The sequence below is a fragment of the Cohnella rhizoplanae genome (assembly GCF_948329515.1).
GTDB classification, from domain to species: Bacteria; Bacillota; Bacilli; order Paenibacillales; family Paenibacillaceae; genus Cohnella; species Cohnella rhizoplanae.
The window spans coordinates 57,672-115,200 of the sequence record NZ_CAOJCN010000016.1 but is presented as its reverse complement, the minus strand read 5'-3'; the positions used below and the strand labels follow the sequence as shown (position 1 = coordinate 115,200).

General features: G+C 64.4%; 51 protein-coding genes (2 of these 51 only partly in view). 10 read left to right on the top strand and 41 right to left on the bottom strand.

Annotated elements, in window-relative coordinates; genetic code table 11:
- From PQG80_RS20935 to PQG80_RS20925, 3 genes are all read right to left on the bottom strand, one after another.
- Positions 1–13 carry the start of a sensor histidine kinase gene (locus PQG80_RS20935; RefSeq protein WP_271753504.1) on the bottom strand. 1,751 nt of this gene lie to the left of the window's left edge, so the window shows 13 of its 1,764 coding nt (coding positions 1–13); it begins with the start codon at positions 11–13; its stop codon lies off the left edge, out of view.
- Positions 14–590: 577 nt separating this feature from the next.
- A complete protein-coding gene (locus PQG80_RS20930; protein WP_271753503.1) occupies positions 591–1,352 on the bottom strand; it encodes a TSUP family transporter in 762 nt (253 codons plus the stop codon).
- 6 nt (positions 1,353–1,358) lie between these two features.
- Positions 1,359–2,582 (bottom strand): MFS transporter, encoded by a 1,224-nt coding sequence (locus PQG80_RS20925; RefSeq protein ID WP_271753519.1) that lies wholly within the window; start codon positions 2,580–2,582, stop codon positions 1,359–1,361.
- Between the two features lie 219 nt (positions 2,583–2,801).
- Here PQG80_RS20925 and PQG80_RS20920 point away from each other — a divergent pair, with 219 nt between their 5' ends.
- Positions 2,802–3,209 carry a VOC family protein gene (locus PQG80_RS20920; protein ID WP_271753502.1) on the top strand — a complete coding sequence of 136 codons (408 nt, stop codon included), beginning with the start codon at positions 2,802–2,804 and terminating at the stop codon, positions 3,207–3,209.
- Positions 3,210–3,368: 159 nt separating this feature from the next.
- Here the strand turns inward: PQG80_RS20920 and PQG80_RS20915 are convergent, their stop codons facing one another.
- The 10 genes from PQG80_RS20915 to PQG80_RS20870 all read right to left on the bottom strand — a co-directional run bounded on the left by PQG80_RS20915 (position 3,369) and on the right by PQG80_RS20870 (position 13,331).
- Positions 3,369–3,785 (bottom strand): VOC family protein, encoded by a 417-nt coding sequence (locus tag PQG80_RS20915; protein ID WP_271753501.1) that lies wholly within the window; start codon positions 3,783–3,785, stop codon positions 3,369–3,371.
- Positions 3,786–3,891: 106 nt separating this feature from the next.
- On the bottom strand, positions 3,892–4,662 hold the full coding sequence (locus tag PQG80_RS20910; RefSeq protein ID WP_271753500.1) for a DeoR/GlpR family DNA-binding transcription regulator: 771 nt from the start codon (positions 4,660–4,662) through the stop codon (positions 3,892–3,894).
- 37 nt (positions 4,663–4,699) lie between these two features.
- Positions 4,700–5,758: an aldose 1-epimerase family protein gene (locus PQG80_RS20905; RefSeq protein ID WP_271753499.1), complete on the bottom strand. Its 1,059-nt coding sequence runs from the start codon at positions 5,756–5,758 to the stop codon at positions 4,700–4,702.
- A gap of 81 nt (positions 5,759–5,839) precedes the next feature.
- Positions 5,840–6,370: a D-lyxose/D-mannose family sugar isomerase gene (locus PQG80_RS20900; protein WP_432432790.1), complete on the bottom strand. Its 531-nt coding sequence runs from the start codon at positions 6,368–6,370 to the stop codon at positions 5,840–5,842.
- 467 nt (positions 6,371–6,837) lie between these two features.
- Positions 6,838–8,037, bottom strand: coding sequence for a carbohydrate kinase family protein (locus PQG80_RS20895; protein WP_271753497.1), 1,200 nt, complete (start codon positions 8,035–8,037; stop codon positions 6,838–6,840).
- Between the two features lie 2 nt (positions 8,038–8,039).
- On the bottom strand, positions 8,040–9,203 hold the full coding sequence (locus tag PQG80_RS20890; protein ID WP_271753496.1) for a Gfo/Idh/MocA family protein: 1,164 nt from the start codon (positions 9,201–9,203) through the stop codon (positions 8,040–8,042).
- Positions 9,203–10,042, bottom strand: a complete 840-nt coding sequence (locus PQG80_RS20885) for a class I fructose-bisphosphate aldolase (RefSeq protein ID WP_271753495.1) — start codon at positions 10,040–10,042, stop codon at positions 9,203–9,205. Before PQG80_RS20885 ends, PQG80_RS20890 begins: the two co-directional genes overlap by 1 nt.
- Before the next feature lie 173 nt (positions 10,043–10,215).
- On the bottom strand, positions 10,216–10,416 hold the full coding sequence (locus tag PQG80_RS20880) for a hypothetical protein (protein WP_271753494.1): 201 nt from the start codon (positions 10,414–10,416) through the stop codon (positions 10,216–10,218).
- Between the two features lie 103 nt (positions 10,417–10,519).
- Positions 10,520–11,923, bottom strand: coding sequence for a (Fe-S)-binding protein (locus PQG80_RS20875; protein WP_271753493.1), 1,404 nt, complete (start codon positions 11,921–11,923; stop codon positions 10,520–10,522).
- Positions 11,916–13,331 (bottom strand): FAD-linked oxidase C-terminal domain-containing protein, encoded by a 1,416-nt coding sequence (locus PQG80_RS20870; protein ID WP_271753492.1) that lies wholly within the window; start codon positions 13,329–13,331, stop codon positions 11,916–11,918. The genes PQG80_RS20875 and PQG80_RS20870 overlap by 8 nt, the downstream gene beginning before the upstream one ends.
- A gap of 157 nt (positions 13,332–13,488) precedes the next feature.
- Here PQG80_RS20870 and PQG80_RS20865 point away from each other — a divergent pair, with 157 nt between their 5' ends.
- The 3 genes from PQG80_RS20865 (at position 13,489) to PQG80_RS20855 (ending at position 15,370) form a co-directional block, all read left to right on the top strand.
- Positions 13,489–13,659, top strand: coding sequence for a hypothetical protein (locus PQG80_RS20865; protein ID WP_271753491.1), 171 nt, complete (start codon positions 13,489–13,491; stop codon positions 13,657–13,659).
- A 155-nt stretch (positions 13,660–13,814) separates the two neighbouring features.
- The gene (locus PQG80_RS20860; protein ID WP_271753490.1) at positions 13,815–14,585 is read left to right on the top strand and encodes a FadR/GntR family transcriptional regulator; all 771 of its coding nucleotides are present in this window, start codon (positions 13,815–13,817) and stop codon (positions 14,583–14,585) included.
- 2 nt (positions 14,586–14,587) lie between these two features.
- Positions 14,588–15,370 (top strand): SDR family NAD(P)-dependent oxidoreductase, encoded by a 783-nt coding sequence (locus tag PQG80_RS20855; protein ID WP_271753489.1) that lies wholly within the window; start codon positions 14,588–14,590, stop codon positions 15,368–15,370.
- 58 nt (positions 15,371–15,428) lie between these two features.
- Here PQG80_RS20855 and PQG80_RS20850 read toward each other — a convergent pair whose 3' ends face one another.
- The 10 genes from PQG80_RS20850 to PQG80_RS20805 form a co-directional block, all read right to left on the bottom strand.
- Entirely contained in the window at positions 15,429–15,716 is a 288-nt protein-coding gene (locus tag PQG80_RS20850; protein WP_271753487.1) for a hypothetical protein, read from the bottom strand.
- Between the two features lie 2 nt (positions 15,717–15,718).
- On the bottom strand, positions 15,719–16,783 hold the full coding sequence (locus PQG80_RS20845; RefSeq protein WP_271753485.1) for a LacI family DNA-binding transcriptional regulator: 1,065 nt from the start codon (positions 16,781–16,783) through the stop codon (positions 15,719–15,721).
- 53 nt (positions 16,784–16,836) lie between these two features.
- The gene (locus PQG80_RS20840) at positions 16,837–18,879 is read right to left on the bottom strand and encodes a glycoside hydrolase family protein (protein WP_271753484.1); all 2,043 of its coding nucleotides are present in this window, start codon (positions 18,877–18,879) and stop codon (positions 16,837–16,839) included.
- A 118-nt stretch (positions 18,880–18,997) separates the two neighbouring features.
- Positions 18,998–21,259 (bottom strand): DUF6259 domain-containing protein, encoded by a 2,262-nt coding sequence (locus PQG80_RS20835; protein ID WP_271753483.1) that lies wholly within the window; start codon positions 21,257–21,259, stop codon positions 18,998–19,000.
- Between the two features lie 24 nt (positions 21,260–21,283).
- On the bottom strand, positions 21,284–22,108 hold the full coding sequence (locus PQG80_RS20830) for a carbohydrate ABC transporter permease (protein ID WP_271753481.1): 825 nt from the start codon (positions 22,106–22,108) through the stop codon (positions 21,284–21,286).
- 44 nt (positions 22,109–22,152) lie between these two features.
- Complete coding sequence (locus PQG80_RS20825; protein WP_271753479.1) at positions 22,153–23,040, bottom strand: carbohydrate ABC transporter permease; 888 nt, start codon at positions 23,038–23,040, stop codon at positions 22,153–22,155.
- A gap of 104 nt (positions 23,041–23,144) precedes the next feature.
- Positions 23,145–24,593, bottom strand: coding sequence for an ABC transporter substrate-binding protein (locus PQG80_RS20820; protein ID WP_271753478.1), 1,449 nt, complete (start codon positions 24,591–24,593; stop codon positions 23,145–23,147).
- Positions 24,594–24,630: 37 nt separating this feature from the next.
- Positions 24,631–25,755 (bottom strand): glycoside hydrolase family 183 protein, encoded by a 1,125-nt coding sequence (locus tag PQG80_RS20815; protein WP_271753477.1) that lies wholly within the window; start codon positions 25,753–25,755, stop codon positions 24,631–24,633.
- A gap of 28 nt (positions 25,756–25,783) precedes the next feature.
- Entirely contained in the window at positions 25,784–26,893 is a 1,110-nt protein-coding gene (locus PQG80_RS20810; protein WP_271753476.1) for a glycoside hydrolase family 172 protein, read from the bottom strand.
- 247 nt (positions 26,894–27,140) lie between these two features.
- On the bottom strand, positions 27,141–28,223 hold the full coding sequence (locus PQG80_RS20805) for a glycoside hydrolase family 172 protein (protein WP_271753475.1): 1,083 nt from the start codon (positions 28,221–28,223) through the stop codon (positions 27,141–27,143).
- A gap of 185 nt (positions 28,224–28,408) precedes the next feature.
- Between PQG80_RS20805 and PQG80_RS20800 the strand changes: the two genes are divergently transcribed.
- On the top strand, positions 28,409–29,305 hold the full coding sequence (locus tag PQG80_RS20800; RefSeq protein WP_271753473.1) for a helix-turn-helix domain-containing protein: 897 nt from the start codon (positions 28,409–28,411) through the stop codon (positions 29,303–29,305).
- Positions 29,306–29,686: 381 nt separating this feature from the next.
- Here the strand turns inward: PQG80_RS20800 and PQG80_RS20795 are convergent, their stop codons facing one another.
- The 3 genes from PQG80_RS20795 to PQG80_RS20785 all read right to left on the bottom strand — a co-directional run bounded on the left by PQG80_RS20795 (position 29,687) and on the right by PQG80_RS20785 (position 32,672).
- The gene (locus tag PQG80_RS20795; RefSeq protein WP_271753471.1) at positions 29,687–30,895 is read right to left on the bottom strand and encodes a sn-glycerol-1-phosphate dehydrogenase; all 1,209 of its coding nucleotides are present in this window, start codon (positions 30,893–30,895) and stop codon (positions 29,687–29,689) included.
- Positions 30,896–30,984: 89 nt separating this feature from the next.
- Positions 30,985–32,004: a sensor histidine kinase gene (locus PQG80_RS20790; protein ID WP_271753470.1), complete on the bottom strand. Its 1,020-nt coding sequence runs from the start codon at positions 32,002–32,004 to the stop codon at positions 30,985–30,987.
- Positions 32,001–32,672, bottom strand: a complete 672-nt coding sequence (locus tag PQG80_RS20785) for a response regulator transcription factor (RefSeq protein WP_271753517.1) — start codon at positions 32,670–32,672, stop codon at positions 32,001–32,003. The genes PQG80_RS20790 and PQG80_RS20785 overlap by 4 nt, the downstream gene beginning before the upstream one ends.
- A 202-nt stretch (positions 32,673–32,874) precedes the next feature.
- On the opposite strand from PQG80_RS20785, the gene PQG80_RS20780 reads away from it, so the two are divergent.
- Entirely contained in the window at positions 32,875–33,642 is a 768-nt protein-coding gene (locus PQG80_RS20780; protein ID WP_271753469.1) for an ABC transporter ATP-binding protein, read from the top strand.
- 34 nt (positions 33,643–33,676) lie between these two features.
- The gene (locus tag PQG80_RS20775) at positions 33,677–35,623 is read left to right on the top strand and encodes an ABC transporter permease (protein ID WP_271753467.1); all 1,947 of its coding nucleotides are present in this window, start codon (positions 33,677–33,679) and stop codon (positions 35,621–35,623) included.
- Positions 35,624–35,767: 144 nt separating this feature from the next.
- On the opposite strand, the gene PQG80_RS20770 is transcribed toward PQG80_RS20775, so the two are convergent.
- The 8 genes from PQG80_RS20770 to PQG80_RS20735 form a co-directional block, all read right to left on the bottom strand.
- Complete coding sequence (locus PQG80_RS20770; protein ID WP_271753465.1) at positions 35,768–36,922, bottom strand: peptidase G2 autoproteolytic cleavage domain-containing protein; 1,155 nt, start codon at positions 36,920–36,922, stop codon at positions 35,768–35,770.
- A gap of 128 nt (positions 36,923–37,050) precedes the next feature.
- The gene (locus PQG80_RS20765; RefSeq protein ID WP_271753464.1) at positions 37,051–37,848 is read right to left on the bottom strand and encodes a polysaccharide deacetylase family protein; all 798 of its coding nucleotides are present in this window, start codon (positions 37,846–37,848) and stop codon (positions 37,051–37,053) included.
- Positions 37,849–38,028: 180 nt separating this feature from the next.
- Entirely contained in the window at positions 38,029–38,487 is a 459-nt protein-coding gene (locus PQG80_RS20760) for a hypothetical protein (RefSeq protein WP_271753463.1), read from the bottom strand.
- 86 nt (positions 38,488–38,573) lie between these two features.
- Entirely contained in the window at positions 38,574–39,473 is a 900-nt protein-coding gene (locus PQG80_RS20755; RefSeq protein ID WP_271753461.1) for an ABC transporter ATP-binding protein, read from the bottom strand.
- Positions 39,466–40,518 carry an ABC transporter ATP-binding protein gene (locus PQG80_RS20750; protein ID WP_271753459.1) on the bottom strand — a complete coding sequence of 351 codons (1,053 nt, stop codon included), beginning with the start codon at positions 40,516–40,518 and terminating at the stop codon, positions 39,466–39,468. The genes PQG80_RS20755 and PQG80_RS20750 overlap by 8 nt, the downstream gene beginning before the upstream one ends.
- Positions 40,519–40,561: 43 nt before the next feature.
- Complete coding sequence (locus tag PQG80_RS20745) at positions 40,562–41,407, bottom strand: ABC transporter permease (RefSeq protein WP_271753457.1); 846 nt, start codon at positions 41,405–41,407, stop codon at positions 40,562–40,564.
- A gap of 4 nt (positions 41,408–41,411) precedes the next feature.
- The gene (locus PQG80_RS20740) at positions 41,412–42,362 is read right to left on the bottom strand and encodes an ABC transporter permease (RefSeq protein ID WP_271753455.1); all 951 of its coding nucleotides are present in this window, start codon (positions 42,360–42,362) and stop codon (positions 41,412–41,414) included.
- An 88-nt stretch (positions 42,363–42,450) separates the two neighbouring features.
- Entirely contained in the window at positions 42,451–44,100 is a 1,650-nt protein-coding gene (locus PQG80_RS20735; RefSeq protein ID WP_271753454.1) for an ABC transporter substrate-binding protein, read from the bottom strand.
- Between the two features lie 269 nt (positions 44,101–44,369).
- Between PQG80_RS20735 and PQG80_RS20730 the strand changes: the two genes are divergently transcribed.
- Positions 44,370–44,735: a hypothetical protein gene (locus tag PQG80_RS20730; RefSeq protein ID WP_271753453.1), complete on the top strand. Its 366-nt coding sequence runs from the start codon at positions 44,370–44,372 to the stop codon at positions 44,733–44,735.
- Here the strand turns inward: PQG80_RS20730 and PQG80_RS20725 are convergent.
- Both PQG80_RS20725 and PQG80_RS20720 read right to left on the bottom strand, forming a co-directional pair.
- Positions 44,725–47,352 carry a GH116 family glycosyl-hydrolase gene (locus tag PQG80_RS20725; RefSeq protein ID WP_271753451.1) on the bottom strand — a complete coding sequence of 876 codons (2,628 nt, stop codon included), beginning with the start codon at positions 47,350–47,352 and terminating at the stop codon, positions 44,725–44,727. The genes PQG80_RS20730 and PQG80_RS20725 overlap by 11 nt on opposite strands.
- A 28-nt stretch (positions 47,353–47,380) precedes the next feature.
- A complete protein-coding gene (locus tag PQG80_RS20720; protein WP_271753450.1) occupies positions 47,381–48,316 on the bottom strand; it encodes a helix-turn-helix transcriptional regulator in 936 nt (311 codons plus the stop codon).
- A gap of 131 nt (positions 48,317–48,447) precedes the next feature.
- Between PQG80_RS20720 and PQG80_RS20715 the strand changes: the two genes are divergently transcribed.
- The gene (locus PQG80_RS20715; protein ID WP_271753449.1) at positions 48,448–49,533 is read left to right on the top strand and encodes a fatty acid desaturase; all 1,086 of its coding nucleotides are present in this window, start codon (positions 48,448–48,450) and stop codon (positions 49,531–49,533) included.
- Complete coding sequence (locus tag PQG80_RS20710) at positions 49,511–49,861, top strand: MocE family 2Fe-2S type ferredoxin (protein WP_271753448.1); 351 nt, start codon at positions 49,511–49,513, stop codon at positions 49,859–49,861. Before PQG80_RS20715 ends, PQG80_RS20710 begins: the two co-directional genes overlap by 23 nt.
- 95 nt (positions 49,862–49,956) lie before the next feature.
- On the opposite strand, the gene PQG80_RS20705 is transcribed toward PQG80_RS20710, so the two are convergent.
- From PQG80_RS20705 to ppdK, 5 genes are all read right to left on the bottom strand, one after another.
- Positions 49,957–53,166: an alpha-mannosidase gene (locus tag PQG80_RS20705; RefSeq protein WP_271753447.1), complete on the bottom strand. Its 3,210-nt coding sequence runs from the start codon at positions 53,164–53,166 to the stop codon at positions 49,957–49,959.
- A 61-nt stretch (positions 53,167–53,227) separates the two neighbouring features.
- Positions 53,228–54,292, bottom strand: coding sequence for a LacI family DNA-binding transcriptional regulator (locus PQG80_RS20700; RefSeq protein ID WP_271753445.1), 1,065 nt, complete (start codon positions 54,290–54,292; stop codon positions 53,228–53,230).
- A gap of 156 nt (positions 54,293–54,448) precedes the next feature.
- Positions 54,449–55,063 (bottom strand): LysE/ArgO family amino acid transporter, encoded by a 615-nt coding sequence (locus PQG80_RS20695; protein WP_271753444.1) that lies wholly within the window; start codon positions 55,061–55,063, stop codon positions 54,449–54,451.
- A 195-nt stretch (positions 55,064–55,258) separates the two neighbouring features.
- A complete protein-coding gene (locus tag PQG80_RS20690; RefSeq protein WP_271753443.1) occupies positions 55,259–55,918 on the bottom strand; it encodes a helix-turn-helix transcriptional regulator in 660 nt (219 codons plus the stop codon).
- A gap of 90 nt (positions 55,919–56,008) precedes the next feature.
- Positions 56,009–57,529 carry the 3' portion of a pyruvate, phosphate dikinase gene (ppdK, locus tag PQG80_RS20685; RefSeq protein ID WP_271753442.1) on the bottom strand. It continues 1,155 nt past the right edge of the window, so only the last 1,521 of its 2,676 coding nucleotides appear in the window; the start codon falls outside the window, past its right edge — the gene reads right to left on this strand; the stop codon is at positions 56,009–56,011.

The following is a 57,529-nucleotide window of genomic DNA, read 5'->3' as shown; positions in this document are numbered from 1 at the left end:
GAATAAAATTCATAAGCAGCCTCCGCTTTGCAGCCGGCATGGATGAACGGACAGATGAACTGCCGCTATTATACCAGCAATAATCGCTCGTGGAATAGGCCGTTTGTCGAGAGCGGCGTTAGTGGAAAAAAGTTCCGCTATCGCTCCAGACTAGCCATTCTCGGTGCCGTTAGTGGAAAAAAGTTCCGCTAGCGCTCCAGACTAGCCATTCTCGGTGCCCATAGCGGAAAAGTTCCGCTATCGCTCCAGACTAGCCGCTCCCGGTGCCAATAGCGGAAAAAAGTTCCGCTATCGCTCCAGACTAGCCGGTCTCGATGCCAATAGCGGAAAAAAGTTCCGCTATCGCTCCAGACTAGCCACTCCCGGTGCCGTTAGCGGAAAAAAGTTCCGCTATAGCTCCAGACTAGCCGCTCCCGGTGCCAGTAGCGGAAAAAAGTTCCGCTATCGCTCCCCGCCTAGCCGCTCTGGTAGATTTTCAATAGTCCGAGCAGCGTGAGGCCGCCGGTGCGTAGATGGTGCAGCGGGGGTGGCTCGTTGCCTAGATCGAAGATAGATTTAGTTAGTTGGAGGATGGTCGTCGGGTGCGGCGCTTATAGCAATTCCACGAGCTGCTTGCCGATCAAGAGAACGCATACGACGAGGAATAGCGGTTTAATATACGCGCGGCCGCGGCGGATCGCGAAGCGCGAGCCGATCCAGGAGCCGGCGATCATGGCGGCGCCCATGAGCAGGCCTACGCCGTAGTGGACGGAGCCGAGCGCGAGGAAGGTCGCGAGGCTCGCGAGATTGCTGGCGAAGTTCAACGCCTTGGCGTTGCCGGCGGCCTTCACGAAGTCGAAGCCGAGCAGCAGGAAGGCGAAGATGAGGAACGAGCCTGTGCCGGGGCCGAAGAAGCCGTCGTAGAAGCCCAGCGCGAACGCGGCGATCCCCGCCAGCCAGGCGGTGCCGGCGGTGAAGCTTACAAAGGCCGCCCGCTCGCCCCACTCCCGGCGCAGCAGCGTGTATACGGCGATGATCGCCAGCATCGCGACGACCATCGGCTTCAGGAAGCCGGAAGGCACGTGGCGGAGCGTCAGCGTGCCCGCGGCGGCCCCCAGCAAGGACAGCGGGATCAAGCCCCGCACGGCGCGGACGTCGACATGGCCGGAGGCGAAAAAGGACAGCGTGCTCGTGAGCGACGACAGCGTGCCGGCCAGCTTGTTGGTGCCGAGCGCCGCCGCGGGCGGCAGTCCGGCGGTCAGCAGCACGGGAACGGAGATGAGGCCGCCCCCGCCGACGACCGAGTCGACAAAAGCGGCCGCGAAGCCGCCGATGACGACCAACGCGAGCATGCCTAGCGTAAGATCATCCATGGCGCCTCAGTACCTTTCCCCTCTTTTGCGCAAATACAAATAGAGCACGAGACAAGCGGCCGCGCACAGCAGCGCCATCGCCCCGATGAACCCGTAGCCCGCCTGCAGGCCGAGCACCCGGCTCGACTCCGCGCCCCTGACCGCATACAGATCGCGCACGCCCTCGATCAAGCCGCCGATCGCGAGGTTGCCGAGCACGCTGCCGATGCCCATCAGCGTGACCGTGAAGGTGATCGCTGTTCCCGTGCCGCGGGGATAACGCTTGGAGAGCAGCGCCATCACCGTCGGATAGATCGGGGCGATGCCGACGCCCGCCAAGGCGAACAGAATCGCGCCGCCCTCCCCGGCGCACAGCGCCGCGATGCTGCAGACGCCCGAGCTGAGCGATAGGACCATCATGGACATCGTGTAGCCGAACCGGTCCGTGAGCGGTCCGAGCAAGAGCCGCGCGAGCGTGAAGCACAGGAAAAAGGCGGACAGCATGCCCGACGCCTCCGCGGGGGACCAGTCGTACGCTTTTTCCAGGAAGTTCGCGAGCCAGCTCCCTATCGACAGCTCGGAGATGACGCCGGAGGTGAGCACGAGCACGATGAGCCAGGCGACGGGATCCCGCAGCAGCTTGCGATAGGAGATGCGCGCCTCCGACTCGTCGTGGGCCGGCTCGGCCGGGAGCCGACCGAGGAGCGCGGGAATGATCGGCAGCAGCGACAGCATCAGCACGACGACGTACATGCCTCGCCACCCCAACGCGTCCCCGCTCGGCATGCGCCAGCCCATCATCGACGCGGCCGCGATCGGCGCCACGATCGAGCTCAGCCCGTAGAAGAAGTGCGAGAGATTCATCAAAAACCCGGTATGCCGGACAAAAATGCGCGCGGCCAGGATCGCGAGCGCGATCTCCAGCATGCCGTTACCGATATACATAAAAAAGTAAGAGGCCGTGAGCGCCTCGAAGCCGCTCGATACGCCGATCAATATGCCGCCGGCAGCCATCGATACGAAGGCCGCGATGCTGGTCGCTTTAATCCCGACCTTGTCCGCCAGAAAAGAGGTGAAGGTGCAGGCGACGAGGTAGCCAAGCGAGTTGAGCGCGAGCATCAGGCCGAGCTGACCCTCGTTAAGGCCGAAGTCGAGCTGCATTCGCGGAATGGCGGGGCCTTTTACGTTTTCCGACAATCCGAATACGAGGAAGCCGCCGAATACGATCGTCAGCAGCCAAATTTCGTTCATGCTTATTTTCGAAGCGCGTTTGATCAAATGAATGAACCTCCGTATATCTGGGGTGACCTGCCCGCCGATAGCCGCCGCGCGGGGCATGCCGGCCGGACAATAGGAACATTGTCTCGCAAAGCGCGCAAAAGAGCAATCGAAAAGAAATCCGCGAATCGCTTGGATGATAGAATAAAAGAAGAACGGTAAAAGCATGATGAAAATAGGAGGCGGATACATATGGCAAGATTGGTTCCCTATATTTTTTCGGAAGACGCGAGGTCGCAATCCCAGTTCTACGTAGACGCGCTGGGCGGCGAGCTCCTCTCCGTCATGACGTTCGGCGACGCACCGGGCACGCCTGAAGCGCTCAAGGAGAAGATCATGCACCTGCACATGGTCGCGGGCGGCATCACCATCTTCATGTCGGACAGCCCGAGCCGGCAGATCGAGCGCGGCAACGGCACGGCGCTCAGCCTGCTGTTCGATACGCCCGAGGAAGCCCACGCGGCGTTCGACAAGCTGGCAGCCGGCGGTACCGTGCATGACCCGCTGAAGCAGCAGTTCTGGGGCGCATTGTTCGGCGCGCTGCAGGACAAGTACGGCGTCGAATGGCAAGTGTCGACGGAGCAGGCGCAGCAGGGTTAAGCGCGGCGATTGAACAAGACCGCCTGGAGCATCGCTCCAGGCGGTCTTGTTCGTACGAGGTTCTGCGCAGCCATGATTCACGCCGACAATCGAGACTAAAAAGACCCTCCATATGTCCTAACGGACGGATGGAAGGCCTTCCTTGTGTAGCGGCTATGCTCAGGCTTCTTGCACGTACGACGCATCCATATGGAACACTTCCCACAGGTGGCCGTCCGGATCCTGGAAGCTCTCGGTGTACATAAAGCCATGGTCCTGCGGATCGTTGGAGACGGAGCCCCCGGAAGCCAGCGCCTTGCGCACGAGTTCCTGCACTTCCTCGCGGCTGCCGACCGATACGGCCATGATGTACTCGGTCGTCTTCGTCGCGTCGGCGATGTCTTTCTTAATAAACGTCTGGAAGTACGGTTCGGTCAGCAGCATGGCGAACGCCGTGTCGCTGAGGACCAGGCAGGCGGCATTGTCGTCGGTGAATTGCGGATTGAACGCAAAGCCCAGCGCCTCGAAAAAAGCGATGGAGCGCTTCAGGTCCTTGACCGGCAGGTTCAGAAACGTTTGAGATACTTGGAAAGCCATCGTCGATCACCCCGATATGGTTATAGTCAATATTGGACTGCAACCTATCCTACCATATCCGCGGGATGCAAGTTTCTCTTCAATTGCTAAATTAATGCAAATTCCGTTACTCCGACGCGCTCAGAATCTCGACGCCCGCGTCCCGGCAAGCCTGACCGAGCCCGTCCTCCGGCAGACGGTCGGTGACGATGCGGCGCACGTCAGCCAGCCCGGCGAAGGAGACGAGCACGCGCGCGCCGAACTTGGTATGGTCCAGCACGACGGTGACGTCCTTGGCCTGGCGAACGGCCAAGCGCTTGATCTCGGCTTCGTAGAGATTGGAGTTGCTGAAGCCGTGCTCGTCGCTGAGGCCCGTAGCGCCGAGAAACGCCCGGTCGAAAGCCATGCCGGACAAGCTCTGCGCGGCGATCGGCCCGACGAGCGAATGCGTCGATTCGAGCAGCATGCCGCCCGTCATGATCGTGGGAATCTGCTTCGACGCGAGCTCGGCGGCGATGTTGAGGGCGTTGGTGATCACGGTGATCTGCCGGCCCGCCCTCAAGGCCCGCGCGATCTGCAGCGTCGTGGTCCCGCCGTCGAGAAAGACCGATTCGCCCTCGCCGATGAGGGCGGCCGCGCGGCGGCCGATCCGGATCTTTTCGTCCGTGAACAGTCCGGTCCGCTCCTGAAGCGCGACGTCCCGGTAGACGTAGATCGCGCCGCCGAACGTGCGCCTCACGCTGCCGCCCTCCTCGAGCTTCTCCAGGTCGCGCCTAATCGTCATCTCGGTGACGCCGTACCGCTCGCTGAGCTCCGAGATGCGGACCTCCCCGCTCTGCGCGATCTGTTCATGGATCTGGCGTTGTCTCGCGTTCCAGTCCCCCTGATTTTGGCTCATCTGTCGCCGTTCCTCCCGTTCCCGCCTTGCGCGGCCTTTATGCTTCCTCTATCATCGCTTGTCCGGCTTCGATTTTCAACTCCAGACGATGCACGACGACGGCCCCGGGCGCCAGCATGACGGGTCCGCCGCCGCCGGCCTCGGCCTCGTAGCCCTCGACCTGGCAATTGGCCGGCTCGAGTCCGAGTGCGTGCGCGCCCGCGCCGGGCATCCGCCATTGGACGAGGCGGGGCAGCGTATCGGCCGACCATCGCAGCCGGACCTTCACATCCGCGGTACCCGGACCGGCGGGGAAGACGGGCTGATGCAGCACGGCCTCCGCCATGCCGTCGCGCTCGGACAGCTCGTGGTAAAAGACGCGCTCGCGGGCGAATGGATCCGGCCGCTCCCAGCGTTCGCAATCGGCTGCGTCACCCGTACCGCTCCGCTCGCAGGTAACGGCTGGCGGGAACGCGATCCGTGTCCGCTCGTCCAACAGCGGGAAGCCGAAGTTGAAGTGATAGAGCATCATATGCGGCGACGGCGCGAAGCCCAGGTTCTCCACGCGGTCCTCGATGCCGATCGCGTTGACGCCCATGCGTCCGAAGATTCGCCGGCGGAGCCTGAGATTGGCGCCGAATAGCGCGTTCTCCTCGATTAACCCCTCCACGCTCCACTCGAGCTCGTCGCCCGCCCACGCTTCGCGGACCGCCACCTGGGCGGCCGGCGTATGGTGCGCGCGTCCGTGCAGTCCCTGCGGTCCGCCGGGCGTATCCGACGGCGAGCCCGCATGCGTGAGGCCGCAGGTCATGAGCAGGCCGCCGGATGCCGTGCGCAGCCATCCCGTGCCCGAGGATTCGTAGTAGGCGGGATGTGCGTCGCCGGCCGCCGACTGCCAGGACAGCGGCGCGCCCCACAGCTCTGCGCGCGATAGGTCGAGCCCCTTGGACGGCACGATGTCCAGCGCGAGTCCCGCGCCCGTCGAGACGCGGATCAGCTCGACGCCCGCTTCCTTGCCCTCGGTCAGCGTCATGCGTCGGACGCCGCCGAGCTGGCTCATCCGTCCGACGCGCGCCTCCAGCTCGCGGCGCGTCCAGTCCTTGCCGTACAGTCTCATACGACCGCCTCCGTACCTCAATAGACTCGCAGCAGCGCGAGCCGCCCGGTCACTCTTCCTCCCGATGCAGGGCCTTGTCTCTTAATCCTCGACGATCGGCGGGATGCGAACGACGGCCGGGTCGGTGAACACGTCGAATTCGTCGCGGCTCGTGCTGGAGAATTCCGATACGATCGCGCCATCCGGTCCCCCCTGGAACCAATGCTTCGTGTTCGGCGGGATCGTGTACTGTTCGCCCGGGCGCAGCACGATCTCATGGCGCACGGTATAATGCGCCGCGCTGCGCGCAGGCACTCGCGCCTGAATCTCCGCCGCAGGCTCGCCCTCTACGTACAGATAGACCAGGCCCCACCGGCAGCGGAACGTCTCCATCTTGCCCGTCTCCCCGCCCACGTCGGGATGCAGATGCTCGGGGCACGTCTGGCGAGGGAATAGGGCCAGCTCCTTGGCGCAGTAGCGATCCGTGTTCACGTACGTGACCAGCTCCAACCCCTCCGTCTCCAGATCGCCGAGCCCGAAGCCCGCCACCTCGATGCCGGCGCGTTCGTCCTCTGTCAACACAATGCCGGCTTGCCGGAACAGCGCGTCCGTCCGCGCTTGCGCGGCGCGAATCTCGCTTCGCTTGATACTCATCGCTAATCGCTCCTATCTAGTATGTTAGTAGGTAAAATGACGGGTTGCTGCGCCTCGTTGCGGCTGCGGGTGCCGGGAGATGAGTGCATTTGGGCATTACCTCGGGCAGGTTCGGCTGCGGGCGCCGGGAGATAAGCGCATTTGGGCACTATCTCGGGCAGGTTCGGCTGCGGGTGCCGGAGATAAGCGCATTTGGGCACTATCTCGGGCAAACGGGGCTGCGGGTGCCGGGAGATGAGCGCATTTGGGCACTATCTCGGGCTGGCTCGGCTGCGGGTGCCGGGAGATGAGCGCATTTGGGCACTATCTCGGGCTGGCTCGGCTGCGGGTGCCGGGAGATGAGCGCATTTGGGCGCTATCTCGGGCAGGCTCGGCTACAGGATCGGCTGCAGGCTCGGCTGCGGGTGTTGGTGCGGGTGTGGGTGCCGGGAGATAAGCGCATGCCCCTAACGCGCGCCGCTCCAGAGCCCGCCGTCCGCCGCCTGCGTCCAGCCGGGCAGCGTCAGGCCCGGCGCCCGCTGCGGCCAGCCCGCGTCGATGCGCCGCTGCAGCGCCTCCCAGCGCGGGATGCCGCTCACGGCATCCGCGCGCTCGACGTTGCAGGCGCCCGCGCCCACGGCGCTCAGCAGCGTCCGCTCCAGCGTCTGGCCGCTCGCCAGCCCGCCAAGCAGCCCCGCGATCGTGCAGTCGCCCGCGCCGGTCGTGCCCTGCACGTCGACCGCGAAGCACGGCGCGAGCAGCTCCCGCCCGAGCCAGCCCGCCAACGCGTCCCCGTCCGGCGCGCACGCGCCCATCGCCTGCAGACGCGCGGCATCGCCGGTCGTCCGCACGTACAGCCCGTGCTCGCCCAGCTTGATGCCCGCGACGGCGACGCCCATGCCGAGCAGCTCCTCCGCCAGCGACGCCAGCAGCGGGCCGTCGGCCAGGCCGATCAGCTCCTCGCCGCCGCTGCGCGCCGACAGCTCCCGGTACGTATCCGGCCGGAGCATGAACAGGATCTCCTCCATGCTCGGCAGGAACACGTCGACCTCGGGCAAGGCCCGCGCGAGTATCCCCCGCCAGTCCGCGCGTCCGGCCTCGGAGGCGGGGTCCGGCCTCGCCATGTCGAGGGACACGGTGGCTCCTGCGGCCTTCGCCGTGCCCAACAGCCGCACCAGCTCCTCGCCTCCCCGCTCGTACATGCCGCGCATGAGCGGCGGGTAGCCGAAGTGGAACAGGCGGACGCCCGCGAGCGCTTCCACGCTCACGTCGGCTGCCTCGAACGTATCGTTGGTACCCGTCGCGTGCAAAAAGATACGGTCGATCCCCGGCGGGCTGATGACGATCGTGTAGGAGCTGCTCTCGCCGGCCGACACGATCATGCCGTCGCTCGCGCCCTCGCCGTAGGCGTCGAGGCACTCCCGGATCGAGCGGCCGAAGGCATCGTCCCCGATCTTGCCCATCAGGCGCGCGCCGAAGCCGAGCCGGCGCAGGGCGAGCCCCGTGTTCGCCACGGCGCCCCCCGTCGACAGGCTGGCCGGGCCGATCTCGACCAGTTTGCCGGGCGAGAGCAGCTGGCTCAGACCTTCGGGATGGGAGGGCAGAGCCGGAATGATGTCCAGGCAGATATGCCCGGCGACGACGATATCCGCTGCGCTGTCGGCCACGTTTATACCTCCCAATCGATCGCGATCGTGTTGCCCGTGCGCTCCGACTCGAGCGCCGCGGTGAAGACGAGATGGCTGCCGGCCGCCTCCTCGGGCGTCGCGCAGCGGAACGGCTGGCTCATGCCGTCCCTGCCGACCAGCTCGTCGCAGAAGGCCGCCCACATCTGCAGGATCGAATCGGAGAAGCCGAACTCGAAGATGCCTCCCGTGATCGTACCGTAAGCGGATTTGTACGGCGCGTCGACGACATGCCAGGCTTGGACGCCGCCGGGCGCATAAGGCAGCGATGCGACCTGCTTCGGATTCTTCGTCGTGAACTCGGCCGAGAATTCCGTGCCCTGGATCCGGATGAACCAGGTGTTGGCATGGCCCGGCGCGATCCGCTTGGTGGAGAGCACCATGGGAAAACGCTGGTCCGCCGTCTCGACGTCGCAGGCGAGAATCGCGTTGTCCCAGGTCTCGCAGGGCACCATGCCGCCGCGGCCGTCCGGGCGTTCGGGCACGATCTTGGACAGCAGCGCGCGCACGCTCTTCGGCTTCCAGCCGAACCGCATCGGCAGGTGCAGCACGTGCATGCCGAGATCGCCCATGCAGCCGTATTCGCCGTTCGTGGCGATCCGCCGCTTCCAGTTGATCGGCTTGGTCGGATCGAGGTCGCTCGAGTGCCAGAAGCCCGCCTCCACCTCGATGATCCGTCCGAAGCGGCCCTCGTTCACCCAGTTCACGATCTGCTGCGCGCCCGGGTAAAAGGGGAATTCCGACGAGCACCGCACGATGACGTCCGGGTGCTCCGCGAGCGCCTGCGCGATCTCCCGGTTCGCCGCGCGGTCGATGCCGAACGGCTTTTCCCCGAGCAGATGCTTGCCCGAACGGATGATATCGACGTAAATCTGCCGGTGCAGGTTGTGGGGCACGGCGCAGTAGACGGCGTCCACCTCGGGGTTGGCGAGCAGCTCTTGATAATCGCTATACGCACGGGCCACGCTGGGCACGTTGTCGACGAACCACTCGGTCGCCGCCGGGTTCGCGTCGCAGACCGCCGTGATGCGCGGCTCGAAGGCGACGTCCGTCAGATGGCACCATCGCGCGGCCGCGCTGGCGAACTCCTTGCCCATGAGGCCGCAGCCGATGACGCCGAAGCGGATGATGCGTTTTTCCTTCGCCATTATGCCCGGTCTCCCTTCAGGATCGCGAGCGCTTCGTCCGCGGACGCGCCACGGTGCACGATCGCCATGAGCGCGGACGTCATGCCGGCCGGATCCGGGTGCTGGATGACGTTGCGGCCGTAGACGATGCCTGCGGCGCCCTGGTTCATGAGCTCGACCGTGCGCGCGACGATCTCCTCGTCGCTCGCGCGTCCGCCGCCGCGCACCAGCACGGGAATGCCGGAGGCGATCTCCACGACGCGGTGGTACTCGGACACGTCGTCGCAAGGGTCGGCCTTGATGACGTCCGCGCCCAGCTCGACGGCCTGGCGGACGAGCGGCATGATCTTCTTCAGATCGCCGTCGACCATGTAGCCGCCCTTCGCCTCGTTCGGCAGCATGACGAGCGGCTCGACCATGAGCGGCATGCCATAGCGCTCGCACTCAGCCTTGAGCGCGGTCACGTTGCGCACGCACTGATGATGCAGCTCCGGCTGCTCCGGCAGCAGCAGCAGGTTGACGCAGACGGCGACGGCGTCGAGCCGGACAGCCTCCTCCACCGCGCCGGCGATCAGCTCGCTGAACAGGAGTCGCGGCAGCGCGCTTCCGTAAATGTTGGCCGCGTCCGTGCGCAGCACAAGGCCCGGCTTGTTGCCCGGCAGCGACTGCAGGCGGCGAGCCTGGCCCGTGCTGAGCTGCACGCAGTCGGGAGCCGCCTCGACGATCGTGCGCACCGCGGCGTCCATCTCCTCGATGCCCGCCAGAAACGTATGCTCGTTAAAGAAGCCGTGATCGATCGCGACGTCGAAGCATTTCCCCTGGGCGCTGAACATGCGGTTCAAACGGAATTTCTGTGACATTAGCGCATCTCCTCAATCCTCAAATGTTGTTTTGTAACATTAATTTATCATATTTAACATTAATAAGCGATATCTATTTTTCAAAACAAAAAAGCCGCCCCACGTCATGTCTGACTCTTCGGGGGCAGCCTACTAAGGCCTTATATATTCGTAGATGGCTTTATCCTGTTCCTTCATTTGTCCGAAGGCTTGCGGCGGCGCTTGTTCATGCGGGAGAAAACGATGAAGGCGGCGACGATCATGGCCATAAAGCCGACGCTGCTCGCCGGATCGGCCTCCATGCCCAGCAGCAAGCAGACGTTGGTGACCAGGCTTCTCACGAGCAGCGCGGTTACGATGAGCAGCAAGGGACGCATGAAGTTATATTTTTTCAAAGGAGAACCTCCAAATGGGTTTGACTCCCTCTATTATATAGGCTCGCCGGCCCGCGTGCACGCGTTGAAACTAGTTTCGGCAAATATAGCGCGCTTCCTCCGCTCATGCCTCGCCGGTCGGCTGCGCGATCCGCTCGTACAGATAGTCGACGATGTGCATCGCCTTCATATCGCCGCCGCGGCCATGCTTGTCGATGCCGAGCTTCATCTGCAGCAGGCAGCCGGGGTTGCTCGTCAGCATGTATTGCGCCTCCGTGGCGTTGGCGTGCTCCATCTTGTGCTCGAGGAGCTGTCCCGCCATCTCCGGCTGCGTGACATTGTAGATGCCGGCGGACCCGCAGCAGCGGTCGGATTCCCGCATCTCGCAGAAGTGAGCCCCCTCCACCGACTTCATGAGCTTGCGCGGCGCGGCGGAGCCCTTCATGACGTTGCGCAAATGACACGAGTCCTGGTACGTAATCGTCACGGATGCCCCGGTCTCCGCAGCTGCGGCCGGCACCGCGCCTTGCGCTTCGGCCATCGCTTCCGCGAACGCGGGCACGCGCCCTTTGTCCACCAGGATCGTGCTGATATCGACGACCCGCCGAGCGAACCAGGCCGCATCGTCCGCCCATGCCGCGTCCTCGTGAAGCAGATGATCGTACTCCACCAGCAGGGCGCCGCAGCCGCCCGCATTGCTGACGATATAGTCGACGCCGGCATCCTTGAAGGCCTTCACGTTGACGCGGGCCAGCTCGCGCGCCTGGTCCATCTCGCCGCTGTGCGCATGCAGCGCGCCGCAGCAGCCTTGCGTCTTGGGAATGACGACGTCGAAGCCCGCCTCGGACAGCAGCTTCACCGTGTTCACGTTCGTATCGGCGAACAGGACGTCCATGATGCAGCCTCTGAACAATGCGACCGTCGCGATCCGTTCTCCCTTGGCCGGGTAACGCTCGCCGATCCGCTCGATGACGCCTTTCGACGCGGCTTCCGGCAGAATCTGCTCCATCTCCCGCATGTGGGCCGGGAACAGCTTCATAACGCCCGTGCCGCGCGCGATCTTCTGCAGCCCGGATTTCTGGTACAGCCTGAGCGACTTGCCGAGCAGCTTCATCCGGTTCTGATGCGGGAATACGCCGCGGAAAAACAGCTTGCGCGTCCCGCTCACGACCGCTCCGTGGCGCGCGTGATCCTCGATCGCGTCCCGCGTCTGCTCGATGAGCTGGCCGTACTTGACGTCCGCCGGGCAGACCGGCTCGCAGGCGCGGCAGCCGAGGCAATGGTTCATCTGGTCCTCGAACGCCTGGTCGGGCTCCATCACGCCGTCTACGACCGCCTTCATGAGCGCGATCCGGCCTCGCGGCGATTCGGGCTCCACGCCCGTCTCGCGGAAGGTCGGACAGGCCGGCAGGCAGAAGCCGCAGCGCATGCAGTTGGTCAGCTGATCGTAGTCGAGCTTCTTCAGCATCGTGCGCGCCAGCGGGTTCGCATGCGCGATGTCCGGCTTGCCGAAGGTTTGGCTAGTCATGCTGCAGCACCACCCTTTTTCTCGTCTCCTTGGCGAACAGCTTGCCCGGGTTGAGCAGCCTATGCGGATCGAACGCGTTCTTGATGCCCTTCATCATGTCGAGGCCGGCAGAACCGATCTTCCACTCCAGGTATGGCGCCTTCACGATGCCTACGCCGTGCTCGCCCGTGATCGTGCCGCCCAGCTCGATGGTCGCCTCGAAAATCTCCGCGAACGCCAGCTCGACGCGGTGCACCTCTTCATGGTCGCGCGCGTCCGTCGTCGCGGTCGGATGCAGATTGCCGTCGCCCGCGTGGCCGAACGTGGCGATCGTGACGCCATATTTGCGCGCGATCTCGTTGATGCGCAGCACCATGTCCGCGATCTTGGAGCGCGGCACGGTCGCGTCCTCGAGGATCGTCGTCGGGCGCAGCCGCGCGAGCGCCGTAAATGCGCTGCGCCGGGCGGTCAGCAGCCGCTCGGCCTCCTCGCGATCGGCTGCCACCTGCACGCGATCCGCTTGCTCCGCGATGCAGATCTGCTCGATCAGCGCGATATCCCGCTCGACCGCCTCCGGATCGCCGTCCTGCTCGATGAGCAGGATCGCCTCCATGTCCAGCGGCAGCCCGAGCTTGGCGAAGTCGTCGACGACCCGGATCGTCGGGTTGTCCATGAACTCCAGCGTGGCCGGGATGATCCGCGCCTCGATGATGCGGGACACGGTCCGCGCGGCGCCGTACAGATCGCGGTACATGGCCAGCATCGTCTTCTTGGCGCGCGGCGGCGGCACGAGCTTCAGCGTCGCCTCGGTGATGATCGCGAGCGTGCCCTCCGAGCCGACGAGCAGCTTGGTCAGATCGTACCCGGCCACGTCCTTCATCAGCTTGCCGCCCGTCCGGATGATCTCGCCGCTCGCGAGCACGGCTTCGAGCCCGATGACGTAGTCCTTGGTCGTCCCGTACTTGAGGCCGCGCAGACCGCCGGAGCACTCCGCGATGTTGCCCCCGATCGTCGAGATGCGCATGCTGCTCGGATCCGGCGGGTAGAACAGCCCCAGCGACTCGATATGCGCGATGAACTCGGCCGTGATAATGCCCGGCTGTACGGTCGCCGTCAGATTTTCCAGGTCGACCTCCAGTATCCGGTTCATGCGGTGCATGACCATGACGACGCCGCCCTCTACGGGCACGGTGCCGCCGCACAGATTGGAGCCGGAGCCCCGGCTCACGAGCGGGACGCGATGCTCGGCGAGCACCTTCATCACCGCGGCTACCTCCGCCGTGGACGCCGGATAAACGACGCCGTCGGGCAGCGCCTGGAGCATGGGCGTGCCGTCGTAGGAATGCGCGACGCGCGCCTCCATATCCTCTCTATAGTAACGATCGCCGACAATGCCGCGCAGTTTGGACGCGAACGCTGATTCCGCCATCTTCCATTTCACCCCTAATTGTTCAGGTCATCTGATGACTTTTATTGTACCGGGAATTCTCCCTTTCGTAAATGCCTTTTTATCCCGCGTTCGCCGAGCTGGGTATGGGGCGTCTAGTCTGGGTAATTCTAAATATGACACGAAAGGAGGAATTCCCATGATACGCAAAGACGGAGACGTCGAATCCTATACCGAGGCTTCCACCCCCACGCCGGACGGACAGGAAGACCTGCTGGCGACCGATATGTTGAACGATGCGGTGGAGGAAATGATCGATTCGGTGGAGGAAACCTTCACGAATCACAAATCCGCCGAAGAACAGAAATAAGCTTCGAAGCGAGCCGCGGCGGTCTGCCGCGGTTTTTTTGCGCCGCCGGACTTTACCGGAATTGCTGCGTTCAGAGCCTCCCCTGCTTCGCAAGACTTTTGCGCTTAAATGTTTTATGCTATTGACTAACAAGCGCGAGGCAAGGAGCGACAGGCATGCGACCGACCAAGATCGAGACGCAAAAAGGACACGAGATCGTGTCGCGCGATATCAGACGGCAGCTGGAGAGCGGCGAGCTGGTCCCCGGGCAGAAGCTCCCTTCGCTCGAAAAGCTGGCCGAAGCTTACGGCGTCGGCCGCTCCACGATCCGCGAGGCGATCAGCGCGCTGAAGGCGATGGGCTGGCTGGACGTTCGGCACGGCGGCGGCACCTACGCAGCCAAGGCCCTGCCGCAGGCGCCTGCCCCCGGGCTCTTGGACTTGTCCCAGGGCGCCGAGGCGGTGATGGAGATTCTGGAGGTGCGCAAGATTCTCGAGCGGGGAACCGCGGAGCTCGCCGCCTTGAAGCGAAGCGAAGACGATCTGGCCAGGCTCCGCGCGATTCTGGCGAGGATGGAGGCGGCGCTGGCCGACGACGACCCGGCGGGCGGCGAGCGGGCCGATCTCGAGTTCCATCAGGCGATCGCGTCCGCCTCGGGCAACCCGGTGCTGAACCAGCTGATGGACTCGATCTCGCAGCGGCTGTCCGAGACGATCGGGCGGACGCGGGAGCTATGGTTCTACCAGGAGCAGGCCGAGGCGTCCCGTCTGCTGGAGGAGCACCGGAGCATCTGCGAGGCAATCGAGGCGCGCGATGCCGTCCGGGCTTCGGAGCGGATCGGGCTGCACCTGTCGAAGGTGGAGAAGGTATTGCAGACCGCGCTGGGCCGAAAAGCGGGCCAACCGGAGACAGACGCGCATCAGAAGGAGAAGGAGAAGGGGGAATAATCATGGACTTAGGGTTGAAGGGCAAGACCGCGATCGTCACGGGCGGGAGCAAGGGCATCGGGCTTCATACGGCGCTGCTGCTGGCGGAGGAAGGCGCCAACGTCGTCATCGTCGCCCGCGGCGCGGACGAGCTCGAGAAGGCGGAGGCGCTCATCAAGGAGAAAACGGGACATGAGGCGCTGGCGATCGTAGCCGACGTCACGAGCGACAGCGACGTGGAGTATGCGGTCGTTAAGGCGGCGGAGCGTTTCGGAGGCATCGATATTCTGGTGAACAACGCAGGCGCCTCTAACGCCGCGCCGTTCGAAAAGGTCGAGCCCGCCGTCTGGCGCGACGATCTGGACCTGAAGCTGTTCGGCGCGATCCGCTTCACGCAGTCGGCATTGCCGTACCTGAAGCGGAGCGGCGGCGGCGCCGTCGTCAACGTCACGGCCAACTTCGCCAAGACGCCCGGCGCCGCCTCGCTCCCGACCTCCGTCAGCCGCGCGGCGGGCCTGGCGCTGACCAAGGCGCTGAGCCGCGACCTGGCGGCGGACGGCATCCGCGTGAATACCGTCTGCATCGGGCTTATCCGCAGCGGCCAGCTCGAAGCCCGGTGGCGGCGCGAGGCGCCGGACGTCCCGTGGGAGCAATATGCGCGCGATCCGAAGCACAACATCCCGCTCGGGCGCATCGGCGACACCGAGGAGGCGGCGCGCGTGATCGCCTTCCTCGTATCCGGCGCGGCCTCCTACGTCACCGGCACCGCGGTCAACATCGACGGCGGCTCGGCCCCGGCGCTATAGTAAAAAAGAGCGGCGCGACGTCCCCCCCGGCTTCATATCCGGCCGGACGTCGCGCTGCTCATTCTGCTGCCCGAATAAGACGCTGGCGCATTCTTATTCCGCCGCAAACCGCCGTTTCCGCCGCGATAAGACGCTCACACATTCTTATTCCGCCGCCAACCCCCAATTCCACCGCGATAAGACGCTGGCACATTCTTATTCCGCCGCCAACCGCCATATCCGCCGCGATAAGACGCTGGCGCATTCTTATTCCGCCGCAAACCGCCGCTTCCGCCGAAATAAGACGCTGCTGCATTCTTATTCCGCCACTAACCGCCATTTCCGCCGCGATAAGACGCTGGCGCATCCTTATTCCTGCTCCTGCATGCCCAGCACCTGCATATCCGGCACCCGCACACCCGCCGCCCGCATGCTCGACTCCCGCACGACCAGCGCCGGGGCCAGCCGGACGCCCTGCTGGCGCGAACGGTCGCCCTGCAGACGCCGCATGAGCACCTCGGCGGCTTGCCTCCCGATCTCCTCCTGTTGCATCGCCACGGACGTCAGCTTAGGATACACCCTGGAGGCGATGTCCAGATTGTCCATGCCGACGACGGTCACGTCCTCCGGTATGCGCAAGCCCGCCTCCTCGCACGCCTTCATGATGCCGATCGCCATGAGGTCGTTGGCGGCCACGATGCCTTGGGGCCGGTCCGGCCCCTCGAACCAAGACCGGGCGGTCAAGTAACCGCCCTTCTCCGTATAGTCCGACTCGGCGACGAGCGCGTCCGCGATCGGCAAGCCCGCCTCCCGCATCGCCTCGCGATACCCGCAAAATCGCTGGTAGCCGGTCTGCTCGCTCAGACTGCCGCCCAGGTAGGCGATCCGCTCGATCCCCTGATCCAGCAGATGCGCCGTTGCCAGCCGGATGCCCTCGTACGTATCCACATAGACGTAGTCGAAGCGATCGCCTCCCTGCGGGGACCGGTAGGCGTTGGTGAGCACGACGGGCGCGTTCGCCGCGTTGATCGCGCCGATGTTGTCCTCGCAGAAGTTGAAGGAGACCATGATCATGCCGTCCGCGACCTTTTCGCGCAAATTCTGAATCGCCTTGAGCTCGTCCTGCAGGCTGTGCTTCGTATAAATGAGGATCATCAGGTACCCGTGCGCCTCCAGCACCTGGTTGATGCCGTTGATCATGTCGAAGTAGAAGGGGTTGCAGATGTCGGGAACGGCGAAAATGATCTTGTTGGTCCTGCCCATCTTGAGCATCTTGGCCGCGTTGTCCGGGGCATAGTCGAGCTCCTTGGCGACCGCCAGGATCTTCTCCTTCGTCTTCGGACCGCAGTAGCCTCGGCCGGACAGGGCGCGCGACACCGTGGAAGGCGACATGCCGACCCGGTCGGCGATATGATAAATCGTATGCTTATCCACCGCGGTCCTCCTTCCTCCTCCCTCGTTGCGACCCCGCACATCATGCCGAGCGGTCACAAGCTGAGCCCGTAGCGCCGCTCCAGCTCATCCCCCAGCCGGTCCCGGATGCGCAGGTACGCTTCGGCCGCTGCGCCGTTGCCCCAGTCGAAGATCGTGAAGCTGCCCATCCCCAAGCCGTCCGGCCCCGTCTGCCCGCCGTGCCCGTAGTTCTCCATCATGAAGCCGTAGTCCTTCTCTCCGAAAAAGGGAAAGGCCCGCTCCCACTGCGCGCGCGTCTTCGCGTTCTCGGGCGCGTACATCATGACGAAGGACGCGCGCAGCGCAGCGACGCCCCGCTCGATGTATTCGATCCGGTCCAGCTCCATGCCGTACCGGAGGATCAGCTCCGCGAACAGGCTCTGGCGCGCGTCGTTCCATTCGCCGTCCGCGTTCATGACGCCGAAGCCGCCGAGCGCCTCGACGAAGATATAGGGCGGCTGCCAGGACGCCTGCGTCATCAGCAGCTCGTCCAAACACCGCTCGCCGCCCGCGAGATAGCGCCTCTCGCCGGTCGTCCGCCAGCTCGCATGCAGCGCCTCTGCCGTCCAGAACATCGACAGGTTGCACTGCTTGAACATGCCGTTGCGCGCGACCCGCCGACCCTGCAGCTCCTCCGCGCCGTAGGGACAGCAGGACCAATACGTCTCGAAGTCCTCCCATCTGCCCGCCGGCACGATCTCCCCGAGCACGGCGTCCATCGCCCTCAGCGCGGCGTCCTTGTATCGGGCCTCGGGTACGATCTCCCAGAGCGCCAGCAGGAACGTGACGGACATCGAGGTCTCCGGCGACTGCGCCAGCTCCGGGAGCGGACGCAGGGAGGATTGCTCCAGCCAGGCGGGAAAATACCCTTCGGCGTCCTGCAGAGCGAGCAGCGCTTCCGCGTAGGATCGCGCGTAATCGAGCAGCCGCTCGTCGCGCTCCAGGTCCCGGTACCACCGCAGCATGAGGAGCGCGGTCCAGCTCATGTCGAGGATATGGTACGGCGCCTCCCGGATCGTGCCGCCGCGCGTCCACGGGAACTGCGGATTGCGGTTCGAGTTGCCCCAGAACGCCTCCTCCCAGCCCCGCGAGCGGTTAACCTCCGTCCCGTCCGGCGCCCGGACGCGCTCCATCTCCGTCGCGATGACCGACGGGAACAGCCCTTCCCGCCGTGGCGCGGAGAGCGCGAGCTCCTTGGCCATGCGCGCGCGGCGGAGCAGATCGGCGTCTCCGGTCCTGCGGGCGTGGCGGTACATGCCCGACGCGGACCGCAGCGAGCTGAACCAGGCCTGGTTCCAGACCGAGCGGGGCTCCCGTTCGCTGGCCGGACCGGGGAAGTTCGGACTCTGGCTCGCGTCGACGATAAAAGCGCAAGCGCCGACCTCCCGTCCGTCCTGCTCGAATTGCTGCCAGACGGCGTCCGCCCAGTGGTCGAACGCCCAGTCGTACGTCCGCTCGACGTACCGCAGGAGCGGCCCCGTCTCAGGCGCGCCGGCCCGCATCCGCGGCGAACCCCACCGCCGCCACAGGAAGGCGAGCGCGGGACGCCAAGGATCCGCAGCGACCGCCTCGTCCTCGAACGTCATGAGATAGAAGCCGATCCGGACCGTCCCCGCGGGGTAGGCCGCTCCCGGCTCGCGGACGAAGAGCACATGCTCCTCCGGCCTGCTGCGGCTCATGCCGAGCGTGAGCGCATTGCGCGGCGCGTCCAGGTCCATGTACCATCCGACCGGCGCATCCGCGGCGAGCAGGTCGAGATCCGGGATCAGGATCATCGTCCGCAGCCCGTCCCCGACGATAAGCGCGGGCGAGCGGAAGCAATGCCGGTCGATCACGTGCCGGTCGGTCGGCGTCAGATGAGGCGCCCAGCGGAAATTCGGCTCGAAGGCCGGCTCTACGCGCAGGCGCCAGTCATCCTGACGGGTCGGCGCGCCGAGGGAGAAAGTTAGCGTGCAATGCATCGTGTCGCCGTTGTGCGAATCGACCGTCACCTCCGACGACGCCCCTCCGAGCGTATCGCACAGGACCTGACGGACGAACTTGCCTGCGAAATAGCCTGTTAATTCGGTCTGCTTCAAACGGCAGGCCTCCTGTCTGCGCCCAGCGCAAGGAATGCTGCGCCGGTCCCCGCTCGCCGGCAATCGCGCCGGCGAATCTTGGTCCGCACCTGGCGCGGTCACTCGATAACCCTTACGTTTATCTTACGTCTACGCCTCCGCCCTGAATCGGACCGGACAGCTCGATCAGGAGGATCGACCGCGCCGGGATCGCGAACTTCGCGCTGCCGTCCGGGCCGCGCTCGAGCATGGGGACGTCCGTCGTCTCCGCGCCGTGCACGGAGACCTCGATCCGCGTCATCCCGTAGTCGGCGGGATCTAGCCTCGCGCTGATCCGCTGCGGATCGCCGCTCGCATTGGCGAAAAACAGCCCGACGCTGTCCTCCTTGTAACGCCAGGCCGCGTGGACGACGGCATCGACCGTCAGCGTGCCCGCGTCGTTGTACTCGGGCGAATCGGTGCCGTGATTGTAATGGAACCAATCCAGCGCGAGCCGCGGCGGCTCGAATGCGAGCGGGCGCAGCATCCGGCCGAACGCCCAGTACTTGTTGGCCGCGCCTACGCGAAGCCTCGCGTAGACGCCGAGATAATCCGCCCGGGCGTCGTCGAAGGCGTAGCCTCTCGGCTCGAACGTATAATAGTGCTCCTCCGGCGCGTTCTCCGCGCCGTCCAGCGACTCCATCGGGCTGTATTCGTAGTTGAGCTCGTACAGGCCGCCCCATAGATACGTGCGAGCGACCGTGTAGTAGTACAGATCGCCGATCTCCCGCGCGAGCTTGCCCCACCCGTCGAGGCGCAGAATGCCGTAGTCGTGGTATACGTAGGCGAACAGCGGGATCAGCTCCGCGTCCCCGCTCTTGATCAGGTCGCGCAGCGGATAGAGCTCCAGCGGCGCGGCCGGCTGGCCTCCCGCCCGCGCCTGATAGAAGTCGATCAGGCCCAGCATCGTCTCGTTCATCATCTCCGTACCCATCGGCACGTACCGCCCGGCGATGCCGCCCATGGCCGCCTTCGTGTCCGCGTAATTGCGGCGGTACGCCTCCTCGATCGCGCGCCCGGCCCCGACCGGATGGCCATGGCTCTCGTCCATGCAGACCTTGAGGATGTTGTTGGCCGATATGTCGTAATAGATCGCGTCGACGTCAACGGTCCGCGCGAGCTCCGCGTCGCGGCGCACGTGAAAATCGTGCGCGTACGGATGCGCGGGGCAGAGGAAAGGAAACCGGTACGCGTCGATGCTCTTCTTGTTGTCCGGAAACCGCTGCGCTGCAGCGCGGCCCAGCTCGCCGTCGGCGCCTTCGAAGTGATACAGATAGTCGAATTCGAACGGCGCGTACTTGTCGCCGTATTGCTGCATGACATCCAGATTGGCGCGGTTGAAGCGGGTCGGGAACCAGTCGGCCATGCCGCCGGGCACGCCGCTCCCGAACGTCTGGGGCGCGCGGGTCCAATCGGGTCCGAGCACATGGAACATCGGGGTGCGGATGCGCGCATGGTAAGCATGCAGCCAGGCCGTCCGGTCCGAGCCCGCGTTGATGCCGAACGTAGCCGCTCCCATGTCTCTGTGCAGCCATGCGCCGTCCTCGTCCTCCCGGTCCGCGAGCTTGCCCTTCGCGCACCAAGGTTGGCGCTCCGCCCACTCCCTGTACCGGTCCGCCGCTTCGTGCCAGCCCTCCCCGCCCAGAAGGACCGCCTGCACTTCGTACGGCGGCGCGATGCCCTTGGCCGGACCGATATCCTCGCATCCGTGGATGAAGGACGCTTCGAGCAGACCGCCGCCGTTCTTGTAGAAGTTTAGCCACTTGGGATGCCCGTTGCCGTCGAGCGCGGCGAAGTACAATCCGCCTCTGCCCGCGCCCCAATAGGCGAAGAACTGCATCGAAGCGCCGGAAAAGCACTCGGGATACGGCATGTACCGGAGACCGGCGCCGTTCGCCGAGAAATGCGCCATCGGATTGCGCACCAGGACGCCCGTCGCGAACGGATGCGCGATATAGTCCCGTTCTCCGCCCGCCGTAATCGGCGCGAGATCGGGGAATACCGGGTACTCCAGACTGTGCAGACGACCGTGCGGCGGATTGTCCGCCCGGCAGCGGAACCGCAGCGTCTCCTCTCCGGCGGCCAGCTCGATCTCCGCGCGCACCGTGATGCCGCCGGCCGTCCGCCAGACGAGCGAGACGCCGCGCGCCGCGCCCTGCGCAGCTTCGCCGGCCATCGACCATTCGAAAGCTTCGAAAGCTTCCTCGAAGCCTTCGTCGGTCTCCAGCCGGAACGCGACGGCCGGCGCGCCGCCGGTGTCCGCGATGTAGTCGATGCCGCTGCCCAGGTCGCGGAGGCCCCGGATCGCGCCGCCGCGCGCGTCCAACGTCAGCCGCAGCCGTTCATTTTCCAGTACGATCATCGGCGGCCGCCTCCCCGCGTTCGCTTATTTCAAACCGGATATCTTAATGCCCGAGATAATGTGCTTCTGGAAGATCAGGAACAGGATGATCGTCGGCAGCGCGGACAGCGCGGAGCCGGCCATGAGCATCCCCATCTCGGTCGCCCGCTCGGAGCGGAACGTGTACAGGTATTGCATGATCTGGAACAGGTTCGGGTTGGTGATCGTCATCGTCGGCCAGACGAACGAGTTCCAGTAACCCAGATAAGACCCGATCCCGACGATGACGAACACGGGGAACGACATCGGCAGGAAGACGGACGTGAAGATCTTGATCCGTCCGGCCCCGTCGATCAGGGCGGCTTCCTCCAGCGCGAGCGGGATGTTCAGATAAAATTGCCGGATAAAAAACATATGGCCGGCCGAGGCGACCCCGGGCAGCACGAGCACCCAGAGCGTATCGAGCATGCCCATCTTGTTCACGACGATAAACGAGGTGAGCAGGATCGCCATGCCGGGGATGAACATCGTAGCGATGACGTATACCCATAGGAACCGCTTGAAGCGGAAATCCAGCCTGGCGAACGCATAAGCGGCCGCCGCGTTGACGGCGAGGCTCAGCATGGCGAACAGAACCGCGCCGCCGAACGTGACCGCCATCGACTTGAGAAACGTCCCGTCGCCGAGGATGTCCGTATAGTTCTGTACGAGCCAGCGTCTAGGGAAAAAGCGGAACGGCGTCGCCAGCACCTCCGCCCGCTCCTTGAAGCCCGCGATGACGACCCACAGCAGCGGGAACAGCGCGACCAGCGTTACGAGCGCCGAGATCGCCGCGATGAGCGACTTTTGCAAACGAGTGAGCGTATTCATGCCTGGGCATCCTCCTTTCTGCGGTACCTCGGATCAGCCGCGGATCAGCCGTCGACGGCTTTCTCCGAATTGAGCACTCTGAAGATTATGGCCGAGATGCTGCCCAGCACCACGAACAGCAGCAGCGAGGCGGCGATCGAGTTGCCGACCATCACGTCGTTGCGGAAATGGTTCAGGATGTAAAGGTTGGGCGTCACCGTCTCGCTGAGCGGGCCGCCGTTGGTCATGACGAGCGACAGCTCGAACTGCGAGATCTGGGCGGTGAAGCCGGTCACGAGCAGGTACAGGATGACGTTGCGCATGAGCGGAATCGTAATATGACGCATCTTGGCCCAGGTGCCCGCTCCCTCCAGCGCCGCCGCCTCGTAGTAGCTCTCCGGAATGTCGTGAAGCCCCGACAGCATGATGAGCGCCGTCAGACCGAACCCGAGCCACACGGCCGGCACGGCGATGCTCGGCAGCGCGGTGCCCACCTCCGCCAGCCATGCCTTCGGCTCCAGGCCGAACCAGCCGAGAATATAGTTCGCCAAGCCGGCGGTATAGTCGTAGATGAAGACGAAGATAACGGAGGCTACGATCCCGGAGATGATGGTCGGGATGTAGACCGACGTCTTGACGAAGCCCGAGAACCGGGGCGACAGGTTCTTGACGACGTTCGCGAACAGAAAGGCCAGGATCAGCATGGCAGGCACGACCATCAGGGCGAACTTGAGGCCGGTCCACACCGATTCGAGGAACAGGTCGTCCGTCAGGACGAGATAATAGTTGCGCGCGCCGACGAACACGGATTCCTGATAGAAGCTCCAATCGTAGAAGCTGACGACGAGCGCGTAGAAGAACGGGATGACGACGAATACGGTCAGCAATATCACGATGGGCGCCAGCAGGAGGTAGGCAGGGCCGTTGTCCCGCTTCGCAGGGTTCTTTCGCATGCTTGATCACCGCCATGGCTCGGATGAGGACGCGACCCGGCGGACGAGCGAACGTCCGGCGGATCGCGCATGTGCCTGTCTTGCGGGCGTGCGTTCCCCGCGCTTTATGCCTTCGGATTCGTGCCGGCGAGCTTGTTCTTCGCGATGAAGTCGTTGACGTCCTTCTCCGCCTTGGCGATCGCCTTGTCGACGCTCGTGCCCTTCATCGCGGATTCGATCCCCGTCGAGACCGCCAGGGCCACGTCCCACGGATAGAGCGGCTCCGCCTTGGCGTAAGGGATGATCTTCTCCGCGATCAGCGCGCGCCACGTATCCTTGGAGGCGTCCGGATCGGACTTCATCGCTTCGTCGACGGACTGGCGCGGCGAGAACTTGGAGAACTGCGCCGACTTGAAGAAGTCGATCATGATCTGCGGGTCGCCGGCGAGCAGGTAGGAGATGAAGTCCGCCGCCTGCTGGGGATGGCCCGCCTTGCCGTCCACGGCGAGCGTCCAGCCGCCGAGCGTCGCCGTCGGCTTGGTCTGATCGCCGTCGATGGAGGCCATCGGCGCGATGCCGACCTTGTCGATCATGTTCTTGTACGAGTTGCGGAGCTGGCCGATCGCCCAGGAGCCGCAGATCTGGATGGCGACCTTGCCCTCGCCGAAGCCCTTGATGTCCGCATAGGGCGCGAGCTGCTGCTTCGGCATGGCGCCGGATTGATAGGCATCCTGGTAGAACTTGTAGAGCGCCTTATACCCGTCGTTGTTGACGTCGGCCTTGGACCAGTCGTCCGTCAGCGCGAGATGGCCCGCGGCGTTGTACTGCAGCCCCCAGCTCGACCAGCCCAGATCGGGCGCGTTCTGCGCGATCGAGAGCCCGAATACGCCTTTCTTGGTCAGCGCCTTGGCGTCCTCCAGCAGCTCCGCCCAGGTCGTCGGCGGCTTCTCCGGATCGAGTCCGGCCGCCGCGAACAGATCCTTGCGGTAGAACATGACGGACGACGGCTCTACGAGCTTCGGATAGGCATAATACTTGCCGCCGACGTTGACGAATTCCTTGACGTTGTCGTACAGGTCCGCAAAGACCTCCGGGTCCATGAGATCGTCGAGCGGCAGGATCTGGCCGGTCTTGGCGGCGTTGGCGATATTGCCGTAGCTGATCGTGCGGATCTCCGGCGCCTTGCCCGCGGCCTGTGCGGCCTTCATCTTCTGGTCCCAGGCATCGCCCGGCACGATCGTGAGCTTGATCTCGACGTTGCTCTGGGACTTGTTGTAGGCCTCCACGTATTTCTTGAACCAGGCGTCGGTCGTATCCTCGAACTTCTGCGTCCAGAAATCGATCTTGACCTTCTCCGCGGGCGCGGCGCTCTCCGACGCGCTCGCGGAGGCCGAGGCGCTCGGGCTGGCCTGGGAGCTCGAGCCGGCAGGAGAACTGGAGCCGGCCGAAGCGCTCGGGCTCGCTTCGCCGGAGCCGTTGGAGCCGCCGCAGGCCGTGACCGCGAGCGACAGCGTCAGCAGCGCGGAAGACATCGCCGTCAGAGAATGGAACTTCTTGCCCTTTTTAGCGTGCATGTGATAAGTCCTCCCTATTTGTTCTCTGTTTGCGCTTTCATTTTTCAAGCGTCGCCTTGAACCAAAAAACGTTGTACGGATCCCACAGCGACAGCGAGAAGTAGATCGTCTTGCCGCCGTCCGCCGTATAGCGGTCGTTCATGTAGGGACCGTACAGTCCGGGCTGCTGTTCCTTCGTCACGAGATCGAACGCCTCGCCCCATGGCCCCCATGGCGCCAAGCCTTCGCGGATCACGACGCCGCGTCCTTCTTGCAGGTAGGTCATGATCCATCGGCCGAGGTAGTCGTTCCATACGACGGACAGCTCGCCTGCCGTATCGTCCACCACGACGGCGGCTTGCGCCATGTCCCCGCTCCAGACGGGCTTCCGATCGCCGTCCAGCCCGGCATAATAGCGATAGGCCTCCTGTCGCTCGATGTCCGCCTCGGCGACCTTCATCAGCTTCACGCCGCCGAACCGTCCGGCCGGGATGCACCAGAAGTAGATCTCCGCCTGACCGCCCTTGGGAGTCACCTTGTACGGGCTCACTTGGACGAATCCGCTGTCGCCCGGCCATCGGACGCCGTCCGTCAGCGTCCAGTTCTGCCCCTGGTCCGCGGACTTGGCCAGACTCGCGTAGCCGGCGTCCCAACGGCCCGGATCGCCCCAGTGGCTCACCGACATGTAGTACAGATAGAGCGCGCCGCCCGCGGCGACGCCGTGCGTCGGAATCTTCGTCATCTCGTCGTAGTCGATCTTCTTGGAAGGAAGCAGCTCCTTGGCCGTCCCGTCCTCCTCCGCGATCATGCCGTCCAGCGCGATCCCGTCCGACGGGTCGTCGTCGGTCGTAACCCCGAGCGTATTGGAACGCCAGAAGCTCCCGCCGCCCCCGATCTGGTCCGCAGGCCGCTCGCCGAACGTATCGCCGAACACGAAGTACGTCCGGTCGCCGTCGTTCATCATGGAGCCCAGATCGGTCCCGTACACCGCATACCGGTCGGTCTTGTTGGGCGACTCCGCTCCCGTGATCTGCGATACCTGCGTCATGCCCGAGATGCCGCGCAACTTAAAGCCTTTGCCCGCAGACGTCAGCATCGGATCCTCCGATGTGCCGCTCGCGCAGCCGGTCAGCGCCAGTAGAAGAACGGCGGCTATGGCAGCCGAGCTCGCTATGGGCCTCACGCCCCCACCTCCTTTCGCAGACTCGTGCTTACGGATTCGAGTGGCCGAAGATGCGGCCCAGAGATGCGCCGTCGAACGGCTTGACGTCCGGCAGCGGCAGCCGGCCCGCAATGCCGGGAAGCGCCGGAAACGGTCGATGCGGCTCGCTCTGGTACCAGTAGGCCGTGGACGAGACGTCGTCGCTGCGGTGATTGTTGTGGCCGTGCTCGATTGTCACGCGGATGCTGTCGTCGAACATGATCGGATCGAGGACGTGATAGCGATAGGTCGAGATTTTGCCGCTCCAGTTGGGACCGCCGCCGAGGATGATGCCGTGATAGGGCGTGCATACCTCCTGCTGCGGACACCAGGCGGTATTGAAGTAATCCTCCATGCCGGTGCCATGCAGCGTAGGCGGCCAAGGTTCGCCGTCGATGAAGATCATGTCGTCGCCTTCGCCGTACCAATTCCACTCCCGCGTCTCGCGAAGATTGTGTACGTTGAAGTTGCAGCCGATATAGTGGCCCTTGCCCGCCGCCTCCAGGATGACGTAGTTGCCTTCGCCCGTCGTATTCTTGCCCCCGAACTCGAACTCGGCGTTGTCCGCGCCCGCTTCCTCGATGCCGTCCGTCGGGCACTCCCGCCGCCACTGGGCGTGGAACCGCAGCTCCTCCGCTGGCAGGCTGTCATAGGCCTCGTAGTCGACGTAGAAATAAAACTTGATCGGCTGGTCGGCCTCGCTCTCAACCGTGATGCGGGCGCCCCGGGCGAACGGCATCCGGAAGAAACAGTTGAATGCCTTGCCGTCCTCCGGGCTCATCATGAGCGCCGCCGACGTATAATTGCGGGTGATGCCGTGCCCCATCCCGAAGAAATCGCCGATGGGCGCCTCTACGCTGGGCTCGGACTCCCCGTCCCAATACATGCGAAGCACGATCTTGCGGGGCAAATACGGTTCCTCGGACGGCGCGTCCGTCGCCATCGTCATCCAGATATGCGTGATGGCGCCCGCGCCGCCGATGCTGCAGATCTCCGCGTGGTCGCCCGGCCGGACGGAGAAGAAATCCTTGTTGCCCCCGGTGCGGTCGTAGCTGGATTCGCGTTTTCTTTTGCCGATTCTGGACCGGCTGAGCGTAGACAGGCTTTGCTGCATATCCATGGGCCAGTTCTCCTTTGTGTCTGGAAGTGCGGATGCGTAGATGCGGGCAACATCCCGGTTCTTGTACGAGATCCATCCATTCGGCAATCGATTGCAGATCAGGGGTTAGAAGGACGCGTCCGAAGAAGCCGTGCGCCGGACATGCTCGCCGTCCAGCAGGCCGCAGATCGCGGCAAGGCTGCAATCGATTGCAGAAAGTTGTCGAAAGCAAGCGGACAACGGAACCCCGTCTGTTGTCCGCCCTACGCTAGATCACCTCGCGCGCATCGTTGTCCGGCAGCGCCGGGTGCGGCGCGTGCGGCTCGGACTGGTACCAGAACGCCGTGGACGCGATGTCGCTCTGCTGCGGCAGATAACGATGGCCCGAGCGCCAGCCCAGATCCTGGATCGTCACCCGCAGGTCGCTGTCGAAGCGGATCGGGTCCATCACGTGCCAGCGGTACATGCCGAAGCGCTGCTGGCTGCGGTACAGGCCGTCGGGCTTAATGACCTGGTGCATGCCCAGGTACGCGGTCGAATACGTCCGGTACGTGCCCTGCGGCTGCTCCCAATTCCAAGCCCCGCCGAAGTAATCCTCGGTGCCCGTGCCGCAGATCGTCGGATGCTCCTTATCCCCGTCCATGTAGAACTTGATCTCGCCCTCTCCCCACCAGCCGGTGTTGTTCACCTGCCAAGCCAGATAGACGCCGACGTAATGACCCCGGCCGCGGACGCCGTCCAGAATCGTATGCACGTCCTTGTAGGCGACCGGATTGCTGCGCCGCCACTGCGCGTGGAAGTAGGCCGCGTCTTCCGGCACCTCGGTGAGCGTATAGTCGATCTGGAAATAGAGCACGGCCTTCTCCGGATTGCGGTTCTCCATCGTGATGCGGGCGGACTTGCGGAAAGGCATCTGCCAGTAGCTGTTGAAGCCGCCCGCCGGGTTGACCGCGATCGGCAACGAATTGACGTCCGCGCGCTCCTGCCACCCGTTGCAGAAAAAGTCGCACATCGGCACTTCGACGGAAGGATCCTCCTCGCCGTCCCAGTAGAGGCGCAGGATCATATTGCGCCAATGGCCCGGCACGCCCGTCATCCACATATGCTGGATCGCGCCCGGTCCTTCGATATCGCCCATGACGAAGGTCGCGTTCGGCTCGATCTCGACGGAGGGAGACACCTTCCAGCCGACCCCGAGGTCCCGCGCGCAGTTCGCGCCCGTCCCTCCCGTCGCCATGGCCCCCTGTCCTTTGCCGCCCGTAAAGTTCTCGGCGCTGATCGATCTCGTCTTGGCATCCGACAGCCTCGCCAGATTGCCCAGTCCCAGGTTCAGTCCGTTAAAACCGTTCAATTCGGCCAACTCCTTTTCCCACGCTAACTTCTTATTCCGTAGCCAAGATCGGCGTCCGGGATTATAATAAAGCTTGCTATGCATGATAGCGCTTGCAACACTGATCTTAGCAAATTGTTAGGGCAAGTTCCTTATTGCGGATTGTGATTGTTTATCCGATCTTGCTTTTCTCGAGGAGGGACTTCATGGCCGCACCATCGGATGCCGTGCGCGAGCTGCTCAGGCAGATGTCGCCCAACGTGCGCCGGGCATGGAACCACCGCGCCGTCGATATGCAGCTCAAGCCGCGCATTATATTCGACTACGAGCTGCTCTATCTGGAAAAAGGGGAGCTGCGGCTGCGGATCGAAGACCGGCCGCATACGCTCGTACCCGGCGATATCCTCCTGCTGAAGCCCGGCGTCGAGCACGAGTTTATCGGCTCGTCCGGCGAATGCTGGATGCCGCACATTCACTTCGACGTCATGGACGACGCCTCGTTCGAGGACGTCCCCGTCAACTTCAAGACGCGCGCCGAATGCACGGAGGCCGAAGCCCGCCTCATCCGCCCCAATCACCTGGGGGACGCGCTCGGCATGCCCGACGTCATCCGCATCGGCGGCCACGGCGAGATCCACCGGCTGCTGATGAAGCTGATCCATGCTTACGACCGAAGAGACGAGGCCTTCATCGTGCTGCAAAAGTCGCTCGTGCTGCACATTCTGCATCTGCTGCTCACGGGGCTCGAAGCGCAGCACAAGGCGCATCTGAGCCTGCACGAGAAGACGCTCGAACGAGCCGTCACCTTTATCGTGGATCATTACAACCGGACGGTCAGCCTCGAGGAGCTGTCCAAACTGGCCTGCCTCAGCGTCTTCCACTTCTCCCGCCTGTTCAAGGAGAAGTTCGGGTTGTCGCCGCATCAGTTCCAGGTCCGGCAGCGCATGGAGAAGGCGAAGGGCTTCATGATCTACGGCCGGCGCTCGCTCACCTCGATCGCGGAGGAGGTCGGGTACGGGAGCGTGTATGCGTTCAGCAAGGCGTTCAAGCAGGCGGAAGGCGTGTCGCCGAGGCAATACATCCGCGCTTATCTGGGGGAGTGAGGCGTGCGGGGGGGAGCAGGCGTGGCTCGGGGACAAAGCGGTCTTAGATGAGACTTCTTGCGACGCGGGGGCCGGACGGTGGGACGAAGTGGTCTCGGTTAGACTTCTTGCGAGAAAGTGGCCGGTCACGCAGGTAAAGTGGTCTCGGTTGAGACTTCTTGCTAAGAGGTGGCTAAGTGAGGGGAAAAGTAATCTCGGTTGAGACTTCTTGCGACGCGGGAGCGGGTAGCGCAGGAAAAGTGGTCTCCGTTAGGACTTATTGTGAGGAAGTGGCCGGTCACGCAGGCAAGTAGTCTCAGTTGGAACTTCTTGCGGATGGGTGGAACGTTTGCGACACAAATAGCTGCCCCAACGCCGAAGACGGCATTGGAGACAGCCTCTTCATGGTCTGCCGTTAATTAGGCGCAGCAGCGTCTTGCGGCCCGGGCGGATCTCGTCCGCTTCGCGGAGCGACCGCAAGACCAGCTCGGCATCGATCCCGAGCGCCTCCGGCTCCGCGGGGCCGCCCGCGATCCGCAGCAGCTCCCGGATGCGCGCAGCGCCTGGGAGCTCGCCGAGCCAGGCCGCGATCTCGGGCAGCCGGTCGCCGAGCCGCGCGGCGAGCGCAGCATCCGACCCGGACGCCCCCGCCTCTGCGGCCTGTCCCAGCCGGCGGCGGTAATGGTCCGCGATGATCGCGCACGCCGCGCCGACCTTGGCCCCGTGAAGCACCTGCCGGCGCCCGGTTCGCAGCAGCTCCATTTCCCAATAGTGCGACAAATGATGCTCGGCCCCCGAGGCGGAGTGGGACTGGCCGAAGATCAGCATCGCGAGACCCGACACGATGAGCGCGCGCGTCAGCGTCTCGATGCCCTCCGGCGTCCGGCCGCCGATCGCTTCGACGCGCGAGACGCACGCGTCCAGCGCGCTGCCGGTCAGCTCGGCGACGAACGGATCGTAGTCCTCGCCGCCGATCGCATGGCCGACCTTCCAGTCGAACAAGGACGTGTACTTGCCGAGCATGTCGCCGAAGCCGGCCGCGACCATCGCCGCGGGCGCTTGCGCCAGGATGTCCGTATCCGCGAAAATCGCAGAAGGGCCGATCGCCGGAACGGTGATCTTGTCGCCGCGAATGAGCAGCGGCGCTCCCTTCGAAGTGAAGCCGTCGACCGACGGCGCCGTCGGCGCCGACACGAACGGCAATCCCGACGTATACGCCGCATATCGGGTAATGTCGTGCAGCGTGCCCGCGCCGACCGCTACGGCGACGTCCGCCCGATGCTTCTGCATGTCCAGCAGCGCCTGCACGACCGAGGCCTCGTCCGCCACTACGTCGCCCGCGGCATTGGGCGTCACAAGCGTCGTCTCGGTCTCGATGCCCAACCCGCGCAGCGATGCCGCCAGCCCCTCGCCGCCGGCCGCCGCGATCGTGACCGGGTCTCCGACCAGCAGCGCGCGCTTGTGTCCCTTCCCTGACAGGTATGCCGGCAAGCGCGCGATCGCGCCCGGCTCCAGGACGATCTCGTCCGGGAACGCGACGCCCTCCAGCCGGATGCCTCTTGCCTCCGCCTCGCGGATGACGGATGCGATGATATCGGTATGATGATTCACGGTGACGGTCTCCCTCCTGAGCGAGTCTATCAAGCTTTCCTTCACTTAGTAAACGCCTATTCGCATCGCGGCGCAAGCGCGGGCTTGCCTCAGGGCTGCCCGATGTCATTGTATGATCTGAACTTCGGAAAATGGATCGTAAGCCGCGTCCCCGCGCCCGGCTCCGAGCGGACGGACAGCCGATGCCCGAGCTTAAGCGCCATCTGCCTCGCCAGGTACAGCCCGAGCCCCGTCGACTTGGCGTGACTGCGGCCGTTCGTCCCCGTAAAGCCTTTGTCGAAAACGCGGCCCAGCTCTTCCGGCGGAATCCCGATCCCGTTATCCTCGATCCACAGCCGCTTCTCCGCCGCGTCCTCCTCCCAGCCCGCCGCGATCCGTCCCTGCTCCGGCGTATACTTGAGCGCGTTGGCCATGATCTGCTCGACGATGAAGGCGAGCCACTTGCCGTCGCTGTGCGCGCGGAGCTCTCCCTCCTGAATCTCGAAGGCGATCCGTTTGTTGATGAACAGCTTGGCGTATTTGCGCACGCTCGCCTTGACGAGCGTCTGCAGCGGCAGCTCGGCGATGTAGTAGTCCCTGGAAAAGGAATCGATGCGCGAGAAATACAACGCTTGCTCGACGTAGCTGTCGATCTTGCCGATCTCGTCCTCGAGCTTGTCCGCGAGCGCCTCCGGCAGCGCCTCTTCCCGCGCCAGCAGCAGCCGCGCGGCGGCGATCGGCAGCTTCACCTCGTGAATCCAGGACATGACGAAGTCCTGGTGCTCGCGAATCTCCGCCCGCAGGCGGCGCAGCTGTCCCTCGTGCTCGTCCTGCCGGTGCCGGACGAAGGCCAGCAGCCGGCCTTGCCCTCTCGTCTGAGGCCTGGGCAGATGGTCGACCTTGGCGTCCTTGGCGTCCATGCTCAGCTCGAGCTCCCGGTAGAAGGCTCTCCGATAGGCATAACCCGCGAACGCATACCCGACCGTAAACACGAGGCAAGCCGAAGCGGTATACAGGACGGTGTCCGAATCGACGCCGCTGACGGCCATCATCAAGGCGACGAATGCGGTCAGGCCTGCCGCGAACAGCAGGAACGGCGCTTTATCCCTGACATAGTCGGCGAATGTCATGGCACGACGTACCCCTGTCCCTTGCGGGTCGCGATATAATCCTCCCGGCCGAGCTCCGCCAGCTTCCGCCGCAGCCGCCCGATGTTGACGGTAAGCGTGTTCTCGTCCACGAAGCTCTCGTCCTCCCAGAGCGCGCGCATGATTTTCGTGCGGCTGACGATGGCGCCCTTGTTCCGCATGAGCAGGCTCAGGATCGCGAACTCCGTCTTGGTCAGCTCCGCCCGGCTGTCTCCCAGGAATACCGTTCCGTCCCTCAGGTCCAGCACCACGCCATCGTGCTCGATGACGCTCGGCTGCGCGTCCAGGTAGGCATACGTCCGCCTCAGCAGCGCCTGGATCTTGGCCACGAGCACGTCGATATGGAACGGCTTCTGCACGAAGTCGTCCCCGCCCATGTTCATCGACATGACCATATCCATCGGCGTGTCGCGCGAGGAGAGGAACAGGATCGGCACCTTCGACACCTCCCGGATCCGTCCGCACCAGTAGAAGCCGTCGAACGAGGGCAGGTTGATGTCCATCAGCACCAGATGCGGCGCTTCCCGGACGAATCCGGCCAGTACCTGGCCGAAGTCCACTTCGAGGCAGGCGTCGAAGCCCCACTTGCCGAGCGCCTCCGCGATCAGCTCCCGGATCGTGGGGTCGTCCTCGACGATCATAATTTTCATGCTCACCCGCATGCCTCCCCGTCTGGCCGTTCGCCTTTTCGCATGAGTCATTCATACCATCCCCGCCGGCCGCGCGCAACACGCCGTATGTGACAATATTGTTAGGTTAGGCGCCTCCGCTGTTCGGTTGAACGCATGAGAGATCAGGTACAATGAGATCGCAGGCCTGACGTTCATGAATGGCAATAGGGAGGTTGATCGGATGAAAACGATCGTGGAAGCGAGAAATCTGCATAAGACGTACGGCGCAAGAGGCAATCTGTTCACCGCGCTGCAGGATATCGACCTAACCGTCCAGGAAGGCGAGTTCGTCGGCATCATGGGGCCTTCCGGCTCCGGCAAGTCGACGCTGCTGAACCTGCTGTCGACGATCGACCGGCCGACCTCGGGCGAGATCGAGGTGGACGGCGTCAGCATACTGAATATGGACGAGGCGCGGATGTCGGCCTTCCGCAGGGATCGGCTGGGCTTCATTTTCCAGGACTTCAACCTGCTCGATACGCTGACGGTCAGGGAGAACATCGTTCTGCCGCTGGCGCTGGCCCGCGCCGACCTGCGGGAGCTGGAGCGCCGCGCGGACGAGATCGCCGAACGCTTCGGCATCCGGGGCATCCTGGACAAGTACCCGTACCAGATCTCCGGCGGACAGAAGCAGCGCACCGCCACCTCCCGCGCGATCGTGGCGAAGCCGAGTCTCGTGCTCGCGGACGAACCGACCGGATCGCTCGACTCCAAGTCCGCCACGGACTTGCTGGAGTGCCTGCAGGAGCTCAACGTGCGCGAGCGCGCGACGATTCTGATGGCCACGCACGATCCGTTCGCCGCCAGTTATTGCTCCCGCGTGCTGTTCATCAAGGACGGCAGCGTCTTCACCGAGGTCGGCAGAGGCGAGACGGCGCGTCCGCTTTTTTTCAAAAAAATCATGGACGTGCTGTCCGTCCTCGGCGGCGGCGCGCCGGTCGTCGGATGAGACCCCGCCCGATCGCCGAAAGGAGATGCTCGCTATGACGCCATGGGACCTGGCCAAGAAGAACATGAAGGGCAATGCCCGAAACTACGGCATTTATTTTTTATCCATGCTGATCAGCGTCGTCATTTATTATACGTTCGTCAGCCTGCAGTACAGCAAAGACATCGAGGCCGGGATGGCTTCCTCGCAAAACCTGCGCTCGGTATTCATGGGCTCGTCGATCGTGCTGGCGCTGTTCGCCGCCGTATTCACCGGCTATTCCAATGCGTTCTTCACGCGCAACCGCAAAAAAGAAATCGGCCTGTACGCGCTGCTCGGCGTGCGGCGCAAGACGATCGGGCGCATGCTGCTCTACGAAAATCTGATGCTAAGCGCCCTGGTGCTGGCCGCCGGCATCGGTATAGGGACGCTGCTCTCCAAGCTGTTCGGCATGATTCTCGTTCGGCTGCTCGGGATGGGCGCCGCGACGACCGTAAGCTTCGGACTCTCGCTTGAAGCCGCGGCGAACACGATCGCGGTATTCGCGCTCATCGTGCTCGCGACCTCGCTGCACAGCTACCGGCTCATCTATAAGTTCGCGCTGATCGAGCTGTTCAGGGCCGACAAAATGGGCGAGCCCGCGCCCCGCGTCTCGGCATGGACCGCGATCGCGGCCGTCCTGCTCATCGCATCCGGCTATATGGCGGCGCTGCAAGAGATTCACACGACCGAGCAGTTCGCCCGCAATATGGGCATCGCCCTGGTCTGTATCCTGCTCGGCACCTGGCTGTTGTTCCGTTCGGCCGTGCCGGCATTGCTCGCCGCCTGGCGCAGGAACAAATCCCGCTATTACCGGGGCACCGCCATGATCGGCGTGTCGCAGCTGCTGTTCCGCGCGCGGGGCCATGTCCGCACCTTTTCGATGATCGCGCTGCTCAGCGGAATCACACTCGGCATCTTCAGCATCGTATACATTCAGTACTACTTCGCGGAGCGCAGCACGGCCGAGAGCCGGCCGTTCAGCTACGAGCATGCCTCCGTCGATCCCGCGTTCGACGACGGCGTCCGAAGCATCGTCGAGGCGGACAAGGAACATCCGGTGGCGGCGCGGCTCTCCGTTCCCGTCGTCGAGTTGGATGCGGGGCTGACCAATCTGCGCGAGATTCCGATTCATTATTACTCGTACGCCGAGCCGGGCAAGTCGGTATCGATCCTGTCCGCCAGCGCCTACAACCAAGCGTCCGAGGCGCTCGGCAGACGGGAGACGGTCCGGCTGGCCGCGGGAGAAGCCGCCGCGATCCGGCCGATGCTGGACGATCAGACATTTGCGGAATACGAGGGCCGATCGCTCGAGCTTCGCATCGGGGACGGGAAGGAGACGCTCCCGTTCGTCGATCTGCTGGAAGGCCGCGTGCTGAGCTGGCGGTTCCCGGATCTGTTCGTCGTAGTCGACGACGGGACGTGGGCCGAGCTCGCGCAAGCCGTCGCGCCTACCGTGTTCGAGGTATACCGGGTCGAAGGCCAGGAGAAGGCCGGAGCGACCGCCGACGGGCTAAGCAAGCTGGCCGCGGGCCGCGACGACGTGCGTCTGACCACGTACTATGCGGAATATAAGCGAACGCAGGAAGAATCCGGACTGTTCCTGTTCATCGTCGGGTTCCTCGGTCTCGTCTTCCTCGCGGCTACGGGTAGCATGATCTACTTCAAGCAGATGACCGAGGCGCACGCGGACAAGGGACGGTACGACGTGCTGCGCAAGCTGGGGGTGGGCCGACGGGAGCTGCGGCGCACGGTCGCCTGGCAGACGCTGTTCGTGTTCGCCCTGCCGCTGGCGGTCGGCACCGCGCACGGCTACGTGATCATGAAGGTGTTCACCGCAGGCCTTGTCGGGATGAACTTCACGATCCCGATCCTGCTGTCGATGGGCGCGTATATCGCGGTGTACTTCGTCTATTATGCGGTATGCGTCTTTTCGAACGACCGGATTCTGAATCCGGCGTGAGGGATCCGGGTGGCGAAGAGGCGGAGACCACGCGGAAGGATATCCGAGAAGTTAAACGCAAAATATGAGCTAGAGCGGCAGGGGCTCCCGACACGGGAGCCTCTGCGCATAGAATATGAGCTTAGAGCGGCTGCGGCGACAAGCTCACCTGCCCAGAAGCAGCGCCAGAATCTGGCGCCGGCCCGTGCGCTTCAGCACGATGAAGCCCGCGTCCGAGGCCGTGGCGATGCCGTCTTCGCCGGGCATGCAGCGGCCGCCGGGCACGCACGTGCCGTCGTCGCGCGCCAACAGCTTGCCGACCAGTCCGACCGGCACCCACTCCGGCCGATTCAGGCGGGGCACGTACGTCCGGTCCGGATCCCATGCGGGATCCAGCACGGGGACGAGCTCCTGCCCGCCGGGCAGCGCTTCCTGGCCGTCGGCGCCGACCACCGGAGGGCGCACGCGCCATTCGTACTGCACCCTGCCCCATTCGTCCGTCTTGTACTTGCCCTTCCACCGCAGCTCGCCGCTGTCGGCGAGCACGGCCGGCGTCGCGCTGACGATGCCGAGCACGAATTCGTCGTCCGCGTTCGCCCTCCGTACTTTGTCGCCCTCGAGCGTCACCCAGCAGCCCGGCTCGATCGTCTTGCCGTCCTCGCTCTCGAACATCTCCGCATAATCCGCGGCGGGCGTGCTGACCGTGCCGTCGATCTTCACGTTTCCGTTGGAGAGTATCTTCGCGGCGTGCCCCTGCGCATTGGCGGCGGTCCCGTTGGCCAAGTACCACGAGTACGTATTCTCGTTGGCCGTGCCGTAGCGGCCCATGACATGGACGCCCTCCAGCAGCCCCGAGGCAGTGCCCAGTCCCTCGACATGCGCGACGGGCGCGTCGGCTACGTTCTGGAACCCTTGCGCATGCGAGGCCGATGCCGACGCCTGGGAACCGTAGCCCTCGGCATGCGCCGTATAGCCGTTGGCCGTGCCCAGGTACCCCTCTGCATGCGAGTAAGCCCCGCCGGCATGCGTGCTGTCTCCCTCCGCATGGGCCGCCGTCCCCGACGACACCGTCAGCGATCCCTCGGCATGGCTGAAGTCGCCGGAGGCCGAGGTACTTGTCCCTTCCGCGTGCGCGCTGTTGCCGGCGGCGGTACTGCCGGAGCCTTCCGCGTGGCTAATGTAGCCCGAGGCGGTCGTACCGCTGCCCTCCGCGTGCGCCGCGACGTTGCTCGCCAGCGTCAGATACCCTTCCGCGTGGGATGCCAGTCCCGTCGCGCTCGTACTCAATCCTTCTTCGTGCGCGTATGGTCCCAATGCCATATCCGATCCCTCCCCAAGCTGAACCCGCAGGTTTGTCCCCAGCTTATGAACCTGCGTGCGGTTGCGCTTGGACAGGCGCAATAATAGGGCGGAAAGGCATCGCCGGCGGCCGCTAACGGGGGAACCGTCTACAAACGCTTCGCTTCGCCCGGTCCGACGGCGACCGCTTGTCCGTCCGCTTCGATCCAGACCTCCAGGGCAGAAGGATTGTGAACGATACCGCCGTCCGCGGCAAAGCGGAGCCGGTCCAGCGCCTGCATGTAGGCGACGATATCGGCGCTAGTCGCCCGCCAGACGTCGTCCCGCCCCTCCAGCAGATCGCCGACGGTGTCGATCAGCGACCAGTTGTCGTCGTCGTCGAACTCGTAGCTGTGGCCCCAGATATAGAGCAGCGCCATCCGTCCGAAGCGGTCCCGGTGCTCCAACAACGCGCGCGTCCGCTCCGCCATCTCCTTGTGATGGCACGTAGGCCGCCAGCGCAGGAAGTCCGCGGGCAGCTCGAAGCCGCCGTCGCCCGCGGCCGTGCGCGCGTATTCGATGCCGAAGGCCGGCAGCGCCGCGACGACCCGGTCGTCGTACGAACCGAACGGATAGCTCATGCCCCGTACCGGATAACCCGCCAGTCTTTCCAGCGCCTTGCGGTCTTCCCAGATCTCGCCCGCGAGCTGGTCGGTCGGAGACAGCCCTAGAAAAGGATGGTTGACCGAGTGCGCCGATATCTCGTGCCCCGCATACAACTCGGCCGCCTCCTCCGGCGCAATGTAACCAGCCTTGCCCAGCATTCCTGCGTTCAGATGAAATGTCCCCTTCAGGGCGTAACGATTAAACGTCTCCACCAGCCTGCGGTCCTGCTCTCTGCCGTCGTCGAAGCTGAACGTCACCGCCTTCCGGCGGCCTCCAGGGAAGCATTTAAATTGAATTTTCATGCGTCTCTCCTCGTCGCTGCGCGTCATCGCGTTTCCTTTCTCCCCTTATAAAAAATAGCCCCGTCCAAGCGACACATGACGTGTTCGGCTCTGACGGGACGCTTTCCCTCGATCATTCTTGTTTCAATTATGGACAGCGAGGGATAAACTGTCAATTGCAAGTTGCGCGCTCGAGAATGGTTAACGCTGGACCGGTTCGATCACGAACGGGCCTCGCCCGCCGTCGCCGGCTGTCGCGGACTGCGTGCCGTCCTCGCGGACGCGCCATCCGAACGACAGCACGGAAGCGAGCCGCGCCTTCTCCTCGTCCGTCAACTCGGTCCGGACGGCCTCGGCCCCCGCCTCCAGCAGCAACTCGGGCTCGCGTCCGAGCGCCACGCGAATCCAGCTGTGAATGCCGCGCACCGTATTGTACTTGATCTGGTAGCCCTGCTTGACCGCCGTCTCGAACGTCTCTGGCTCCTCCGCGGCGAACGCGGACAGCGCCTCGTATTTGAATTGGAACGGGCTATCGTCGACCGGCAGCTCGCCCGCGCGGACGCGCGCGATCAACTCTTCGTCCGTCCAGCCGCGCGACCGCAGCGACTCTACCAGCAAGGCGTCCCATTGCGACAGCTTCGCCTGATCCGTCGTTCCCATGCTTCAACCGCTCCTTTAATCGGAATTATATCGATATCGCGTAACGTGCTACAGCGTATCATGCGTCGGCAGCCTCTCCCAACGGCTTAAGGGATCGCCGCGAAATGCCCCGGACCGACCTCGCGCAGCGCGACGCCCTCGCCGCTCCAGGAGGAGCGGTCCCAGGCGATCCGCTTGGCCGCGGCTCCCGGATCCGGCACCGGGATCGCGGACAGCAGCGCCTGCGTGTACGGATGCAGCGGATTGTCGTAGAGCTCGTCGCTGTCCGCCACCTCGACGAGGCGGCCGCCGTACATGACGCCGATCCGGTCGGAGATGTGGCGGACCATCGACAGGTCGTGCGCGATGAACAGGTAGGTAAGGCCGAACTCGGCCTGCAGGTCCTCGAGCATGTTCACGACCTGGGCCTGGACGGATACGTCGAGCGCCGAGATCGGTTCGTCGCAGACGACGAACTCCGGTCGGACCGAGAGCGCCCGCGCGATCGACAGGCGCTGCCGCTGTCCGCCGCTGAATTCGTGCGGGTAGCGGGACAGATGCTCCTTTTTGAGCCCGACCTTGATCAGCAGCTCGGCGACCGCGTCCCGGCGCGCGCTCCCCGTACTCACGCCGTGAATGTCCATCGGCTCGCCGATCAGCTCGAGTACGTTCATGCCCGGGTTCAGCGACGAATAAGGGTCCTGGAAAATGCTCTGGATGCGGCGACGGAAGGGCCGCAGCTCTTGGTCGCCCAGCTTGGAGAGCTCCTGCCCGTCATAATAAACTTCGCCTGCCGTGTAGTCGTACAGCCGCAGCAGACAGCGCCCGACCGTGGACTTGCCGCTGCCGGACTCGCCTACGAGGCCGAACGTCTCGCCTTTGCGAATGCCGAAGCTGACGCCGTCGACCGCCTTCAGCACCTGCGTCGTCCTGCCCCAGACATCCTTTTCCTTGGCAAAGTGCTTCTTCAGATCGCGCACTTCGACCAGCGTCTTGGCGTTATTCATCCGAAGCCCCCCTCTCGCCGACCGTCTCCGCGTCGGTCCCGCCGGCAGCTGCGCCCGGCACCTTCGCGGCGGAATGCTCCGCGTCGTGCAGCCAGCACAGCGCGCGATGCCCGTCGCCCAGCTCGAACAGCGGCGGCCGCTCCACGCACTTCCCGAAGGCATGCGGGCAGCGCTCGATGAACGGGCAGCCCGGCGGCGGATCGAGCAGGTCCGGCGGCGTGCCCTCGATCGGCACGAGCCGCTCGCGCAAGCCGCCTCCGCGCTTCGGCACCGACTTTAGCAGCCCCTGCGTGTACGGATGACCCGCGCGGTAGAAGATATCCTCCACGGCGCCCTCCTCCATGACCATGCCGCCGTACATGACGACGACGCGCGTGCACACCTGGGCGACGACGCCGAGATCGTGCGTGATCAGCACGATGCCCATATTCGAACGCGCCTTGATATCCTTCAGCAGGTCGAGGATCTGGGCCTGGATCGTGACGTCCAGCGCCGTCGTCGGCTCGTCCGCGAGCAGCAGCTCGGGCTCGCAGGAGAGCGCCATCGCGATCATGACCCGCTGCCGCATCCCGCCGCTGAATTCGTGCGGGTACTGGTCGAGCCGCCGCTCGGGCTCGCTGATGCCGACCTCGCGCAGCTTGTCCGCCGCCTCCCGCCTCGCTTCCGCCTTGCCGAGGCCGCGATGCCTGCGGATGACCTCCGTCATCTGCGCGCCGATTTTCTTCACGGGATTCAGCGCCGTCATCGGGTCCTGGAACACCATCGCGATGCGATTGCCCCGCAGCTTGCGCCACCGGCCGTCGGACCAGCCCAGGAGACTCTCTCCGCGATAGCGGATGTCGCCGCCGATGACCTTGCCCGGCGGGCCGATCAGGCCGAGCGCGGCCTTGGCCGTCACGCTCTTGCCGCTGCCTGACTCGCCGACGATCCCGACCGTCTCGCCCGCGTCGACGTGAAGACTGACGCCGCGCACCGCTTGGTTCTCTCCGTCCCTGGAGTAGAACGACACGCGCAGATCCTCCATTTCAAGCAATCGTTCCGTCATTTCCGTTCCCTCCTTTTCTACCTGTATACGTCAGTCCCGCCATCTACCTCCGCACGAGCTTCGGCTCGAAGCCGACGCGCAGGATGTCCCCCAGCACGTTGAAGCTGAGCACCGTGAGCAGGATGAACAATCCCGGGAACACCGCGAGATAAGGCGCTTGCGCGATCAGGCCCTGGGCGTTGTTCAGCATGCTGCCCCACGTCGCGTTCGGCGCCTGGACGCCGAAGCCGAGGAAGCTGAGCGAGGACTCCATCATGATCGCGGAAGCGATATTGTTCGTCGCGCCGACGATGACGACGGGCATCAGGTTCGCGAGTATATGTCTTCGGATGATGCCGAAGGCGCCCTGTCCCGACGCGCGCGCGTACAGCACGTACTCCCGCTCCTTGAGCGACATCGTCTCCGCCCTTACGATCCGCGCGATGTTCATCCACATGAGGAGCGAGATGATGATAATGATGTTGCCGACGCTCGGCTTCAGGAACACGCTCAGCAGCAGGAGAATGAGGAACGACGGGATCGACATGATGACTTCGACGAGCCGCATGAGCAGGTTGTCGATCCACCCGCCGAAGTATCCGCTGACGACGCCGACGATGACGCCGATGCCCGTCGCCAGGATCATCGACGCGAAGCCGACCGTCAGCGAGACGCGGCCGCCGTACAGCGCTCTGGTGAAGTAATCCCGACCGTAGTCGTCCGTCCCGAACCAGTGGTCGGCGTTCGGCGGCTTCAGCCGTTCGAGCGCGTTCAGCGCGTTGGGATCGTGAGGAGACAGGAAGGCCAGCGCGGCCGCGATCGTGAACAGGACAAGGATGATAATGCCGGCGATGCCGAACGCGCTCGACCGCAGCTCGCCCGCGACGCTGCGCCATTTGCTCCGGTTCATGTGGTCACCTCTTCGATTTGATTCTCGGGTCCGCGATGCCGTACAGCAGGTCCGCGGCCAGATTGCCCAGGATGAGCAGGACGGAGGAGAACAGCGTGATCCCCATGATGACGGGATAGTCCATGCCCCTCACGGCCGTCATGCCGAGCGAGCCGATGCCCGGCCATGAGAAGACCGTCTCCGTCACGATCGCGCCGGCGACCAGCTCGCCCATCGACATGCCGAGCAGCGTGATGATCGGCAGCAGGACATGCTTCATCACGTGCCTGAACAGCACGATGCGCTTGGTCGAGCCGTAGGCGTATTGGATCTGCACGTAATCCTCCCGCAGCTGTCCGATCGTGCTGGAGCGGATGTAGCGGACATAGACCGCGAGGAAGCTGAACGCCAGTACGACGCAGGGCATGATGCCGTGCTTGAGCACGTCGAATGCGCTGTTCACGCCGATCGTGCGCATGCCCATACTCGGGAGCCAGTGCAGATGGATGGAGAAAAAGTAAACCATCAGGATGGCGAGCCAGAACAGCGGGACCGAGATGCCGACGTAGGCGACCAGATTGACGAGCTTGTCGATCCAGCGGCCCCGGTAGGCGCCGGCCGTCAGCCCGAGCGGGATCGCCAGCAGCACCGCCAGCCCGATCGCGGAGCCCATGAGTCCCGCCGTCGCCGGCAGCCGGTCCAGAATCTGATCCATGACCGGCTGGTGATTGACCAGCGAGTAGCCGAGATTGCCGGTCACCGCCTCCTTGATCCACAGGAAGTACTGGACGTAAGCCGGCTTGTCCAGCCCGAGGTTGTGGCGGATGCGCTCGATGTCCTCGGGATGCATGTTCGGCGTGACGAACGACAGCACCGGATCGCCCGGCGCGAGCTTGATCATCGCGAAGCAGACGATCGACACGAACAGCAGCAGCGGGACCGTCTGCAGCAGCCTTCTAATTAAGAGTTGTCTCATTCCGCACGCTCCCCGGCCTTAGACGTACAAAAAAATAAGCTGGACGAACCAGCTTATTTTCTTGCGCGTCCGGTATTTCAACAGCGTCTTATTTAACGTACAGCTTGGACGGATCCTCGAAGATGACGACAGGCTTCAGCACGGCTTCTTCGATGCCGCCGTATCTCTTGTCGACCGCCACGATCGTCTTGGTGTACGCGATCGGGTAGATCGCGGCGTCCTCCGCGACGAGCTTCTGGGCGTTCTTGTAGATCTCTTCGCGCTTGGCCGCATCCCCTTCGCCGGAGCCTTGCTTGAACAGGGCGTCCACCTCGGGATTGCTGTAGTGCGAGTAGTTGGCCGATCCGTCGGAGGTGAACAGCATGCTGTACGCATCCGGATCGAAGCCCATAATGTAGCCGGCGACGACGAGATCGAAGTCGGTGGCTTTCGGATCGGTGAACTTCGCCCCGAACGCCGAGGCGTCCATGCTGTTCAGCTCGACCGTGATGCCGACTTCCTTGAGCTTCTGCTGCACGTACAACGAGACCGCTTCTTGCACCTTGTTGCCGCTCGACACGATGAAGCGCAGCTTCGCGTTCTTCACGCCTGCCGTCTGCAGCAACTCTTTCGCCTTGGCGACGTCGTTGTCGTAGGTCGGTACGTCGTTCGTCTGGTACAGCACGTCCGGCGTCAAGAACGAGTGGGCCGGATCGGCATAGTCGGCGGAAGCATAGGCGACCTGGATCAGCTCTTCGCGGTTCAGCGCGTAGCCGATCGCCTCGCGGACTTCCTTCTTGGCCAGCAAGCCCGAAGCGCTGTTGTGGTTGAACAGCATGTAGGCGAGGCGGCCTTCGCTATAAGGCAGAATCTCGAAGTTGCCCGACGCCTGGATCGTCGCTACGTCCTGCGGATCGAGGTACTTGACGTTGATCTCGCCGTTCTGCAGCGCCAGGTTGGCAGCGTTCGTATCCTTGGCGATCCGGTACGTGATCGAGTCGAGATGCGGCTTGCCGCCGAAGTAGCCGTCGAAGCGCTCGAGCGTCAGATACTCTCCGGTCTTGTATTCCTTGAACTTGAACGCGCCGGAACCGACCGGTGCTTGGTTCTTCGGGCTCTTCTCGATGTTCGCTTCGTTCTCGTAGATATGCTTCGGAATCGGGAACACCTGGACCAGCGTCGCCTCGAAGCCCGGGGCGACCTGCGGCAGCTTGAGCTGCACGGTCGTGTCGTCCACCTTCACCGCTTGAACCGGCTTGCCGCCGATGATGAAGTTGCCGCGCAGGAAGCTGTTCTGCGACTCGTCGAGAATCTTGTCGATCGTGAACACGACGTCGTCCGCGGTCAGCGGCTGGCCGTCATGCCAGGTCAGGCCGCTCTTCAGCTTCATCGTATACGTGAGCTTGTCCTCGGACAGGTCGAGGCTGTCTGCGAGGTAGTACGTCCGCTCACCATTGTTCACCTGGAACAGCGGCGCGTAGAGCGCCTGGTCGATCGTAAGGCTGACGCGGTCGCCAGCGTAGTTCGGGTTGAGAATGACCGGGTCCGCGGCGACGGCGAGGATCAGGCTGCCGCCGTCCTTGGCTTCGCCGCTTGCCGCCGGCTGCGAGCCGGTAGCCGAAGCGGTGGCCGAGGCGCTCGGAGAAGCGCTTGGCGAGGCGTTATTCGAATTGTTGTTGCCGGAGCATGCGCTCGCGAGCATCGTCAGCAGCGCGAGTACGAGAACGCCGGAAAAACGTTTTTTGTTACGGTTAAGCATAGATTCACCCTCCACCATTTCTCTGTATCTGTTTTTGTAACAGTTTTACTATAGTACATCGGTTTACTTGGTAATACAAGTTTTATTTCAAAATAATTTGTCGAATGCGATCGAAAATGTCGACAACTTTCTTATTATAGCGATCGCATCGGTCCCCGGCAACCACGTTGACTAATTATGGTATCCCACAAGATGGATTGAAGTATGCGTGAAAGTGAGTGCAAGTGGTTAGCGGTGTACGGGTGTTCATGCGTTGAGAGGGGGAGCGGGTGCTCGGGGGCGGATCGCCTCTTGTAGTGAAGGCGATGGGCACGGGGCAGGCGCGCGGGGGCGGATCGCCTCTTGTAGTGAAGGCGATGGGCACGGGGCAGGCGCGCGGAGGCGGATCGCCTCTTGTAGTGAAGGCGATGCGCGCGGGGCAGGCGTCCGGGGGCGGATCGCCTCTTGTAGTGAAGGCGATGGGCACGGGGCAGGCGCGCAGAGGCGGATCGCCTCTTGTAGTGAAGGCGATGCGCACGGGGCAGGCGCGCGGAAGAGGACATAGCGAGCAGAAGCAGGCGGAAACGCAAGAGAACGCCCCTCCCGGCCTTCCTGACCGAGGGGGACGTTCTCTATTAACGAGCTCTACTGCCTAGGCATCGCGCGCTTCCAACGCAGCGTCTGTCCTTCGACGAGCTTCAGCTCGCCCACAAAGCAGAGCCCGGGGCCCTCCGCGGCATCGGCCAATCGGACGTCCCGCCCATCTGCCGTAGCCCTCAGCGACGCGCCGTCCCACCCGGCTGGCAGACCGAGCTTGCGCAGCGTCAGCGCCCCAGCCGTTACGTGAAACGCCCCTGCCTCCTCTTCCAGCTCGAACGTGCCCCAGGCACCGTCGATCGACCAGAACGCGCGAAAGCCGCCTTCGGGGCGCAGGACCGGATCGAAGCCGAGCTCGCCACAGGTCATGTCGAAGCTGAACCCGCTGTAGGACAGGAGGAGCGAGTAGCTCGCCATCGCGCGCGCGTAGTTGCTGCCGCATTCCATCTCGTTCCACGGATTGCGCTTCTCCCCGTCGTAGCGGTCGCGGATCGCGCGGACGACGCTTAAGCCCTCGTCCAGCATGCCCTCCCGGATCATGTGGCTCGCCGCCTGATACTCGAAGCCCGTCATCGTCTCCGGCGCGTACGTCAGCGGCACCGCGGGGCGCCGCCGGCCCTCCGGCCATGCGCAGATAACCAATCCGCCCTCGTCGTTCAGCGCGTACAGCCGCCAGGGATTCGCCTCCCCGCGCATGCTCGCCTTGAAGTTGTGGGCGTAGAGCGACCTCAGCGCCGTCCGCGTCTGCGCCGGATCGAAGATCTCGCCCAGGCCGCACAGATCGGCATGCCACTGCGCCACGACCTGATCGATCCCGCAGCCTTCGCCGATCTGGTACTTGATCTCTCCCGCCTCCTCGTTCCAGTAGGCATCCGCCGCGCGCTCCCCGAACAGCGAAGCGCCCTCGTTATATCGCTCGAGCAGGCCGCGGTCCGTCAGGTCGATCTTCTGTCCGTAGTAGCGCCCGTCGAACAGATGCGCGTCGGTCCACGCCTTGCCTCGGGCGAAGAGGTCCCGATATTCCGCCCCCTTGTCCGGCTCTCCGAGCCGGTCGGCCATCTCGGCCGCAGCCTTGAGCGCCGCGAGGTAGAATCCGTTGAGCCACGCGTTCGGACCGAACAGCTCCATGTCGAGCGTGTGATGCTGCCGCCCCTCCATGACGCCGTCCTTGTCCGCGTCCCAGCGGTCGGGATTCGCCTCGCTCCACGCGAATTCGAGCGAGCTCTTGATCGCCTCCCAGTTGGCGCGCAGCCAGCCGTCGTCGCCGGAGATTTTCCAATCGCGATACGCCTTCACCACGCCGCCCATCTGGCCGTCCACGCAAGCCCGGAACGCGCCGGGATCGCGCCCGAGCGGCAGCATCAGCCTGAACGCCATGCTCCCGTCCGGCCGCCGGTTGTACCGGAAGTCCAGATCCCGCATCGACCGTTCGAGCGAAGGGAAAAGGAAGGGAAGCGCGTAGGCGTAATTCCACACGTGCGTGCACGAGCCCTCGCAGGAGCCGACATCCTCGATGACGCCCTCGAACCCGTAGAAGGCGCCGTCCGTCAGCCGGAGCGTCGTCGCCGACTTCAGGATCGACAGGTTGGCGGAGATCGCCTCCAGCGCCTCGGCGGGCAGCGTCGACCCGAACAGCGCAGCGCGGAACCTGTCGGTCTCCCTATACAGTCGGTCCCAGTTCGCGAGCGCATAGACAGCGACTGCCGCGGAATCCGCGTGTTGCGACGCGTAATAATTGCGCCACACGGTACGCCGGCCGTCCGGCTCCGGGTTCCAGGCATTGTATACGTTGGGAAAATGCCAAGCCAACGCGAACCGGACGCGCGCCGTCCTCCCCGCCCCGACGGTCACGCGCACGGCGAGCGTGCCGTTGTCCTTGTGCCGGGGGTGCGGAGGCTGGTCGTCCGGATAGCGGCGGTCCGGCAGCGGGCCGGGGCGCGCGAAGTCCCGCCAGTACATCTCGAGATTGTCGCACCAGCCCCCGCGGTACCAATATTCCTGGCCGTGCGCGTCGGCCGCGTCCGTGGCCGCGGACAAGTCCCCGTACAGCGGATCGTCCGGCGCATACGAATCCGTGCCCAGCTTCAGTACGCTCGTTCCGTCCGCCGCCCGCGCGTACCGATTGATCGCACGATCGCCCGCCTTCGGATTGGACGTCGTGAGCGCCGCCGTGTACGTGACCTCGTGCGGGAGCGGATTGGCGAATTCGATCTCGAACATCGCGCATGGCAGGCTGGAGTCCGCGTCGTTCAGCGGGATAAACGGATTGAATGCCGCTAGCGCGACTTCGCCCGGGAAGGCCTCGTCCGCGAACGTCAGGCGGGCGAACGGGAACTCGCCTTCGAACGCATGCCTGGCGAAGTGCGGCATGCCGGCCATCGTGTTGTTTTCCGGCCCGAAGCCGTAGCCGCTGTGCAGGGGGCCGCCCCTCACCGGCTGTCCCGTATACGGGGCCGGATAGTCCCCGTTCAGCACCCTGGCATCCAGCAGCCGGCCATGCGCCTCGGCTTTAACCGCGAAGTGGCTGTAACCGTTGAAGCTCCGTTTGTTGGGCGCATTGAAGATTTCCCAGTCGATCAGCCTGCCGTTGCCGGCCAGCCCGATGCTGCCCGTCCCGATCCCGCCCAGGGGAAAGGAAATTTCCTTCGTCTTGTTGCCTGCATACGTTTTGCCCATGCCGTTCGCCTCCCTTATTCCTTGACGATCAGTCGTCGCCCCTCCGCAACTCCTGCGATCGTCCGACGCAGTTCCCCCGCGCCTTGCCGTCATCGGCTCGCCACTGCTGCGGCGATCGTCCGATCGTCTTCTTGAACGACGTCGCGAAATGCTGACTCGTCTTGTATCCGAGCTCGTAAGCCGCGTCGGTCACGGAACGGCCGGCCCGCAGCAGCTGGCACGCGCGTTCCATTCTCGCGCGGTCCAGATAGACCGCCGGCGACAGCCCGAACAGCTCGCGGAAAAGCTTGAAATAGTGCGATTCGCTTAAATGCACGGCGCTCGCCATCTCCGCGACCGTCACGCGGCGCTCCGGCCGCGCTGCCGCGGCTGCGACGGACCGCCGGATCGCCTCGCGCAGCGCAGAGTCCGACGGGGCGGCCGGCTCGCGAAAAAAACCGAGGACGATGTCGAGCAGCCCGTGCCTGGCGATCAACGCGCCTGCCGGATCGCCGGACTCCAGCGCGGTCTTGAGCTCCGTCAATTGCTCGCAAGCCCGGCCCGCGTCCGAAAATACGCGGGGAAGTCCGCTTAGCCTGCCGCTCACCCAGCTGCGCTCGTCTTCGGTCAGCCTTAGCCAGCTGGGCCGGGCGCCGGGATCGGCCAGGATGAGCCACCAAATCCGGCTCGGCTCCATATGGTCGAACCTCGCGCTGTGCAGCTCTCCCGGATTCGCGTAGAACCATTGCCCGGCCAACGTCGGATAAAGAGATCCGCCGACCTCCCAAGTGACGGCGCCGCGTTCGACATACACGAATTCGTAGGCCCCTTCATGGCGGTGAGACGCGATGGGGTAAGCCTCCGCGTAACGCTGGCGCCCCAGCTGGACAAGCTCGGCCGGCGCAGGGGAAGCAACCGCTTCCCTACCGGCTTCCCGCTCCGGGTTCAGCACCCAACGATGCGGATCCGCCTGTCTCTTTGGCATGTGCACCCTTCCCCCTCTCGCATCCTCCGATGTTTCTGATCCTATTCAAGGGAATCCGGGAAGTCAACCTTTTTTAAATCGCTTACAATCAAGGCAGAAACCGACCGAAGGCGGGAAAGGAACGATTCAAGATGACGCGAGCGGTACAAAGGGATTACAGCATTCTCGGACCGGAAAGAGACAAGGCGATCGTTAAAGGCCTGGTATCCGCCGAGTGGTATCAAACCCCCGTCCGGCGCGACCGGCTGAAAGCGCTCATGCGGCGAAGGAACGGACGTGCTGCGCGCGATACGCTATTGTGGCTGTCGGCGCTGGGCGCGACCGGCTGGATCGCCTGGCTGTCCTGGGGGACCTGGTGGTCCGTGCTCGCGTTCGCCTTGTACGGCGGCGTCTACACGACCTCGGCGACCTCCAAGTGGCACGAGTTCTGTCACGGGACGCCGTTCCGCACGGCCTGGCTGAACGAAGCGATCTACCAGGTCTGCTCGTGCCTGATCCTGTATCAGGCTACGGGCTTCCGCTGGTCGCATGTCCGACATCACTCGGATACGATCATCGTGGGCAGCGACCCGGAGATCAACGAGCCGCGTCCCGCCCGCTGGCGAAGACTGCTGCGCCAGCTGCTCCGCGACAACGTCTTCCCGACGTTCAACGGCCTGCTCCTGCATGCGCTCGGGCGGATGAAGCCGGCGGAGCGCGAGCTCATACCGGCGTCCGAGCATCGCAAGCTGTTCAACGAAGCGCGCGCGATGCTCGCGGTCTATGCCGCGCTGATCGCGATTTGCTTCGCCACAAGCTCGGTCGCCCCGCTGCTGTTCGTCGGCTTGCCCGCCTTTTACGGCGCGTATCTGAATGCCCTGTTAATCTGGACCCAGCATCTGGGCCTGTACGAGGACACGCTGGACCATCGGCTGTGCACCCGCACCTTCTACGCGAATCCGGTCCTCCGGTTCTTGTACACGAACATGAATTACCATGTGGAGCACCACATGTACCCGATGGTTCCCTACTACAACCTGCCGGCGCTGCACGAGGAGATCAAGCACGATTGTCCGGCGCCCGCGCCGAGCTTCTCCGCCGCGGTGCGCGAGACCGTCGCCGCGCTGCGGAGAATCCGGCGGGATCCGGATTATATCGTCCCGCGCGTCCGGGCGTTCGCGGAGACGGCTGCAGGACGAAAGGAGGAGACGAACGATGACATCCGAACAATGGGTTAAAGCGTGCGCAGCGTCGGATATCGACCGGGAGGACGTCGTCCGGTTCGACTGCGGCGAGTCGACTTACGCCGTCTACCGGACGGAGGACGATGGCTACTACGCGACGGACGGCCACTGCACGCACGGGCGCTTCCATCTGGCGGATGGCCTTGTGACGGGGAAGACGATCGAATGCCCCAAGCATAACGGCCGCTTCGACATCCCGACCGGAGAGGCCAAGCGCGCGCCGGCATGCGTGCGGCTGCGCACGTACCCCGTGCGCGTGGACGGGGGATGCGTGTATATCCGAATCGACGGCGGCGATGCGTCCACGGGCGACGCTACCTGACCGCTCGCTCTCCTCGGGCACGATGAAGCATACAAAAGGCTCCCTTTCCGCTGCGCGGGAAGGGAGCCTGTAGAATCGAAAAGCGCGGTCCGCGATTACCGCAGCCGGATCAGGAACGTCTTGATCTCGTAAGGCGAGAGCTCGAAGCGCAGCGGCTCGCCGCCGTCATGGCGCTCGCCGGCAGGCCGCTCCATCAGGTCGCATTCCTGCCACGAGGCGATCTCGCAGTCGCCGGTCAGCGTCACGACGCCGCGGGCGCCCGCGTATTCGTGCAGACGGACGAGCAATGCGTCCTCGTCCTCCGCTTTTTTGATCGCGTCGAAGGCGACGTGCGCCGCGTCGGCGCGCAGCAGCGACTTGCCCGCGAACGCGCTCGCGCCGGGCATCGGCAGCAGCGGATTGTTGAGCGACCAGGCCGCTCTCGCCGTGCCGCCGTCCGCCCAATCGCCGCGATGCGGATAGAGCGAGTAAGTGAAGAGATGTTCGCCTTGGTCGGCGTTCGGATCGGGATCGACGGCGGACTTGATGAGCGACAGACGGATGACGTTGTCCTTGATGTCGTGCCCGTATTTGCAATCGTTCAGCAGGCTCACGCCGTAACCCCGCTCGGACAGGTCGACCCACTGATGCCCGACCGTCTCGAAGCGCGCGTGATCCCAGCTCGTGTTCCAGTGCGTCGGGCGCTTCACGTTGCCGAACTGGATGTCGTACGTCGCCTCGGTGGCCCGGATCTCGACCGGGAACGCGACCTTCAGCAGCTGCTGGCGCTCCCGCCAATCCGCCCGCGTGGCGAAGTCGATCCGACGGTCGTGCGCGTAGACGGTCAGCCGCTGCTCGATGACGGAATCGCCGTACGCCCACTCGAAGCGCAGCACGGCGCGCAGCGCGCCGCATTCGACGAGCTCCAGCTTGCGCAGATCCGTAATCTCGCGTTGCTTTTCCTGGTAGAACAGATCGATATCCCAAGCCTCGAACATCTTCGGCTTGTCCTCGAATACCTGCAGTTCGTTAGCCGCGGCGCCCCGGGCCAGCACCTCGCGCGCGGCATCGCGGTCATAGAGACGGATGATACGGCCGACCTCGTCGAACGCGAGCTCGTAATGCGGCGTCGCGAGGACGCGGCCGCTGCCGTCCCACGCGAACGCAGGCTGAGCCGCCTGCGTCTGCGCTTGCGCCTGCGCCGAGCTCGCGCCGGCAGCAGGCTCGAAGCGCAGCGTAGCCGCGCCAAGCGCCGGCACGTCCTCCGCCAGCACGAGCCAGCGGTCTCCCGCGCGCTCCGCGCGCAGCGGCCGTCCGTCGGCGGAAAACCAGACGCCGTCGCCCGTCAAGGCGCCATCGGTATCGCCTTTGCCGTTGCCGTCCGCGGGATCGATCTCGACCAGCTCTGTCCGGTCGAACGCGGCGCCGTTATACACGCTGACGACCCGGCCCGCATCCGCGGACGGCTGCGCGAGCCGGCCGGCGGCGGCGTTGATCGTTTCCCGCCCCCACTGCTCGGCTTCGGCGTATTCCAGCCGCGCGTCCTCGTACACCGTCCCGATGGACGAGCCCGGGATAATGTCGTGGAACTGATTGCGCAGGATCGTCGTCCAGCCTTCATGCAGCTTCTCGGCGGGGTACGCCGACCAGTCGCCGCCGTTCGCCGCCGCGCCGAGCGCATGCAGCCATTCCGCTTCGCGGTACATCAGCTCGAGCTTGCGGTTCATCCGCTTGACGAACGCCTGGCTCGTATACGTGCCGCGGTGGTACTCCAGGTACAGTTCTCCATCCCACGTATGGACGTAACGGTCCGTGCTTTCCACCGACTCGTGCAGCTTGTCGAAAAAGTCTCCCGCCCGCCCAGGCTCGATCCGGGGCAATCCGGGCATCTCGTCCAGGCGACGCCGCATCTCCAGCATATGCCGGTTCACGCCGCCGCCTCCGTCTCCGTAGCCGTACGACAGCAGCAGCTCGCGATTAATATCCTTGTCGCGGTACGTATCCCAGATCCCTTTGACGGTAAAAGGCTCGATCTGGCCGTTGTACGTGTACCACCAGACGCTCGGGTCCGCCACATCGGGCGTGGTAATGAAGTGCGTCAGCACCTCGGAGCCGTCGATGCCCCGCCACTTGAACGTATCGTGCGGCATCCGATTGTATTGACTCCAGCTGATCTTGGTCGTCATGAACGTCTTGATGCCGGACTTCCGCAAGATCTGGGGCAGCGCCCAGCTATAGCCGAACACGTCGGGCAGCCACAGATAATCGCATTCGACGCCGAATTCGTCGCGGAAGAACCGCGTGCCGTGCAGCAGCTGCCGGACCAGCGATTCGCCGCTCGTCAGATTGCAGTCCGCCTCGAGCCACATGGCGCCGCCGGCTTCCCAGCGTCCTTCCTTCACGCGCTCGCGTATCTGGTCGTAGATCTCCGGATAGTCTCTTTTCAGATAAGCGTACAATTGAGGCTGCGTCTGGAGGAACACGTACTCCGGGTACTTCTCCATCAGCCGGAGCACCGTGGAAAACGACCTTGCGGACTTCTCGCGCGTATGCCGCAGACGCCAGAGCCAGGCGACGTCGATATGCGTATGGCCGATGGCGCGGACCGTCACCGAGCTGTGCTTGTCCAGCTTGGACAGCTCCGACCGCAGCGCGTCCGCGGCCTGTTCGACCGATGCGTAAAAGGCGTCCGAGCCCGGCCGGGACCAATCGACGAGCCGGAACGCGCGGTCAGCCGCCGTCAGCAGGTCATGCTTGGCGGGATTGGATTCCTCGAGGACCTTGGCCGTCTCCAGCGCGGCGCGCCCGGTGAAGTACAGATCGTCGGCGGCCGCGTCCAGCACGGCGAGCTCGGCGCGCTTGAACTGATGCTCCAGATCGCGCGGACCTCCGCCGCCCTCGAGTCCGGACCAGAGACGGAAGACGAGCTCGACGTCGGCGCCCGCGGCGTCGGCCGGGAGAAATACCTCCCGGTGGTTCGTGTCGACGCCTTGATACGGACGGCCGTTCACGTACAGCAATGACTCGAATGCGGAGTTATTGCCCGCTCCGGTCAGTCCGAAGTCGAACAGGCCGACGATCTCCCGGCCTTGCCACTCTGCGGGCACCTGCACGTTGCGGCGCAGCCAGACATAGCGATCGTAGCCGACCCACCGGTCGCCCTTGCGCATCGTCAGTTCCCCGGCAAGCTCGGGCGGGCGCTGGACGCCGTTCTCCTGCGACACGTCCTCCTGCATCGCCCACTCGTCGAGCGCGATCGCATGACGGTACCGGTACTCGGATAACTCTTCGATTCTTTTCTGCAGCTTTTCGATGGTCCAGAACATGATTAATGGCCTCCCGATCTTTGGTATCACACGTGTTATATTTGGTGAATAGAAGGCGGCGTTAACCGCCCGAGCCCCTTGGCGCGCTGTCCCCGGGAACGATGGCCGCCCGCAGCCAATGTTTGTCGGCCGCGGTGCCGCCGGCGCGCGCCGACGGATCGAGCAGCAAACGCACGGCTTCCTCGCCCATCTCCGCATACGGGATCTCCACCGAGCCGAGCGTCGGCGTCATGCATGCATTGCTGCGATTGGTATTGTCCCCGGCCATCAGCGCGAGTTCTTCTCCGATCCGGATGCCTCGTCTCCATGCCGCGCGGTAGATCAGGACGGCGCTGACGGACCAGTTGATCAGCAGCGGAGGCAGACGGCCCCGCTCCGACGCGAGTCCGCCCAGGAAGCGGTCCATCCAAGCCTCGTCGTACGCCCCGAAGCGGTGAACGATGGGCTTCAGCCCTTTTTCGCCGCACCATTCCTCATAAGCCTCTAGGCGGTCGCGCTCCGCCCAGTTCTTGCCCGGCTCGGCGTGATAGGCCTCGAGGTAGATCGGGTAACGCTCCGCGGAGCCGCCCATATAATCCAGCGCGTCGCGGATGCTCCTGCGGTAGTCGACCAGGACGGACGTGACGCCGCCCGTGCCGGCATAGCCTTCTACGGACACGTACGGCGCCCCGGCCTCCCGGACGCGCGCGATCCAATCCGCGCTCTCGTAGCCCGTGTCGTCCAGGGTCACGATCCCGTCGATCCTGCGCTGCCGGTATAGGTCGAGCATGGCGCCCCGGTCCTCGTCGTCCGCGCTCTGGCCGCTGATCAGCACGTGGTGGCCCCGCTCCGCGCAAGCCTTTTGCATGCCCTCGAGCAGCTGCAGGAACAGCGGATTCGTCATGTCGCCGAACGCGGCCACGCAGCGGCTGAGTCCGGTCTTCATCGCCCTCGCCTGCGCGTCGACCTGATAATTCAGGTCCTTGATCGCCTGCAGCACCTTTTCCCGCGTCTCCGAGCTTACGCCGATGCCCGGCGTGCCGTTGATGACCGCGGATACGAGGCTCCGGGATACGCCGGCCGCCCTCGCTACGTCGAAGCTGGTCGTTCTCTTGCCGGTATGCGGTGTCTTGCTTTTGCCTGTCATGATCGCACCTCACCGAGAATATAACACGTATTATAACCCGCCGCAATCCGCATTTTTCCGATGACCGCGGTGCGCTCCTGTCCATGAGGATGGCCTACGCGACGGCGCTCTTTTTTGCGTTTTAACGATATCCCCTTCGAACAGGACCGATCCTGATTACTCCAGCAGCGAGAGCCCGAGATAGATGGCCGTCCCCCACATGATAAGCGCGGAGATTTTGTTCAGCACGACGAGGAACCGGCCCGATGGATCGGCCTTGCCCGCGACTCTGCCGGCCAGCGCCAATCCGTGGAACCACAGCCACGATACGGCGATGCAGGTGACGGCGAAGGCGAGCTTGTCCCAACCGTCGTAGCGCAGCGCGCTCGTGCCGATCACGCCTACCGTGTCCATGATCGCATGGGGATTCAACAGCGAGAGGGAGGCGGTCAACGCGATCTGGCGCCTCGGGCCCAGCCGTTCGGCTTGGCCGCGGTCGCCCGCGCCGGGCTTGCTGGTCCAGATGACCCAGCCCATGTACAGCAGGAACAATACGCCTACGGACAGCAGCGTAAGTTTAATCCAGGCGATGCCCAGCGCCACGGCGGACACGCCGAAGACGGCGAGCGAGATCAGCAGCGTATCGCAGACCGAGGCCGTAAGCGTGATCGGCAGCGCCCGCGCGTACCGGGGCTGAAGAGCGCCCTGGTTGAAGACGAACACGTTCTGCGCGCCCAGCGGAAGGATCAGTCCGAGCGCGAGCAAGAAAGCATTGATGACGACGTGAAGCATGACGCGTTTTCTCCGTTCTGCGACGCTATAAATGAAGAGGATCGATGCGCCGTCCTGTTATTGTACTTAATTTGCCGCGCGTTTCAAGGTCATGCGCTTCCCATCGACTTCGCATGGCGCCAGTCCCCGCGAGACCACGATAAAAAAGAGACGCTCCTCGCCGCCTCCGCGACTTGGACCGCCCCTACGTTCGTATTAATGCGTGTTCTCGATCTCCTTGGCGATCGCGGCCTCGTAGATCAGCTTGATGATGGTCGTCTTCGTGATTCGGCCCACGACCTCTACCGAGGCCGCGCCGCGCGCATGGGGCTGAACGACCGGCAAGCCGTCCACCTCGTGCCGGATCATCTTGCCCATCGCATCGAGGACGGTGTCGTCGGGCGCGACGGTGACGACGTTGGGGTACCGGGTCATCACCATGCCCAGGATGACGGCGTCCGCATGCGCGTTGCCCACGGCGACCTTCAGCAAGTCCTTGCGGGACACGATGCCGGTTAGCGCCCCCGACGCGTCGACGACGATGAGGCTGCCCACGTTTTCGAGGAAAAGCGATACGACGGCGTCGCCTACGGTGGCCGTCTCGCGCAGGACGACGGGGACGCCCATGATCTCCCTCGCGCGCATCCGCAGGACGGCATCCTGTCCGGAAAAACCCGGCGCGCCCGACGCGGCGGCCGGAAAGTAGCCGACCTTGGGCTTGGCGTCGATATAGCCCAGCATCGCCAGCAGGCCGAGATCCGACCGGATCGACGGGCGCGTGACGCCCAGCGCCTCCGCGATCTGCTCGCCGGTGATCGGCGCGCGCTTGCGTACCAGGTCGACGATCTCGAGCTGGCGCGTTGATAGTTCGAGCATGGCAACCTCCAGGCCGGACGACCCTTTTTTCCCATTGTAACCGATCCGCGCCCCGATCACATCCCCGCCGTATGCTCCGCTTTCTTTCGATCAGATCGCCTGAACCGCCCGGCGCTCCTCCTTCTCCTCGGCCGCGTGCGCGATCGCCGCCTGCGCCGCCGCGATGCGGGCCATCGGGATCCGGTACGGCGAGCAACTGACGTAATCGAGCCCCGCGCGATGGCAGAACGCGATCGAATCCTTATCCCCGCCGTGCTCGCCGCAGATGCCCGTCTTCAGCCCCGGCTTGCGCGAGCGGCCCTTCGACGCGGCCAGCTCGATCAGCTGCCCGACGCCGTCCGGATCCAGCACCCGGAACGGATTGTGCGGGAGCAGCTTCTGCTCCAGGTAATGCGTCATGAATCCGCCCTCCGCGTCGTCCCTGCTATAGCCGTAGGTCATCTGCGTCAGATCGTTCGTGCCGAAGGAAAAGAAGTCCGCATGGGCGGCGATGCGATCGGCCGTCAGCGCGGCGCGGGGCACCTCGATCATCGTGCCGACCTTGTAGCCACAGTCGCCGCCGCCCGCCTCGCCTAACACGCGAGTCGCTGCCTGGTCTACCCGTTCGCGCAGCAGGCTCAGCTCGCTCGCGTCGCCGACCAGCGGGATCATGATCTCCGGATGCACGGAGATCCCTCTGCCGATGCAAGCCGCGGCAGCCCGGAAGACGGCCTCGGCTTGCGTGTCGTAAATCTCGGGATAGACGATGCCGAGCCTGCAGCCTCGTTGTCCGAGCATCGGATTGGCTTCGTGCAGGGCATGGACCTTGCGGATCATCCGCCTGAGCCGCTCCTGCTCCTCCTCCGTCCCGGCGGCCTGCAGCTTCTGCTGCAGCTCTCCCGCATTCGGCAGGAACTCGTGCAGCGGCGGGTCGAGCAGCCGGATCGTGACGGGCAACCCGTCCATCTCCTCGAAGAGCCCTTCGAAGTCGGCCTGCTGCATCGGCAGCAGCAGATCGAGCGCAGCCAGCCGTTCCTCGCGCGAGTCCGCCATGATCATCGCCTGCATGACGGTGAGCCGGTCCGGCGCGAAAAACATATGCTCCGTGCGGCACAGCCCGATGCCCTCCGCGCCGAAGCCGCGCGCGATCCGGGCGTCCGCCGGCGTATCCGCGTTGGCATAGACGCGCAGCCGGCGGATCCCGTCCGCCCAGCCCATCACCTGCAGCAGCTCGTCCGTGACCGCCGCCTCCCGCAGCGGGATCCGGCCGGCATATACCCGGCCGCTCGTCCCGTCGAGCGTCAGCCAGTCTCCCTCGGCGATCGTCCGCCCGCCCGCTTCGGCCCGACGCAGCGCGGGATCGATCCGCAGCTCCTCGCAGCCGCATACGCACGGCTTGCCCATGCCTCTCGCGACGACCGCCGCATGGCTGGTCATGCCGCCGCGGCTCGTCAGCACGCCTTCCGCGGCCAGGACGCCGTGGATATCCTCCGGCGTCGTCTCGGCGCGCACGAGTATCACGGGCGTGCCCGCCTGCGCCCACGCCGCGGCGGTATCCGCGTCGAAGACGGCCACGCCGACCGCGGCGCCCGGAGACGCCGGCAGGCCGGAAGCTGCGGCATCTCCGGCCGC

Excerpts from the sequence above, each read along its gene's own strand:
- PQG80_RS20930 (WP_271753503.1), bottom strand. The coding sequence starts at position 1,352 with ATGGATGATCTTACGCTAGGCATGCTCGCGTTGGTCGTCATCGGCGGC.
- PQG80_RS20925 (WP_271753519.1), bottom strand. The coding sequence starts at position 2,582 with ATGAACGAAATTTGGCTGCTGACGATCGTATTCGGCGGCTTCCTCGTA.
- PQG80_RS20920 (WP_271753502.1), top strand. The coding sequence starts at position 2,802 with ATGGCAAGATTGGTTCCCTATATTTTTTCGGAAGACGCGAGGTCGCAA.
- PQG80_RS20915 (WP_271753501.1), bottom strand. The coding sequence starts at position 3,785 with ATGGCTTTCCAAGTATCTCAAACGTTTCTGAACCTGCCGGTCAAGGAC.
- PQG80_RS20910 (WP_271753500.1), bottom strand. The coding sequence starts at position 4,662 with ATGAGCCAAAATCAGGGGGACTGGAACGCGAGACAACGCCAGATCCAT.
- PQG80_RS20905 (WP_271753499.1), bottom strand. The coding sequence starts at position 5,758 with ATGAGACTGTACGGCAAGGACTGGACGCGCCGCGAGCTGGAGGCGCGC.
- PQG80_RS20890 (WP_271753496.1), bottom strand. The coding sequence starts at position 9,203 with ATGGCGAAGGAAAAACGCATCATCCGCTTCGGCGTCATCGGCTGCGGC.
- PQG80_RS20885 (WP_271753495.1), bottom strand. The coding sequence starts at position 10,042 with ATGTCACAGAAATTCCGTTTGAACCGCATGTTCAGCGCCCAGGGGAAA.
- PQG80_RS20875 (WP_271753493.1), bottom strand. The coding sequence starts at position 11,923 with ATGACTAGCCAAACCTTCGGCAAGCCGGACATCGCGCATGCGAACCCG.
- PQG80_RS20870 (WP_271753492.1), bottom strand. The coding sequence starts at position 13,331 with ATGGCGGAATCAGCGTTCGCGTCCAAACTGCGCGGCATTGTCGGCGAT.
- PQG80_RS20865 (WP_271753491.1), top strand. The coding sequence starts at position 13,489 with ATGATACGCAAAGACGGAGACGTCGAATCCTATACCGAGGCTTCCACC.
- PQG80_RS20860 (WP_271753490.1), top strand. The coding sequence starts at position 13,815 with ATGCGACCGACCAAGATCGAGACGCAAAAAGGACACGAGATCGTGTCG.
- PQG80_RS20855 (WP_271753489.1), top strand. The coding sequence starts at position 14,588 with ATGGACTTAGGGTTGAAGGGCAAGACCGCGATCGTCACGGGCGGGAGC.
- PQG80_RS20850 (WP_271753487.1), bottom strand. The coding sequence starts at position 15,716 with ATGCGCCAGCGTCTTATCGCGGCGGAAATGGCGGTTAGTGGCGGAATA.
- PQG80_RS20835 (WP_271753483.1), bottom strand. The coding sequence starts at position 21,259 with ATGATCGTACTGGAAAATGAACGGCTGCGGCTGACGTTGGACGCGCGC.
- PQG80_RS20830 (WP_271753481.1), bottom strand. The coding sequence starts at position 22,108 with ATGAATACGCTCACTCGTTTGCAAAAGTCGCTCATCGCGGCGATCTCG.
- PQG80_RS20825 (WP_271753479.1), bottom strand. The coding sequence starts at position 23,040 with ATGCGAAAGAACCCTGCGAAGCGGGACAACGGCCCTGCCTACCTCCTG.
- PQG80_RS20820 (WP_271753478.1), bottom strand. The coding sequence starts at position 24,593 with ATGCACGCTAAAAAGGGCAAGAAGTTCCATTCTCTGACGGCGATGTCT.
- PQG80_RS20810 (WP_271753476.1), bottom strand. The coding sequence starts at position 26,893 with ATGGATATGCAGCAAAGCCTGTCTACGCTCAGCCGGTCCAGAATCGGC.
- PQG80_RS20800 (WP_271753473.1), top strand. The coding sequence starts at position 28,409 with ATGGCCGCACCATCGGATGCCGTGCGCGAGCTGCTCAGGCAGATGTCG.
- PQG80_RS20790 (WP_271753470.1), bottom strand. The coding sequence starts at position 32,004 with ATGACATTCGCCGACTATGTCAGGGATAAAGCGCCGTTCCTGCTGTTC.
- PQG80_RS20785 (WP_271753517.1), bottom strand. The coding sequence starts at position 32,672 with ATGAAAATTATGATCGTCGAGGACGACCCCACGATCCGGGAGCTGATC.
- PQG80_RS20780 (WP_271753469.1), top strand. The coding sequence starts at position 32,875 with ATGAAAACGATCGTGGAAGCGAGAAATCTGCATAAGACGTACGGCGCA.
- PQG80_RS20775 (WP_271753467.1), top strand. The coding sequence starts at position 33,677 with ATGACGCCATGGGACCTGGCCAAGAAGAACATGAAGGGCAATGCCCGA.
- PQG80_RS20770 (WP_271753465.1), bottom strand. The coding sequence starts at position 36,922 with ATGGCATTGGGACCATACGCGCACGAAGAAGGATTGAGTACGAGCGCG.
- PQG80_RS20765 (WP_271753464.1), bottom strand. The coding sequence starts at position 37,848 with ATGAAAATTCAATTTAAATGCTTCCCTGGAGGCCGCCGGAAGGCGGTG.
- PQG80_RS20760 (WP_271753463.1), bottom strand. The coding sequence starts at position 38,487 with ATGGGAACGACGGATCAGGCGAAGCTGTCGCAATGGGACGCCTTGCTG.
- PQG80_RS20755 (WP_271753461.1), bottom strand. The coding sequence starts at position 39,473 with ATGAATAACGCCAAGACGCTGGTCGAAGTGCGCGATCTGAAGAAGCAC.
- PQG80_RS20750 (WP_271753459.1), bottom strand. The coding sequence starts at position 40,518 with ATGACGGAACGATTGCTTGAAATGGAGGATCTGCGCGTGTCGTTCTAC.
- PQG80_RS20745 (WP_271753457.1), bottom strand. The coding sequence starts at position 41,407 with ATGAACCGGAGCAAATGGCGCAGCGTCGCGGGCGAGCTGCGGTCGAGC.
- PQG80_RS20740 (WP_271753455.1), bottom strand. The coding sequence starts at position 42,362 with ATGAGACAACTCTTAATTAGAAGGCTGCTGCAGACGGTCCCGCTGCTG.
- PQG80_RS20735 (WP_271753454.1), bottom strand. The coding sequence starts at position 44,100 with ATGCTTAACCGTAACAAAAAACGTTTTTCCGGCGTTCTCGTACTCGCG.
- PQG80_RS20725 (WP_271753451.1), bottom strand. The coding sequence starts at position 47,352 with ATGGGCAAAACGTATGCAGGCAACAAGACGAAGGAAATTTCCTTTCCC.
- PQG80_RS20720 (WP_271753450.1), bottom strand. The coding sequence starts at position 48,316 with ATGCCAAAGAGACAGGCGGATCCGCATCGTTGGGTGCTGAACCCGGAG.
- PQG80_RS20715 (WP_271753449.1), top strand. The coding sequence starts at position 48,448 with ATGACGCGAGCGGTACAAAGGGATTACAGCATTCTCGGACCGGAAAGA.
- PQG80_RS20710 (WP_271753448.1), top strand. The coding sequence starts at position 49,511 with ATGACATCCGAACAATGGGTTAAAGCGTGCGCAGCGTCGGATATCGAC.
- PQG80_RS20705 (WP_271753447.1), bottom strand. The coding sequence starts at position 53,166 with ATGTTCTGGACCATCGAAAAGCTGCAGAAAAGAATCGAAGAGTTATCC.
- PQG80_RS20700 (WP_271753445.1), bottom strand. The coding sequence starts at position 54,292 with ATGACAGGCAAAAGCAAGACACCGCATACCGGCAAGAGAACGACCAGC.
- PQG80_RS20695 (WP_271753444.1), bottom strand. The coding sequence starts at position 55,063 with ATGCTTCACGTCGTCATCAATGCTTTCTTGCTCGCGCTCGGACTGATC.
- PQG80_RS20690 (WP_271753443.1), bottom strand. The coding sequence starts at position 55,918 with ATGCTCGAACTATCAACGCGCCAGCTCGAGATCGTCGACCTGGTACGC.